Genomic DNA, 55,499 nt, shown 5'->3' with positions numbered 1-55,499 from the left:
GAAGAAGGATATACTGAGTATAAATTTTTCGAAATTAATCTCATTAAAGAAAATTTTTATTCAAAAAAGCTCTAAAGCAAAGGATCCGGCAAGAAAAACAATCTTGCAACCTCTGCTGTTTATATTAATAAATGAAATGAATTAATAGGTTTTATGTTCTACGTCATTCTTTTGTATGCTTTATTTGCAAGTGTTTTCACGATTGCTAAAACAGGATTGGAATATTCTCAACCTTTTTTCTTGGTAGGAACCCGAATGTTATTAGCTGGATGCCTTTTATTAGGTTATCAAAAAATTGTGAATAAGGAACACTTCTCATTTGATAAGCAAACTTGGTGGCGTATTGTACAACTTGCGGCTTTTAACATTTATTTAACAAATGTTTTTGAGTTCTGGGGATTAAAATATCTCACATCATTCAAGACCTGTTTCATTTATAGTTTATCTCCATTTTTATCAGCTTTGTTTTGCTACACCCTCTTCTCAGAAAAATTAACAGCAAAAAAATGGATGGGATTATTAATTGGATTTATGGGTTTTCTGCCTATTTTAATGAATCAAACATCTTCGGAAGAAGCAACCGGCCATCTGTTATTTTTCTCTTGGGCAGAATTATCTGTCATGATGGCTGCTATTTGCAGTGTTTATGGATGGATTGTTCTGATGCAATTAGTTAAAGAAAATAATCTTTCTCCTATAACCGCTAATGGAACAAGTATGTTTATAGGAGGGGCATTTGCTCTTTGTCATTCATTATTGGTTGAAAATTGGTCACCTATTCCCGTTACAAACATACCTATTTATTTAGAATGTACTTTCCTACTCATTTTGATTTCCAATCTTATCTGTTATAATCTTTATGGAACTTTATTGAAGAAATACTCAGCAACTTTTATTTCTTTTGCTGGTTTCACAACTCCTCTCTTTACAGCAGTATTTGGATGGGTTTTCTTAGGAGAGGTAGTGACTTGGCCATTTTATATTTCATTTGGAATAGTTTTTTTAGGGCTAGTTTTATTTGATAAAGAAGAATTGCAACAAAGCTATCGAGGAAAATTGCTTTCTCAGCCTCAATTGTCCGAATAATAAAAATTTTCAAAAAATATTTGCTTAAATTTTGTCAACTAATGATATAAAAATTTCTTAGATATCAGGAAAATCAGAGGGTTATGGCTGCTGAAAAAGAAATTATACTAGAATTTGATAGAGAATTTTATAAAAATCGTACGCAAGCGCTTATGGAGCCTGCAATAGAACAATTTTTACGTGTTATCAAATCCTATACACTATTTAATATCTTTTTTCTCAGTTTACTCTCAGCGGAAATAATTTATTTTTTTATCCATCTCACTTTTTTAGCGCAAACATTTGTTTTAGCAATTCATTTAGCATTAATTGTGGCAACAATTTTTTCTTACTTTACTTTGAAAGTTTATTTTGAGAGTCGGAAAACAGAGCAATTAATGGATTTAAAATCTGATTTTATTCATGCATGTGAATTAAATATTCAAGATTTAGAAGATTCTCCAGAATATCATCTCACTATTGCCTATGCCTGTTGTCGACTAGCCGCAGATTTACATGGTAAAGAATATGTCATTTACCAAGTTCCTTTTAGACTAAATTTTTTATTTCCGATGATTGAAAAAATAAGTTGCTGGTTTCATTGGCAAGATGTTCATACGATGAAAGAATTATTGCTTCAAGGATGTATTGAAGAGCACATCAAGTTAGTTAGACTTGAACCAACTGATCTAGAAGCTCATACAGGACTTGCTAATGCTTATGTCATGTTATCTGGACTGTATGTTGATCCTAGAACTATAGAGGGTTTAGATGACGATCGATGGCTGCCAGCCACTAAATACAACGAATCTTTTCAGTTAAAATTTAGATACATTGCCGAACGAGCTATTGAAGAATTTAAAATTTTAAGTGATTATGCTCCTCAAGATCCATGGGTTCATGCCCAGTTAGCTTATAGTTATCATGATCTTCAAATGCCCGAAGAAGAAATCAAAGAATATGAAATTATTTTGCAATTATGTCCTGAGGATAAAGAAACCTTATTTAAACTGGGTAAACTTTATTTTGAACAGGGCTTAAACGCTAAAGGGCTGCAAATTTACGAAATTTTAAAAAAATCGAACTATAAAAAAGCAGAAAGTTTAATCCATTTTTATGGCGCCTACGCGATCTAAAAATTTGTTATATTCAGATAATTGTATTCATAAAGGAAAATGACGTTATGTTTTGTTCGCAATGTGGCACTGAAATTGGTAAAAATGATCAATCTTGTCCTTCTTGTGGAACCCCTTCTCATAAAAGTATTTCTGACGCATCTGCTACAATTTCCTCTTCTCAGTCCGTCAAAAAGAAAAAAATGCCTCTTTGGTTTAAAATTTTAATTGGGGTAGCTTTTTTATTACTCGTTGGAGTCACGGGAGGGATTTTATTTACAGAAAGCCTTGTCGATGTCATTGATAATCAATTAGAGGCTCTTAGAAATAACGAGATTTCCAAAGCTTATTATGAATATACTTCAAAAGAATTTCGAGCAGCAACATCACTAGATCAATATCGTCAATTTGTAGAGTCTTATCCTGCTTTTTTAAACAATCACTCTGCTCACTTTACGCAACGCGCCATTAAAAATAATATAAGTACATTAAAAGGAAACCTCTCATCTCAAAACCACATTCATACTCCTGTAGAATACAAATTGATCAAGGAAGATGATAAATGGAAAATTCTTAGTATCCGCTTACTTCAATCACTAAACCCCTCTACAGAAAAAGCTTTATCAAATGCTCAAGGCTTAATTAACGTTGTTCAAAACCAACTTCAATTAATTCAAAATAACCAACTTTTGAAGGCATATGAAGAATATTCTGCAGAGGAATTCAAAGAAACAACTTCAAAAAGTGAATTTGAAAATTTTGTGAAGCGTTATCCCATTTTACAGGATTATCAAACAGCCTCATATCATAAACGGAAAGTAAGTGATGGAATAGGAACACTTGCTGTCATTCTGCAAACAAATCACTTGGCCGCTTATGTTAAGTATTATCTTGTTTACGAAGACAACGCATGGAAAGTTTGGAGTATGCGAATCCTATCTCCAGAAGAAGGTGCTCAAGAGTCTCGTCAGCATGCAAAAAAAAATCCTAAACATTTGCAAACAACAAAAATGAGTTTTGGTTCTTATCATTTAGGATCTTCAGTTAATAAAGAAGGATCCATTGATCATCCACAAACAGAATTTAAAGGGGATTTGAAAGATCTTTATATTGATCTAGAAATAGATAATGCGGCTAAAAACAGTGTGATTCAGTTAAATCTTCAACATTTAGAAAGTGGGACATCGATCCCGGCGAAAGCAATTATTGAAGAAGAGGGGGATACCCTATTGATGTCTGTTTTTACTCCTCCATCAGCTGGCTGGCCAAAAGGACATTACAGACTAATTATCACCACCTCTTCCGGTTTGAATAAAATTATAGATTTTAATGTTGAGTAATTCCTTTATGTATATCATTACAGGACTATATCGCCATAAACGCTTAGTAACCCCTAAAGACGATTTAACACGTCCAACAGCTAGTCGCTTAAGAGAAGCTCTTTTTAACATTTGTCAAAACTTTATTGAAGAAACAGCATTTCTTGATTTATTTGCTGGATCAGGAGCGATAGGATTTGAAGCTTTAAGTCGAGGAGCCAAATCAGCAACCTTTATTGATTCCAGCAAAGAAGCCTTAAAATGTCAGCAAAAAAATGCCTCCCTTTTAGGAGTCGAACAACAATGTCAACTATTATATGGAGAAGTATTTACTCTTTTAGAATACCTCAAAAAACAACAAAAACGTTTTAATATCATTTTTGCCGATCCTCCCTATGCTAAACAGGTCTATGCAAACAAGCCTTCTTATAGCGAGAAAATTATCCGTTGCATCGATACAAGTGACTTACTAGCAGAAAAAGGAAGTCTTTTTATTGAAGAAGACAGTCGTTTTCCTCCCCAATTGAACGATTTAAAAAAACTTCAACTCATTAATAGCAGAAAAATAGGGCATTCTTCTCTACAACGTTATTCATTCATAAACTAGAATAATAAAATGACTTCGCTTTTTCCACTCTGATTTGAAATTGATTAGATTGAAATGAAGAACAACTCATCTTTTCAATTTATTAGAGTGCAAATCTTGATTGCTCTTATTGCAGTTGTAAGTCAGTCTGCAAATAAAAAAATCCTCACTATAATTTAGTTTTTTTATCTCACTAATAAACTTCAAAAAGTGATTATCTATTTAAATTTTTGAAATTTTATTGCTTTATTTTAGCACTCTACATACAAGTGATGTATTCAAAAGATGTTTAATTCCAGGCGAGCGTAAGAAATTTATCTACCTCGCGTTAATTTGAAAAGGAGACGATTCATGTTTAGATCTCTGGTCGCTTTGATGGCCATTTGCCTAACGACTTTATCTACGTTGTGTATTGCAAGTTATCAACAAAGTGTGGAAATGGGTATAGGTTGGAGACGAGATAAGCTGAATTGGAAGTTAAAAAATATAGAGCCAGGTCAGATTTCTGGAAATGTGGATTCCCATATACAATTTAAAAAACTTGAGTTGTACATGGCTTATGCAAAAGCAAAATGGATCGGCTCAAAATATTATGTGCGTTTATCTGCTGACTACGGAACATCTTTCAAAGGAGAAGCAAGAGAGCATTTTCAGTTGGATACACCCTTATTAAACAAAGATATTTTAGTAAATACACATGATCCTATTAAAAAAAGAAGTGAAGTCTACGACTTTGACATCGCCACAGGTTATCCTTTAAGTTTCTGTCACGGACGTTTGAATGTGGTTCCTTTAATCGGTTTTTCTTTTCATCGCCAACATTTAAGAGTTAAAGGAAAAAAAGATTCTTCCTCTTCTTCGTCTTATTTTTCTCCTATTTCTTCCTCTAACCCACTCTATGGTAATGACTCTAATCCTTTTGGAAAACCATCCAGTGACTCAAATCCCATTATCGCCAACAAACTGGGACTTAATGTATCAAGACGGACAAGTACTTACCGTTTTAACTGGTATGGATTTTATTTAGGCACTGATATCGCCTACGCTCTTGATAAAGAATGGACTCTCTATGCAGAATTAGAAGCCCACTGTTTAGATAGTTGCCACCGTAAAAGAGAATCTTGGACGGGTGTGTATTTTGTTGATCATTACCATCGTAATCGTTGGGCTTGGGGTTTCAATACAAATTTAGGAACAGCCTTTTGTTTATCTAATTGTTGGTATGGAAAGGTTTCCTTGGATTATAAGTGGTTGAAATCTCATACTCGTAAGGATGAACTTAAATGGGAATCGGTTGGAATCAACGCAGCATTGTCCCATTCTTTCTAAGTCCATCTTAGCTCGATGTGGAATTCCTCATTCACATCGAGCTAAACCAAATTTCTGAAATAGCTGTTAAAAAATGAAGATTGTTTAACAAGGAGAAAAAACTAATTCTTGTTCTTCTTTTGGAAGAGAGAATGTTGCATAAATTTGAATGAGGAATAGTAAACCAAGCACAGCCAACGCTTTGATAGGTGCATAATTCTCAAAAAAAGCTGTCATCAACCCAACCGATCCTGGACCAATTGCTTCAGATATACACCAAACCATCCCCATTAAAAAAGCACTGATAGATCCTGCCTGCCCAGGTGCATAGCGTACACCAAGCGCAATTCCAATCGGATTCACAAGCGTCAATGAAGCTCCTAAAATAAAAAGTAATAGGAGAGAAAGCCACATGGAAAAACTTCCAAAAAATAAGATAAAATAAAAAGTCGCACAACTGACTATCCCAGCGTATAAGATGACTTGCCGAGGAGAATATTTATCAGCTAAATAGCCAGCTGGCACCATCATACATGCTCCTCCCAAAATTAAGCATAGATGCCCTCCTCCATAATAAATCCATTCGGCTAAACCTAGGGTTTTTAAAGCATCTGGTAAAATAAAAATCATTCCCCATAAAATGGATTGGTTGGCCACTTGTACTAAATAAAGCATTCGCAAGGGAATATGACAAAAAAAAGCCTTAAAATCTCTTAAAATCCCCTTCTTTAAAGTATGCTGAACAGATTGTATCACCGGAAAACGATAAAAAATCAAAAAAAAGCTCAAAATAATGGCGGGAATGGCTAGTAAATACGTTTGGGCATTCATATTTTTATACACAAATAAAAAAATTAGTTGGCTAAAAGCAAGCCCTAAACTCCCTCCCGAAGCAAAAATAGCCATTAATAAGCCTCGCCTCGTTGGAATCAAACTTCCCATTAAACTGCCTGCAGCGGGATGAAAGCTACCTGAACCTAAACAGGTAAATAAATAAAGACAAAATAAAATCCCATAATGACTAAATTGGACTACAAGTGTACTAGCAACCACTAATAGCAATCCTAAAATCATTAAATGCTTTCGATAACCTCTGTCACTAAATGCTCCAAAAAATAATTGAGCTCCTTCCCCAATAAATGCTCCTGCTGCAACGACAAGGCCAGCTTTGGCGAAATCTAATTGAGCCATCGACTTATAGACAGGCCAAATTCCTAGCATTGTATCAATAAAAAAATGTGCTAACCATGTCAAAGCCAGTAATGGGGCTAACGATAATGGAATAGATTGTTTCGCAGTAAAAACCATACAAACCTTTTTCAAAATTTATCGAATAAAACAACAGTTTTTATTAGATAAATTAAATTAATATTATAAATATAATAAAATAATAATAAATTTTTTTAAATAAATTAATGATTAAACAGTTTCGATTATCAATTCAAAAAAACACTTTTTATCAAATAAAATTTCCAAATGATGATGGACAAAAAATTCTTATTGCTTTTATGGTCAGGTTAAATTCAAAAAATACTTATTGAACTATCCCCTTTTTTAATTGTACCATAGAGGCTTTATGAAAATTAAAAATTTAGCAAAAGCTGTTTTTGCAACACTTTTATTAGCCTCCGTTCAATCCATTAATGCACAAGCAACTTGTGGACAAGCATCAAGCTATCCTTCCAACTTAATCAAGGGAGATTGTGGCAGTCAAGTGAGTTTTGATTCTCAATCTCATTCTACTCAGAGTGATTTAGCTGATAATTATTCGTATGGATGTGACAATAGCCTTTACTCTTATAAAGAACATTCTAGAGGGTCTGAAACTAGCTATTCTTATCGTTCAAAACAAAGTTCTGACAGAATGAACCGTTCTAATAGATATTATAATACAAGTTTTAACGCAGGGAATTATCCCTCTGGGATAAGCAGCTATTCGGGAACAAGTACCGGCTCTGGAATTAGCAATGGATATCATAGCACCCCTAATGGCACTTATAAAACTGATCGTCGGTATTATGATCGAAATATCAAAGCTAATTTAGACGCTTATCATCAAATAAAGAGATAAGAGAACAAATATATTAACCTTTTGGAGGAAAAAATGGAAAACAAGAAAAAACAATTAATGAAAGCCGCTTTTACAGCTTTAGTATTAGCATCTAGCCCTGTTACTGCTCAGACAACAGATGGAACAGCGACTGATGGTTGGGTAACTTCTGAGACATTGCTTGCGACGGCAGGTTGCGGTGCAAGCGACGGTTCTCATGGTTGTGGTGCAGCTACTCCTCCTCCAAAAGAAACAAGTGCAAAAATAGACAACATATTAAACAATTCAAATCATACAACAGCATCTAATAACAACGGTAATACAGCTAAAAACAATTATAACCGATCTAGTAATTCAAATCTAGCAGATGCTACATCTAATACTAATAGTAACTGGAATACGTTACCAACGACAACAAATTCGATAGATGCCAAAAAACCCAATGGGATGAATACACGTGACGGAGTAACAACAAATCAGGCGACTAAAAAATAATTACAAATTAAATTATGCGAGGAAAGTTATGAAGAAAGGTCTAACTCAATCAGCTTTAGCAGCTCTGGTGCTCGCATCAGCTTTGCCTATTGTCGCTCAAGCTGATCAACATTCGCCAGAGTTATTACTTGCAGCGGCTAGCTGTGGAGCTTATTATCCTACACAAGGCAAAAGAGAAATTGCTGACAACTCTACTGGCACAAATTCCTATGCTGCGAACAATAATTCATACCAAATGAATTCAAATAGTAGCTATGAAAATATAAGCAATTCTTATAATGGGACAAGCACAAGTCCAGGAAATGATAGTGTAAGCACTCCTAATCGCAAGAATAATGACTGGAATGCAGCGCATAGCTCTAATCATTCTTATTCTCCAACGGGTACGCAGTATCAATCAAACGCTAATGGCTATCACAGTTATAACAATGCAGAAGAAGTTGATTATAACCATGCAACATCTGCAGTGTCTAATACAATCTCTGAAGAGCAATTAGTGAGTTCACTTAACAGTGAAACACGTAAGATCTATGATAACTTAAGTACTCAAGGTAAGGCTTTAGCAATTCAATTAGCTAGCCAAGGTAATTACCGTGATAAAAATTTGGCTGTTAAAGAAGCGCAAAAAAGAACTGAAAAAGCAGACGTAATGGTTCATTAATCTGTTTTGTCAAATAGATGCATGTGCGCGCCAGTAGTGGTTGCGCACATTTATTTTTTCTAAACAAATTTAAAAGCTGACAAGACACATTCAATGACTTTTTAGATAGGCAAAAAATGGCACCCCGTCAAATTCCAAATTTAGGCATTGGTATTGGATTACGTTTTCCCCATTTAGAAGATGTTTTTAAATTCAAGCCAGAAATCGATTGGTTTGAAATTATCAGTGAAAATTTTATGTTAGATGAGGGTAAGTCTTTAGAGTATTTACAAAAAATTTTAGAAAGCTATCCCGTAGTTCAACATGGGGTATCCTTGGCAATTGGAAGTTCTGCTCCTCTTGATTACGAGTACTTAAAAAAACTCAAAGCGCTCACTAAATTAACAAAAACTCCTTGGGTCTCTGATCACTTATGTTGGGGACACCAACCAGGCGCTCATTATCACGACTTACTTCCACTTCCTTATACACGAGAAGTCGTTGATTATGTAGCAGAAAGAGCTCGGATTGTTCAAGATTATTTAGAAATTCCTTTTGCTTTAGAAAATCTTTCTTCTTATGTGGCATTTACACAAGATCAAATGCCAGAATGGGAATTTTATGCTGCCATTGTAGAAAAAGCAAACATTTACATGATGCTAGATGTCAATAATATTTATGTTTCTAGTCGAAATCATGGATTTGATCCCAAACTTTACTATCAAAATATTCCCCTAGAACGAGTCATTCAAATTCATTTAGCAGGTCACCAAGATTTTGGAGATTATGTCTTAGATACACACGATCATCCCGTCAGAAATGAAGTCTGGGAATTATATGCAGAGATTTATCCATTGACTGGAGGAGTTTCTACTCTTCTTGAATGGGATGACAATCTTTTATCTTTTGAAGAAACTTGGAAAGAAGCTTTAAAAGCCAAGCAATTTCAAAAAAATATTTCTTCTTCTTTACCTCCTTCTTTAGTCAACTCTGTTTGAGGATAAATGAATAGGATTCGCAACTCAAGTTATAAACAAGTAAATATTCCAAGAGATCTTCAACTAATCCAGGAATGGTTTGCAAGTGTTATTACTACACCTTTAGCAAAAAATGATACGCTTCATTATAAAACTAAAAACGGAGATTTAATCTCCGAGGAAGCAAAAAACTATATTGCTCCAAGCCCTACGCTTCTTCCTCATCAATGCATACAAATTTATAATCAACAATACTGGTGGCGATTAATTAACATACTTTATACAAATTTTCCGCTTCTTGTACGTTTGACAGGTTGCAAAATATTTAAAGAAAAAATTGCAATCCCTTATTTATCGGAATGTCCTCCCAATCACTGGGCATTATCATTAGTAGGAGAGCGTTTACCGGACTGGATTTCTAAAAATTATAAGAGACCAGATCATTCACTGATAGAACAAGCTGTTCAACTTGACTGGGCTTTTACAGCTAGTTGGATTGCTTCTAAGCATATTCCTTTGAATCTCTCAGAACTCACCAAACAAAATCCGGAAGAGATTTTAAGAAAAACACTTTTTCTTCAGCCTCATATTCATCTTTTTAAATGGAATGTTAATTTATTTTTATTTCGAGAAGAATTAATAAAACAAGATATCCATTATTGGACGAATCACCGCATTCCCCTTCTTAAAAAAGAAGGGATTCATTACTACGTTCTTTATCGTACTGAAAAAAATATATTAGCGTGGAGAAAGGTGTTAGAAGGAGAGTTTTTTTTACTTCAACTTATTCAACAAGGCATAAGCCTTGAAAAAGCTTGCGAAAAGATTGAACAGCAAAGTACAAAACTTTACGAGCAAGCTTGCAATGATCTACAAAAATGGATCCAAAATTGGACTCAGCATCATTGGCTAATTGAAAAATGAAGAGGTCCTAGAAATAGACCCCAAAACCAGCCCCTAACTTCAAACCATCACAATTTAAGTGCTTCCAAACATGATTCCCATTAAAATCGTGTTTGCGTGAAAAATGAAATTGTTGGACAAAGTAATCAGCAAATAGATTAATAAACGTCGTTGGTCCTATTGTCCATCTTAAACCAACTTTTGCAACAACTCCTACTCCATGCTTTGAAATATGTTTTTTTAAGGAAGAAAAGTAAGAAGAATAACTGCTGTCCCGACTAAAATCTTCCCAGAGATGCTTTATATGCAAAAATGAATAACAAGCTCCAGCTCCCGTATAAATATCTAAATAATTTGTTAAAGGATAGGTAAACTTAAAGCCTAAAGTGAGGGGAAGAATATAAATTCGACTCTTTTGTTTAAGCATGCTATAGTCATCGCGCAAATTTCCTTTTTTATTCATCCAATTGATCCCTGCCCAAACTTCAAAGAGTGGGTGAACGCGTTTGGATGTTTCGACTTGGTAGTCAATTAAACAAGAAGAATAAACTTCTCTAAATTGTTTAGAAGAGGGTTGAAAATAAGCGCCTCGAACCTCTAAAGTCCAATCAGATGCACATAAGCAAATAGGAAGTAAAAGAAAAAGAAGGAAAGAATTAAATTTCATATTTTTCAACTTAAGGGTTAAATACTGACGTTATTTCTTATTTCAATCGAAGTTTGAGAAAATTTATAAATTAGCAGATCACAGAAGTCAATAGCATTTGTCTGTTACCCCGCAAAGTTTTGCCTTTTTCTTCATAAATTTTTTTACTCTTCAATAATAATAATCCTACTATGGTTAAATGATGCGACATTTCAAAGAAGATCGGCTCGAGTGGTTAGAATTTGAGCTTTTAACAGATATTCCTCGCTTAAAACATGCTGTTTTTCTACGTAAAGGGGGATATAGTGTTAATCCTTTTGATCAATTGAATGTGAGCTATTCTGTTGGAGACAATCCAATCTTAGTTGAAAAAAATCGGAGCTTGATTGAAAACAGTCTAAAAAATGGTACTCCTCATACATTTAAAATGATTCATGGGCATGCTTGTCATGGCCATCAAGTCGCTCCAGTGGAGTTCGATTCTCCTCCAACTATTCTGTTGACTGATGGTTTAACTTGCGCAACACCAGGCATTGCTTTAATGATGACCCATGCAGATTGTCAAATTGCTTTATTTTATGATCCTCAACATCACGTGATTGCGAATGTTCATGCTGGATGGAGAGGTAGTGTACAAAATATTTATGCGAAAACTATTACGCAGATGAAAGATCGGTTTGGATCTGATCCTAAAAATCTACTTGTTTGCATTTCCCCCAGTCTTGGCCCTGAGGAATCAGAATTTATTCATTATAAAAATGAATTTCCTGAAAAATTTTGGGAATTTCAATTTAAACCAAATTATTTTGATTTTTGGTCATTAACGGAGTATCAATTGCAAAAAGAGGGAATTCTTTTTCATCACATCGAAGTGGCAAGATTAAGTACATTTGCAAATCCAAACGATTATTTTTCCTATCGAAGAGAAAAAATAACGGGAAGGAATGCCACAATTATTATGCTTTTGTAAAAGTAGCCCTAATTAAAGTATTAAAAAGGCACATCAATGATAGATAAAAATTTATTTTGCGATATTTATTTAATCCGGCATGGAGAGACAGATTGGAACATGTTAGGAAAATTACAAGGGCATATCGATATTTCTCTTAACAGCTCAGGTAAAATCCAAGCTCGGAACCTTCAAAAGCAACTGAATCACATTAATTTTGCAGCAGCTTTTTCCTCTGATCTCAGCCGAGCGCGTCAAACGGCAGAAATTGTTCTCGAATCAAAAGATATTAAGATAGAGGAAACAGCTGTTTTAAGAGAGCGACAGCTAGGCGAATGGGAAGGTCAATCAATAGATGACCTAAAAAATTGGTTGCAAAAGAACAGTCAAATTGATTCTTTCATTCAAGAAGATTTTTTAGCCTACAAGTGGGATTCAATATCTGAAAACTATGCGGAAGTATTCAACCGTTTGTCTACGCTTGTTTTAAAGATCTCTCCCTTGTACTTAGGCTCTACAATTTTGCTTTCTTCCCACGGAGGATTATTACGCTCAGTCCTTTATCAGTTGGATTTTAAAAGTGAACTCAGATGGCATGTAGATAATTGTGGATTTATTAAAATACGTGCCAATAATAGAGGTGAAATGATTATTGCGGAATATCATGGGATTAAGACTTCAAGAGCCTCCTCTTCAACATTTTGACCTTATGAAGGAGTTAAAATCCGAATCCAATAATTGATCTTCATACTATCGATTAGAATTTGTGTCTGTTTGTTGAAAGGATAAAGATTTAAACTCAAATTTTTTCATTTTTTCAATAACTTTTTTTCTATCGTTGTTAGTAAAATTCCTGCCGATGGGTTTGTTTTATAAACGGCGAGAAGCTACTTAGAAACGGCTATTTTCAACTTTTCTTGTCGATCGTATGCATACAAGTTCCAAATGATCCTGCACCTAATAAAGACTAGATTTTCTCATTTGAATCCCCTTTTGCCATAACCTTTCGTTATGAGTTAAATATATTTTATCTTGAATAGGTTATCTCCGACAAATTAAATAAGTTTTCCCTTTTCGTATATTTAACAGGCTCTTAATAATGTATGGAAAGAGAATGCTTATGTATTTTAGAAACAGGGATCAGATAAGCTAATACAAAAGAATTATTTTTGGAAGGCGTCTAAATCAAATTGTCCCCAATCATTAAAATTGTCAGATTTTTTTTAGATGCGTCGATTTTAACATATCTTGGCCATCCAATAGCGAATATGGGGTAACAATTTTCCTTTTTGACTGACCCATACCCAACCTGCTAAAATAAGAGTAAAAAATTTTTCGTCAATCAAACAAAGAGTTATTCCTTCTTGAATTTTAACATGGAAAATTTCGTCCTATTTAGGTTGTGAAATAAATAAATTTTATTTGAGAAGAAGCATATAAATTAAGCTACTAAGTTTAAGAAAATTTATTGGGAGCTGGGGGAATTTTTTTCCGTTTGAATGTAGAGTCGAATATAAATTTGTTATCATCAATCAAATTTTTTTGGAGAAAAAGTTGCCTGATAAATCATTTCTTTTAAATGATCAAAAGAAACTTCTTCACCAAAAGTATATTGGTAAATGTCTTGACGTATTTGATTATAGCGTGCTTGATCAAAACAAAGCTCTTTCTCTAAAATTTGATAAAACTGGGTATAGTTATGAGGTTGAATTTCAAATCCACAGCGATATAGAAATAAATTTCTATCTTTTTGGACGTCTCTTTTTCGTTGATTTAAGAAAAACATCGGGCGGTTGAAGGTGAGAAAATCATAGCCAATTGACGACATATCTCCTAAATAAATATCAGATCGCGCGAGTAATGGATAAATCACTGGAAAGTCTTGAACAAAAATAATATTTTCTTTTTTTTCATATTTTCCAATCATTTGATAAAGAGCCGGGCCATCCGTTTCCTCTAAAGCAGGGTGAATTTTAACCAACAAATTGTAATCCTCAGGAAGATCTTCAAAAATAGCCTGTGCATGCATAAAGGATGTCGTATGATCTTGGTCGTGACAAGTTGGAGCATACAAGATTGTGGTTTGCTTTTTTTTAAATCTTCCCCAAACCAGTTCTTCGGCGATGGAATCAAAATGAGATTGAAACATTTTGTAGTACAAATAGCGATAATTTCCTGTCCTAGGAGCAGCATTAAGATGATTTAGAATTTTGAAATCTTTGAACAAATCCAACATGTTTTGTCCGTATATTAATACAATATCTTCCCATACACTCTTTTCTAGCCAAAAGATTTTATCCGAAAAACCATGAGGGCAATGGACATTTCTTACCTCTTTTTGAAAAGCTTTTTCAAGTGCTTGAAATTTAGCATAGAAATCGTGGCGGTGCCAAGGTTCCGACTGAAAGAAGACGTCAAAATTTTCAATTAAATAACGAGGTGTAACATCTTCCCAATTATGTAGGAGGATTTTTAATTGAGGATAGAGTTTTTGAGAGTTGGTCGCATGTTTTTCATCTGTTAAGAGTAATGGCATCCCCATTGCTACACAAAGAGGGGCTAAATGCTCAGTCAAATGAACATATGAATTAGGATTTAAGCCGACACAGGCTTTTTGCTTCATATTTCTACTCTTAAATTAATAATGAGCTACCTTTTAAAGCTTTGTGGATAAATTCAGCCCTCTTATGAGGTATTTCTTCAGGGATCAATTTTTGTTTTTGGTGGCAGATTAAATGAGCTCGTCTGATACTAAACAACAAATTATTTAATGTCTTTTGGTCAATACCTTTTAACCAGTTCAAATCAAGACCCAATTTAAGTAAACTAATGGCCTTCATTGCTTCAATAGATTCAATTTGGTAAGAATGTAAAAGAATCGCATACGCACGACTAATTTTATCTTTGAGATCAGAAATTTCTTGGTCATGCTCTTGTTTTAAAATATTTCGAACACTTTTTTCTTCTAGGACTAATTTAGTCGCCAAAGTTCTTAATGAAGAAATAATATTTTCTTCTGTCATTCCAAGAGTATAATTATTATGAAAAGCCACAATATCGCCTATGATTTCATGGGGATTTCCTTGTAAACCTGTTTGCTCAATTCCCTCATCTTTACCTTTTTGCAAAACGTCATTCAAACGGTTTGTATAAATCAATCCGGGTAGATGCAAAAAAATAGTCACAATGAGGCCTGTTCCACATCTGGTAGGATCTGCGGTTAAAAAACCAAACTTTGAAGAAAAAGCAAAATTTACTAAATTATTTAAATTTGTTTCGATTTTAACTAATCGTTCCCAAGCTCCTTCTAGTTCTTCTTTAGTATCTACCCAATGCAGCATCAAATGATCGCGTAAATTGAAGCTGGCTAAAAATTCTCCCGAGGCATCTAATACAAATGCTTCACCCGTGTTCGCTTGATGAAAGCTTTCTGGTGTTAGAAAATGTTCCACCAACAATTCTTTTTCAATCGGTTGCATATCTTCAGCTTTAAAAAGCTGTGATTTTTTTAATAAATCATTTTTTAAAAGGTCTTTGTATAAAAGAGAAACGATCTGTTTCCGTTTATCTGTCTCCAGCTTACTTGGGAATTTGAATTTTTCTAAATTTCTTAAAAGCGTCAAAGTTGTTCCTAGCCAAATATCATTTCCATTAACACTCCAAGGGTTTTGATCACATAATAAAGAATAAGGGTTATTTTGATTCGTCACGCTCTTCCCCTTCTTTTTCTGGTTTTGAATCTTCTTTATGCTCTGTTAAGGCACGAATTTGATCTCTCAACAAAGCCGCTTGTTCATAATCTTCTCGTTGAAGAGTTTCTTTAAGAGCTTCATCAAGGGCTAATAAGCGAGAAGAAGGCTTAATGACTAAAGTTTCTCCAGGAGCTCGACCAATATGAATAGGTGATGATTTTTTAATCGAAACGAGGCGAGAAGTAAGTCGATTAGCGGCTTGAATTTCAGCTAATAGAATATTACCAAATACATTGTAGCATTCCGGACAGCCTAACTGATGTCCTCTTTTAACTTCTTCTAAAGTAGTTCCGCAATTTCCACATTCTAGAGCAGCCCCTAAGCCTACTTGACTTTGAATATATTCTTTTGGGCTTGTTCCATGCAGTCTTCGTTCCAACTCTGGACAACTTGCACACATACTAGTATGAGTCATATTCTCACCCACAATTTCTGTGTAGCGAACAGCAATTGGTTTTTTACATTCTCCACATTCAAGTGGTCTATCGGAAAAGTTTTTGTCTGGATTTTTATCGACCATCGAAATAAAACCTCTGAAATTAAACGTTATTAACCAACCAAATGATTTTTATTAAGAATTGGGCATTTAAAGAGTTCCAGCTTATTAAAAATTCAGTCTCATCAACCCTAACATCGTTATCATTAAAGTCATACCAAATCACACATTAATGTAAAATTTTTTCAAATAGCAATGTAAATTTTTTGCAAGAAGGATAAAAGGAGCCCTTACAAAAGTTTTTAAAAAAGAGGTTTTCGAAGGATCAAACGATTTAAAATTGTGGACTGATTTGTTTCAATATGTAAGAAATTAACTATTAAAAAAATAAAGAAAAAGCTTTTTGAAAAAAAGCACCTTATTAAAAGTAATCGCAAGAAAAGAGCTTATTAGAATAAGTCTGCCTAAAAGACATATGAGTCTTGATGGACTCGAACCATCGACCCCCTCATTAAAAGTGAGGTGCTCTAACCAACTGAGCTAAAGACTCTTGATGACCCCAAGGGGATTCGAACCCCTGTTATCGGAATGAAAATCCGGTGTCCTAGACCTGGCTAGACGATGGGGCCAGGTAAAAAACTTAAATCGTATTTAGAATAAATAGGATCCAAACTATTCTTCAATTTTTGATTGAAGAGGCTTTATCCTAAAATAAAGCCTCATTTTTTTACAAGCATTAAATTGTGGAAATTTCTTTTTCTTTTTTTTCCGCGATTTCATCAGCTTCTTTACAAAACTTATCCGTTAACTCTTGAATATTTTTTTCGAGTTTTTTTAAAACATCTTCTGCAATGATTCCTTCCGATTTTTGTTTCCTTGCTAATTCATTGGCATCGCGTCTGATATTTCGAATACTGACTTTTGTCTTTTCTTTTTCTTCATGGCAAATTTTTGCCATTTTTTTTCGAATTTCTTCTGTCATAGGAGGAATTTTTATACGAACAGAATGCGCATCAACAATAGGCATTAAACCTAAATTTGCTTTTTCAATACCTTTACCAATCGATCCTGCATTTTGAGGATCAAAGGGAGTGATTAATAATTGACGCGCTTCGGGAGCAGAAATCGAAGCAACATCTTTTAGACGCATAGGGCTTCCATAGACTTCTATCATCACATGCTCAACCATTCCCGGATTGGCACGGCCCGTACGAATATTTTTCAAATCATTCTTTAAATGTTCGATTGCCGTTATCATTTTGGTTTTAGTTTGATCAACTATGCTCATATTAACTCCTATTATCTATCTAGCTTGTTAGCTTCATGACCAATTTCTCCATCATCAACTAAAGTTCCATGGCTATAATCTGTTAAAACATGGTCTAATCTATTTTCAAATAGACGCTTCATGTTAAACACAAAGATAGGAATTTGATGATTTCTACATAAAGCAATAGCAGTAGCATCCATGACTTGTAATTTTTCTGCAAGCACTTGAGAATAAGAAATTCGATCATATTTGACAGCTTGGGTATTTTTTAAAGGATCCTGATTATAAATCCCATCTACCTTAGTTGCTTTAAGCAGTAAATTTGCTTGTATTTCACTTGCTCTTAAAGCTGCAGCTGTATCTGTTGTAAAATAGGGGTTGCCTGTTCCTCCGACGAAAATGACAACAATCCCCTCTTCTAAATATTGCAAAGCTTTACTCCATTGATAAGACTCTGCTACTTTTGGACAGTCTAAGGCACTCATCACGCACGTTTTGACTTCTAAACTTATTAAAGCTTGTTGAAGAGCGATGCCATTTAAAAGCGTTGCAAGCATCCCCATATGGTCTGCAGGAACACGAGGCATTCCATTTGCTTTAAGGTTTATTCCTCTGAAAATATTTCCTCCTCCAATCACAATTCCTAATTGAATTCCCAATTGTTGAATTTGTTGAATAGATTTAGTAATTTGAAGGCAAGCTTGTTGCTGGATACCAAAGCCTTGGTTACCAATCAACGTTTCTCCCGATAACTTGAGTAAAATGCGCTTGGGAAAGATGCTCATAAAATCCTTAGAAAAGGTAAAAATAATTTAAAATCCTTAAAAAGCTCTAGCTAAACTTTCCATTTGTAGATCAATACTGCGTTTAACTTCTTATAAAGCTCTTTTTTTTCAATGACAACTTTTTTGAAAGTTAAAACTTTAAGGAAGCATTAATTGCCTCTTTATTGACAAAAATCGCATGCATTGAAATAAATTTTGGAAACAATTTTTTCACAAGCACTTCTTTATGATGAAACTATTAAGAAATTAAAAGATGTGCTTATGTTAAAAACCCGGAATCAATAGGCAAGGTCTTTTTCAAGCTTATTTAGATACTGCTCAAATTGAGCAAGCCAAAATGTCTTTTCGTTAAAATCAGTCAAAAACCATTATTTACTACATAAAAAAAGTCTATGAGTTAACTCATCAAAATGGCACTTATCTTGTCGAATTAATGAAAATTTATTTAGCAGACAAGTTTTTCAAGTAAGCAGCTTCTCTATTCATCGATATTAATCCCTAACCCGGAGAATATCAATTTAGTTTAAAAAAGAGGCGTATGAGACTCTGGCAAAAGGAATACCCCCTTTCAATAGGCCACTAACGCTTATATATATAGAAAAAGCATTTAAACTAGTCCTGTTTAATAAATCATATAAAAAGCAAATTATCAGCTAATTCTTAAGTAAATAAAACATTTACCGATGTGAGTAGTTTAGAAGATTTAGAAGAAAAAATAAGTAGTACTTCTTTTATTTAGCTTCCTAAATTTTTGATTTATATCATTTTGAAAAATGTCATCTCAAACCCTATATTGATTATTTTCAGTATTCTAAAGATCTGTGAAGAAAGGGAGTAGTTAGTGCCTTAAATCCGCTATTCTCCTAAGAATATCTATTGATGCCATGCGTTCTTTTTCTTCTTCTAAAGAAAGATTATCGAAAAAATGAACCAAATATCCATATTTTTTTTCATTACTAATATATTGATCGACATTTTTTTCACGCGCCTTCCTAGAAAAAATGACAAACTCATAATCCTCTGATCCATCAATATAGCTTAGGTGATCAAAATATTTAGACTGAATTAGATAGGTGCAATGAACAACAGGAACTTTGAAAACACCAATCTTTTCATATGATACGATTTTTAAATAGTCGGGATGATAACCGTAATATCCCGTTTCATCAATTGCACAAAAAAAATTACTATAATAATTATTAGTTTCTAAAGATCGTAACAAGGGCGCAATAATAGGCTTATCTTGTTTGATAAGGTCTGTTAAAGTATCAGCTGTAATAAAATTATCACAATCAACAACAAAATAATAATCTGACTTTAAAAGCTTGGCATGTTCCAAACTGTCATTTCTAATTTTTGCCAAAATTTTAAATCTTTCTGGAGTCCACTCATGAGGGCGATTTGTTAAAACTGTGTTCAAATCTTGTTTAACAAAAATGACATCTTTATATAAATTTCCTTTTTCTTTAACCCAGGCTTCCAAAATTTCCTGAGTCTTATCAACATTGTTGTTAGTATGAATATAAATTGAGATACATTTCTTATCATAATCTAAATGTTCAATACAAGTTAAGAACGCAGGAAGTGTGTGTTCTTTATTACGAGCTAATAAGGCTAAAAGTACTGTTTGTTGATCACTGGGATGTAAATCTACAGCCATTAGCTGACCCATAAAAATATATAAAAATAAAAAAAGCTGTACTCTTCGAAAAAATGAATAAAACATAGGAGCTATTGGTGAAGGATTGTTTAAAAAAACTATAAATCTAATAAAATTGAAAAATAAGCCTAATCATTTCCACCACTCATGGATCTATCACACCAATTCCAAGTCCAGTAATGATTTTTACTAACAACTATCGAATCTTGACGATAAACAGGTCTTGTTAATGATGAGTGAGAAGGCGTAACCAAGCAAGTAGATTGATCATGAACAGGATTAAATAATGTGTAAAGATAATCAAATGGAACAGTGATTTCAGCTCTTCCTTGCACTCTTGTATGCCAAACAGAATCATGAGTCGCTGCCATTGATAATTCGATAAAATCTCCAAGTGTTGCTAATATTCTGGCTTTTCCACCAATGGTGTGATGCTTTTGATCATGGAAAAAAAAATTCTGGTCATGAGACCGTCTATAATAATATGGTCCAGCAGCAACATAAAGACCAATACCCTGACAACAAGAAGGTTTGACAAGCCAGGTACCAATTTCAGTGTCTAAGCCAGACCAAACATATCCACGCTCCCGCAATGTTGCAAAATAACTACCAGAATAGTCAAAAAGACAACATTGATCCCATCTGTTTTTATTGATAGGAAGGTAGCCATTGACTCTAAATTCAACACAATCTCCTAAAAGTTCAACTCCTAATCCTAATTGATTTAAATCCCAGCCATTAAAACGTCGATAGTCGTAATAACCATTCAACCCAACCATCCATCCGTTATACGAAAAATGGCGCAGCCCAATTCCTACGCTTCCTCCCCACTTACCCTGATCAAAAAGAAATGCTTTTCCATCTAAAAAAATCTGAAATGGGCGACAGGAAGAAAAAAAGGGAAAAATCATCCCACCAAATGTCCCATAGCTTTTTTGGCAACCCAAACTTTTACCAAATGTATAACTCAAATTTAAGACTACCAAATTTTTTGCATCATTCCGATTTTCTCTAGAAAAATAAGCTTCTTTCTCGATATTATTAGGAAAATTTCCTAATGTTATTTCTGAGCATGAAGGAGCGGGATTTTCTTGATGATCTGAAATAAAAACACTTTCTTCAAGCTCAGAGTCTAAAGTTGAATGACCTTCACTAAAATTAGCCACAACTAAATAAGGAAACAGTATTAACAAAATTAAATATGAATATTTCATTTAAAAACCTCTGGTTTTATTGCTTGAGATAATGATATTGTTGGTAATCTGATCCCCATGTTCCTTTATTCAATATCACATAAAAAATAATTGAATCTTACTTATTCTTATGAACTACGTCAATCGATTATGCAAACTTAGAGAAAAACTATCTTCTTTGCCTTGCGATGTACTCTTAATTGAACATCCCACCCACATTCTCTATTTAACAGGATTGGAATTATCTGCCGGGAAAATTCTAGTTAGCGAAAATCAAACATGTTTGATTGTGGATGGGCGATATTTTGAAATTTGCAACCAACAAACTCTTTATCCTGTCCTTCTTCTTCACGAATCTTCTCTCACAAATTGGTTAAAAGAATACCAATTAAAAAATTTGGGGATAGATCCAGAGACAACAACTTTTGGAAGATACTCTTTTTTATCTAGCTCTCTTTCTTCATGCACTATCATCCCTATTCCTTCTCCCTTACAAGAAATGCGTTTAATTAAAGATGAACAAGAGATTATTTATTTAAAAGAATCGGCAAAACTAGCTTTAGAAGGGTATCATTATTTAAAAACTTTACTCCAAGTAGGAGTAACAGAGGCAGAATTAGCCTTTGAATTGGAATTTTTCTGGAAAAAAAAGGGAGCGAAACAATTAGCCTTTGATCCAATTATTGCCTTTGGCTTTAATAGCTCAAAGCCTCATTATCGAGCTGATAAAGAAATTTTACAGGCTGACATGCCTGTGTTAATTGATATTGGAGTTGTCGTTCATCATTATCACTCGGATATGACTCGAGTTGATTTTTTTGGGAATGTTTCTGAACAAATTCAGTCTATTTATTCTATTGTTGAGGAAGCAAAGCATCAAGCAATGCATTTATGCAAACCAGGCACTTTGATAGGAGAACTCGACAATACTGCGCGCTCTTTCATTGAATCCAAAGGATATGGCGATTATTTTACCCACAGTCTTGGACATGGAGTTGGTTTAGATATCCACGAATCTCCTACCATTCGACGCTCAGGCCCATTTAGTGATTATCCCTTACAAGCAGGAATGGTCATCACGATTGAACCGGGAATTTATCTTAAAGAAGTTGGAGGCGTACGATTAGAAGATACTCTTTTGATTACAGAAACGGGTTACGAGATTCTGACTCAATAGTCATTACAAAATATATTCATTATCTATAAAAAAATTAGAAAATAATTGATTACTTCATTAAGTTAACCCAATCTTAACTAACTAACAGCAAATTATTTACTTTTTCTTAATTAAAATAGTTGTTACAATTTTATTAAATAAAAAAATTTCCTGGCTTAAACATGTTTAGTTTCCGACAAAAAATTTTTATTAGCTATGTATTTGTCTTTTGTATCTTCATTATTCCTTTGTTTCCTTTAGTTTCTCATTGGGTTCATCGAATTATCATCAAAGGGATGGAAAATCGTGCTTCGGAAATTATAGCTCATATTCAAGATGCTCCTAATAAAGAGACTTTAATCAAACGCTTAAAAGATCAAAAAAGTAATATTTTCTTTCGCATGGGAATTATCAGTGAGGAAAGTAAAGTATTATACGATTCTCACGTTAAACGTATTCTAGGGCCTAAGTTTCATCAGAATTATGTCCTAGATCATCCTGAAGTTCGTGAAGCATTTGATTGCGGATTAGGTTTTCACGAAGCATATTCCAAAATTCTTCAGCAAAAGTTTACTTATTTTGCTAAATCGTTTGGTTATCAGAATAAAACATACGTTTTGAGAACCGCCTTTCCTCAGCAATATGTCGATGAAATGACTCGAGATTTTGAAATTGGTTTCTTGGTATTTGCAACTGCGATTTTACTTTTATTTAGCATGATCACATGGATTGCCATGAACCATTTAACAAAACCTATTCAAAAAATCATCCAATCAGCTAGATCTTATCAAATGGGAGGCCAACAAAGCTTTTCAGAGATAGATACAAGTAATTTAAATCCTAAAGATGATTTTACAAAATTAGCTCTTACTCTCAATAGCCTATCAGCAAAAATTAGAAATCATATTCATATTTTAACGCAAGAGCGAGATGAGAAAGAAGCCATCTTAGAATCACTTGTGGAAGGAGTAATTGCCGTTGACCGTACAATGTGTATCGCTTATGCAAATCACATGGCAATCAAATTTATTGGATTAAATCAACTTGATTTAATAGGTCAAAAATTTTCTTCTCTAAACCAAGAAAAATACTTAACACTATTAAGACAATGTCAGGAAGAAGAAAAGCCTTTAACACATACTTTAGAAATAACTATCGAGGGAAAAAAACTTTATCTTGATATTGTTGCGGCTCCCAAAAGGAATAACAGTGGAGCAATACTTGTTCTACAAGATAAAACAGCGCACTATAAAATATTTGAAATGCGAAGAGATTTTATTGCTAACGCTTCCCATGAATTAAAAACGCCTATTACTATTATCCGTGGATTTGCTGAAGCACTTTACGATAATCCGGGGCTACCTCAAGATATTCAAAATGAAATTACCACTAAAATTGTCCGTAACTGTAAGCGCATGACGGCTCTTATTAAAGATTTATTAACCTTAGCAGATATTGAGAACATTCCTTCTTCTCGCTTAAGCTTATGTGATCTTTTTGATTTAACAACTCGTTGTCAATCTATGCTTCATGAAATATTTCCTGATGCCGAAGTGAATATCGAAACGTCAAGCGATGACATTAAATTAATAGTAGATGAAGATTTATTCGAACTAGCGATCATGAACTTGATTGAAAATGCTGCGAAATATTCTTCAAGGCCGGCACATATTTTTGTCAAATTAAACGATTTATCCGATCATATTGTGATTGAAGTTTCGGATCAAGGTATCGGCATTCCGCTTGCCGATCAAGAGCATATTTTTGATCGTTTTTACACGGTAGATAAAGCTCATTCTCAAAAAATGGGAGGATCAGGGCTTGGACTTTCTATCGTTAAAACAATTATTGAAAAACACTTTGGTACAATTACCTTAAAATCTGAATTAGGTAAAGGATCGACTTTTACGATTATCCTTCCTAAATCAAGTCGTCCAGAAGTGGAATTCTAAAGATTTTATTTACCGAAAATAGTGAGATTTCCCACAATGCGAGAAAACACTTGATAGGGAGATTTGATGACTAATGATGTTCGCTTAACTTCAGATTTAATTCACGAAGCCCAAAACAAAATTGATCAGATTAGACAAGAAATAGGAAAAGTTGTTGTTGGGCAAGCATTTTTGATCGATTGTTTATTAATTGGTCTATTTGCTGATGGCCATCTTCTCTTAGAAGGTGTACCTGGTCTTGCTAAAACCCTTGCTGCCACCACATTTTCTAAAATCATTGACTGTCAATTTAAAAGAGTTCAGTTTACTCCTGATCTTTTACCTGCAGACTTAATTGGAACCCCTATCTATAATCCTAAAGAGGGAACTTTTAGTATCAAGCAAGGCCCTATTTTTACCAATATTCTACTTGCTGACGAAATCAATCGCGCCCCTGCTAAAGTTCAATCCGCCTTACTAGAAGTCATGCAAGAAAAACAAGTGACAATTGGAGGAGAAACATTTGAGGCCCCTCGACCTTTTTTAGTTTTAGCGACTCAAAATCCAATTGAGCAAGAAGGAACCTATCCTTTAGCTGAAGCACAAACTGATCGTTTTATGATGAAAATTTTGCTTACTTACCCATCACGGGCAGAAGAAAAAGAAATTCTCAAACGTATTGGATCTTTATCCCCCTTACCCGCTATTTCAGCCATTCTTAGTGCAGAAGACATTCTTTTTTTTCGAAAGCTTGTCAATGAAGTCTACTTAGATGAGAAAATTTTTGAGTATATCTTAGATATTATTCACACAACGCGTAAACCCGAAGATTATCAATTAGGACAGATCAAAGGGTTACTCGAATATGGGGCTTCTCCAAGAGCCACCTTAGCATTAAAACAAGCTGCGAAAGCGCATGCTTTTATTAGAGGGCGTTATTTTGTAAATCCACAAGATATTAAAGATGTGTGCCTTCCCATTTTAAGACATCGTTTACGACTTTCTTATGAGGCTGAAGCCGAGAATTTAACAACAGATGCTGTCATTCGACAAATTTTAGATACGCTGCCTATCCCATGAATCCAACTCTACTAGAAATTTTTCAACATATCCGCCGCATCCAAATTGAAACAACCCGTAATGTAGATGATCTTTTTGCAGGAATTTACCGCTCAGCTTTTAAAGGTCGCGGCTTAGAATTTGAAGATGTTAGAGAATATCAACCAGGTGATGATATTCGAAGTATTGACTGGAATGTCACAGCTAGACTTCAAACACCCTATTTAAAAAATTTTCGAGAAGAAAGAGAGCTCACAGTGATGTTGGTAGTTGACATCTCTGCCTCGTCTCATTTTAGCCATATCAAACAGTTAAAAAGTGAATTAATTGCAGAAGTTGCTGCTTTATTAGCTTTTTCAGCTATTAAAAATCAAGACAATGTGGGATTGCTTCTATTTTCCAATCAAATAGAACTTTACTTAAAACCTAAAAAAGGGCTTCGACATGTTTTGAGAGTTATTCGTGAGCTTCTATTTTTTCAGCCTCAGTATCGGGGAACAGATCTTCAAAAAGCTTTAAGATTTTTAGGAAACGTCCAGAAAAAACAATCAACTTGCTTTCTAATTTCAGACTTTTTGACACAACCTTTATTTCATGCAATTCATATCACCGCCAAAAGACATGAACTTATCGGAATTCAACTCTATGACGAATATGAACAAATTTTCCCCTCTATGGGATTAATTTCATTATATGATTTAGAATCAAATAAAAAAGCATTAATAGATTCATCTGACAAGTCCTTACAAAAGTTTTATCAAGAGTCATCAAAATATAGACAACAATTATGGCAAAAAACATTTGCCAAAGCTGGCGCAGCATGGATTTCAATTCGAACAGATGAATCTTCTACTCAAGCATTGTATAACTTTTTTAAATTTAGGCATAAAAAGTGAGTTTTTGGATCCGATTCATCCTATTATTCCCTATATTCCTTCAAGCAGAATTAACATGGAATACTATCCAAAATGATATTTCTATTGGATTAGAATTTTCTTCAGAACATATAACCTTAGAGCAGCCTTTGGTCGTGAAGGCGAACATACATTCTCCCTCTTCTGATAAAATGAATAAAAATAGGCTTATCCATCAATTGACACATTCATTTAATCCCCTTCAGCCAGTTTTTGCAATCCAGGAAGTTGTTCAAACATTTCAAGAAGAAAATCAAAAACAACGTACAAGCTTTTCTCTTATTCTTTCTCCATTGCAAGTTGGAGAAATTCCTTTCTCTTTTTTAAATATTTTATTTGAAACAACAAAGAAAGATAAAATCAAAAATATTTTTACCCCCATTTTTTCTATCGAAGTGGCAAATTCCGAAGAATTGGATAAACAATTCTTACCTATTGCACCCTTATTCTCCATTGATCGTCAATTTCCTTTAACATTAACAGAGCGTAACCGAATTGATATCTACGAAAATAAAAAACAACTGGATTTAGAAGCAGAAAGAAATCAAAAAATTTTTTCAGAAAGGACGGTTCCTTGGCTAACAATCCTGCTGTTATTGTGTTTACTGTTTGCCTGGTATGGACGAAATATATTTTTCCTCAGGCATATAACTTTGCTTTCAGAAAAATTCCCAGAATTAAACGCTCAACAAACTTTATTGCTATTAAAACAAGAACAATTTCCCCAACAAGGTTTATACAAATCTTTTTACACACAACTTCAAGATTTACTTTTATCGTATTTAGAAAAGCATTTAAAGATGCGCTTAAAATCTTTCACTGCAGAAGAGTTACATTTTCAACTTATTCAATCTAATTTTTCCCCCACATGGATTGATCCCATTATCAACTTTGTAAAAAAAGCCAATCAAATTAGATTTTCTAATGATCCTCTCATAAATATAGAATGGGAGATGGATGAAAAACTTGTGAAAACAATTGTTTTTTCTCACCCGTCCAACAATCATTTTTAGCGTATCTCTCTAAAATCTTCTCATTTTACTTCTGATGAAAATAAAAGAGCTTTCTAGTTGAAAGTCATTAGAACAAACAAAGAACATCTATTTTTTGCACAGAAAGGAACAAGCCTCGCTCGTAACTCGGATAAAAAAAGAGAAATGCATAAAAAAAAGACTAAAATTTAAGGGAAATCTATTTAGCAAAGGTCTCAATTATTTCTTTTATCAATAGAAAAAAAATTAGTGATTGAAGCTCATTCTAAACGAACGACCTCAATCACCAATATAAGAAACAATTTTGAAAATCGGTACGTTCTAAAAATTAGAAACGATAACCGAGACCACCACCGACTTTAAATCCATTCAAGTTAACTTTGTGATGATGGCTAACATAATCACTGCTATTATGAGAATGGAACTTAAACTCTTGGAATACATAATCTACAAATACGTCAGCGAAAACATTTTCTGCCAAAGAGTAGTAAGCACCTAGTTGCACAATACCGCCCCATGTTTGCTTTTTACTTGTTTCATGAACAAAAGAAGAATGATTTTTAACTCTTACCCAATTGTAAGAAGCACCTGCTCCGACATATAAACTTGCATACGGATTGATATTGAATAAATATTTGACACCCAAAGTTAATGGGATCATACGAAGTTTTGTTCTATCATGGTCGCCAATCGAGTGGCCTTTCTTTTCAAATCCGCTTATGCCAACCCATCCACGCCAGTTATTGCAAAAACTTTTAGAAAGCTCAATTTGGTAGTCTGCCCATCCATTTCCATAAATATGCCTAACTTTTTTAGAACAAGGACGGAAGTAAGCAACTCTAGCTTCTACTGCTACATCATCTAAGAATGAAAATGAGCCATAAGAAGGATCACATGAGCCACAATCATTCCATGCTTGTACAGTACTTGAGGCGCTGAAAATAGCTACTGCAGCTAAAAATGTTGAGAAGAAAAGTTTCATATATATCGCCTTTTTAAGGGTTACAGAGAAATTTTTTTAGGCTTTGCGCATTTTTTCCGACTATATAAATTGATTCCAAAAAATGCAAGAGCCAATTTTTTCTCCTTTATAAATAAAAGAAAAACAAACAATCGGCCCAAACACAATTTATCAATAAATCATTTATTATTAAAGCCTAAGATAGACGACGTTTAAAAAGCCACTTTGCGCAAGCTAATGTAAAAATGGCCATCAAAAACATAGGCCATAAATTTTGAAAAACAATATTTAAAGGCATGTTTTTCAAAAAAACCCCTTTCACAATCACTAAAAAATAGCGAAGAGGGTTAAGTAATGTCACGGTTTGTAACCAAGATGGCATATTTTCAATCGGTGTAGCAAATCCAGATAACATCACAGATGGACTCATAAAAACAAATGTTCCTAAAATGGCTTGCTGCTGAGTCATACAAAGAGAAGAAATAAATAACCCTACTCCTACTACTGCACTAATAAATATAAATAAGCTTAAATATAAAATTGCAACCGAACCTGTAAAAGGAATTTGAAAAATAAAAACTGCAGCTAAAAGAATTATTGTTCCTTCTATCATCCCAATTAATAAAGCAGGAATTGTTTTACCCACCAAAATTTCCATGGGTTGAAGAGGAGAAACGAGTAACTGATCAAACGTCCCTAACTCTCTTTCTCGAGCGACAGATAAAGCTGTCACAATTAACCCCACCAACATTGTTAAAATTCCCATTAAATTGGGAACATTAAACCATTCATACAATAAATTGGGATTAAACCAATGACGCATGATGAGCTCAGAAGAAGAAACTGAAAATCCCGCCTGTTGGGTATAATCATGATTAAATTGATCAATCACTCTTGCGACATAGCCTTGAACAATTTGAGCTGTATTGGATTTTCTTCCATCTAGAATCAATTGGACGTCTGTTGCTTGCTCTTTTTTCAAGTTGCGAGAAAATTGTTCATCTAAGTGAATGACTAACATCACTTTTTGCTTATCTAGGAGTTCTTTAATTTCATGGACAGATTTCAGGTAATAAATAGGAGTAAAGGTACGCGAATCATGAAATCGTTGTAATAATTCAAATGAAGATGGTCCCCTATCAAGATTGAGAATGCCGATCGGTACATTTTTTACTTCTAATGTGCCAGCGAGTGCGAAAACAAATAGCTGAATAAGGGGAGGAACAATTAAAATAAATCGACTCTTTTTATCTCGCCAAACAGCTAAAAGTTCTTTAATAATTAAAGCTATAATACGAGCAATCATTCGTTTTTCCTAATCGAGTCTTTTCACTGTTTTTTTAGCAGTTAACAAATAAATCACACAGCCAATCAGTAACATCACTCCTGTATTGGGAATGATAAGTTTCCAAATGTTACCAACTAAGAAAATCGTTTGTAAACTAGAAACAAAATATCGAGCTGGAATCAAATAGGTAATCCAACGAATAGGTGCTGGCATACTAGAAATTTCAAAAATAAAACCTGACAAAATAAAAGCCGGTAAATATGAAGCAACGATCGCCGCTTGTGCTGCAGTAAATTGATTTTTTGTTAGCGTGGAAATTAGCAGGCCCAATCCCAAAGCTGTCCAAAGAAAGATGGTTGTGACAAATCCGAGTAGTAGCCAAGAGCCTCTTAAAGGAATGTGATAAAAAAAGACTGCGATACACACACAGACAGTCATAGCAAACATTCCTAGAATGAAATAGGGTACGAGTTTACCAATTAATAATTCTGTAATTGTTACAGGAGTGGACATCAAAGCTTCCATTGTCCCCCTTTCCCATTCTCTTGCCACAACCAAAGCGGTCAAAAGTGTTCCAATTAGGGTCATAATAATCGCTAAGGATCCTGGAATTAAAAAATTTCGACTTTCTAATTCTTCATTAAACCAAAATCTTGGCAAAGGACGAACAAATGGAATCTTTTGGTTAGACTGAATTGTTGATTCTTGAATAAGCCAGTTTTGCCATGCTCCTAGAATATAGTTTTGAACGAAGCTAGCTGTATTTGGTTCACTCCCATCCGTTAAGACTTGAATAGGAGCCTTATTGCAAGAACGCATTTTAAAGGAAGAAAAATACGAAGGAACAATGACAATTCCTTTAATAGAACCAGCAACCATAAGCGTATTTAAAGTATGTCTATCATGAGCCACAGTGACTTCAAAAAAACGAGAATCTTTTAAAGTTTGAGCAAAACTTTGTGCATCTGGGGAAGTATCTTCAAGAATCAATCCTATTTTAATATGATTGGCATCAAGTGAGACTCCATACCCGTAAAGAAATAAAAGTATCAGAGGCAGGATCAAGCTGATAGAAAGACTGCTTGGATCTCTCACAATTTGAAAAAATTCTTTGATTATCAATGCTTTTAAACGAATAAAAGAATTTATATTCATGTTGAATTCTCTTTTTCGTATTCTTCAATAAGGTGAATAAAAGCATCTTCAAGTGTTGGGTAGGGATTTTGAACTGTTTTTGCAATGCTTTTTAAATTCTCTGGAGTTCCCACCTGAATTAAACGACTTCGATAAATTAAGCCAATTCGATCACAGTACTCCGCTTCCTCCATAAAATGTGTTGTTACCATTACCGTCACACCTTTTTTAACAAGGCCATTAATGTGATTCCAAAACTCTCGACGGGTAATAGGATCAACGCCTGAAGTTGGCTCATCTAAGAAAAGAACTTTGGGATAGTGCATTAAGGAACATGATAAGGCTAAGCGTTGTTTTAACCCTAATGGGAGGGTTTCTGCAGATTTATTTAAATAGTCTTGCAATCCAAAAATAACAATCATCTGATCGATCATTTTTTGACGATGTTTTCCTCTTAAGTTGTAAATACCTGAGAAAAAATTTAAATTTTGAGAAACACTTAAGTTTCCATATAAAGAGAATTTTTGAGCCATATACCCGATTTGAGAACGCACTTTTCCAGGGGCAAGCTGTAAATTTAATCCATTTACAATGGCAGAACCCGCAGTCGGTTTGAGTAATCCACACATCATTTTAAATGTCGTCGATTTCCCAGCTCCATTAGGACCTAATAATCCAAAAATTTCACCTTCCTCGATTGTAAAATTAATATGATCTGCGGCTGTAAACGCCCCAAATTTTTTAACAAGATCTCTTGCTTGGATAATTTCTTTTTGGGAACCGGAAATTTGAGGAATCTGCAATGCTAAAGGTGAGGGTCCTTTCGGTCCCCCACCTAAAATATCGACAAAGGCATCTTCAAAACGAGGTAGGATTGGGATGACAGTTGCAGATAATCCTGCTGGTAAAGATAAGGGATTCAACTCTACATTAGAATTTTCTGTCACAAGGCGAATATCATTTCCTTGAATTATCCCATCTTTAACAAAAGGTTGATTTAAAATATGCGTGAGAATTTCTCGTCGATTTCCTTGTAAATGAGTGAGTTTGAATGTACGACCTCTGACCCGTTCCGCAAATTCATAAGGAGAACCATGATAAAGTAACTGACCTTCATTTAACAAAATGACAGAATCGCATTTTTCGGCTTCATCTAAGTAAGCAGTACTCCACAAAACTGTTATTCCATTAGTAATTAAATCCTGAACCATTCTCCATAATTCGCGACGAGAAATTGGATCTACCCCAACATTGGGTTCATCTAACAATAATAATTGAGGTTTGCGAAGCAACGTGCAAGCTAATCCTAATTTCTGTTTCATTCCTCCTGATAAAGCTCCAGCCAATCGTTTGGTGAATGGCTTTAATCCAGTAAAATCAAGAAGTTTATCAAATATTTCTTTTCTTTCTTCTTTTTCAAGACCTTTTAAATCGGCATATAGTGCGAGATTCTGATCAACTGTCAGATCTTCATATAAACCAAATTTTTGAGGCATATAACCAATGAGCGAATGAATATGTTTTGCTTGTTGAACGGTATCGTATTTAGCAACTGTGATAGAGCCACTAGAAGGTAAAAGCAAACCAGCAATTAAACGAAGTAAGGTTGTCTTACCAGCTCCATCTGGACCGGCAATCCCAATCATTTTTCCAGGCATAAGCTTAGCACTGAGAGAAGATAAAGCAGGAGGATGGTTGGGATCAAATATTTTAGAAACATTCTGAAGGAAAACTAAAGCTTCCGTCACAGGATTTCCTTAGTTTGTTTTTTTAATCGAAGTGTTACGGGCATTCCTTGACGCAATCCTTTATCAGGATTTTCAGCAATAATTCGTAAACGATACACTAAGTCTGTGCGTAATTTAGTTGTTTCTACTGATTTGGGGGTAAATTCAGCTACGGGAGAAATAAATCCAATATGCCCCTGATAAACCTTTCCTTCTTTTGTATCAGTGAATATTTCAACCATCATACCGGGATAAATCTCTCCTAGTTCAGGCTCTGCTACAAACGATCTAATCCAAATCGGAGAAATCAATGACAGAATATAAACAGGATCTGCTTCCCTTACGATAGAACCCGGCTCTCTGATACGTGTTAAAATCGTTCCATCATTGGGAGCGTAAATTTCTGTATCTTGTAAATTAGTCAAAGCAACTCCTAAAGCTGCTTGTGCTTCTTTTAAATTTGCCAATAAGACGTCACGAGAAGATAGAGTATCTTCATATTCCTCACTTGAAATCGCTCCAGTTCCAATTAGTGTACGTCTTCGTTCTATCAACTGTTCGGTATTTTTTAAAGAGGCTTCAATTGATTCTACCTGAGCTTTGGCTTGTAAAACTAAATCGACATAAGGCTGTTTATCAAGAGTGGCTATTAATTGTCCAACAGAGACAAACTCTCCTTCTTGATAAGACATCTGATCCACTCTTCCTTTTACTCTAAATCCCAAATCAACTTGTCTCACATCGACATTCCCATAGAGAGTAATAGAATCCTCACCCTCTTTTTTTTCTAAAAAATAATGAAAGTAAATATGAGCTACCGCTGCCAAGATAAAAAGGAAAAGACAAATTAAAGCAAATCGTTTCACAAATCAACCTATTGTCATTTAGACTTTTTTCATTAAATTTATTCTCAATTGACATAATCTTTTATGCAAGAAAAGTCAAAGATTAAAAATAAAACTCATTTTGTTGCTCACGAAAATTTATTTATTTCGCTGATAAAGGAAAGACTTCCCCCCATTCGAGTTTTTTAGCTATCTTGTATTCAAGAGGAGTTCGCTTGGAAATCGTTTCTTGTTGAATTCCGTTTGGAGTGCACAACGTAAACAGACTATGGCCGGATCGATGTTGAGGATGGCGTAAAATGCGGGCAGGTGGTAATAAAAGAGAGGACTTAGAAACAACAATATAGGAAAATTTTTCATCTTCGTAATTTAAAGTTCCTCCCTTCAAACGCCTGTGGAAAGAACTTCTTTCGATACGAGCTGCAAAATGGCACCAATCTCCTCTCAGAATCGGACATTTTAAGGCATGAGAGCAAGGAGCTACGATGTGTCCTCCCATATCGATTAATATTTGGCGAATAAGTCGAATCCTTTCAAAACCAGTCGGAGTCCCAGGTTCGATGATCACCAAAATTTCTTTTGTGGCTTGCCAACACTTCTGTAACACCGGAAAAATCGAGGCAGAAGATAATTCGCCTATTGAATAGGAAAGAGTAACCATATCATGCACCGGAAGCTCCTCTAATAGCTCAAGGTCCCCTATTTTCCATTGGCAATTTTGAAAAACAGCTAATTCTTTCCTCTGAGCTAATTTTTGACCCAGTAGAGCTAAAGCCTGGTCTTTTTCAAATAAAGTTGCCGTTTGCAAAGGAAAAATTTGTGTAGCAGCCCACAGAGTTGTTCCAGGACCTGCTCCTAGATCTAATAAAGAATGAATAGATAGGCCGTTGACTGTTTTTTTAATTTGATTGAGCGTTTGATAAACAGCAGCATAAGTGGCTGGTAGACGTGTAGCTAAATAAGAGAGGCGTTGCTGATCATTAGTCATGAACTGCTTTTTTTGGTGGGAGCGGTAACGATCTGTTAATACTTCTCTTGCATTTAGCAGTTCATTCCAACCTGCCTGTTCTAACGCTTCAATCACACCATTTTGTAGATCTTCGGGAAGTTGCATGTTTTATTACCTAAGCATGTTTCTTTCGTTTTTTTATTCAATAAGGAAAAAAGATTAATCATAAGGCTTTTTATCCGTTTTAGTCAGTTTAAAGTTAAGTAATTCGTTACTAATTCCTGGTTTTTGCTTTCCTTGAAAAGCTTCAATGAACTGAGCTCCGATATCGGCAGATTTTTCATTCCGCTTGACCAAAATAGCCTCTACCATCTCTTCGTTTCCAAAAATCGCTAAAAGTAATTCCCGAGAAGCAAGTTGAATCTCGATTTGCGGTTTTTCTGTATGCTTGATAAAGTTGAGCAACGAATAATAACCTTTCTCTTGATTACGTTGTGAAAGGGCAATTTTTTCATCTGTTCCTTCTTTTGTTTGCAATTCTTTCAACTTTTTTTTTGTTATAGTTCCTTTTAATATATGATAAAAAGCTTGTTGTAATACAGGATCTTCTAAACGAATACGTTGAATATCTTCGATTTGCCTAATTTTATTGATTTTATTTAATTTTTCCGCAGCTGCCATGAAGTCATCTAACATTTCGTGCACAAAATTGGGACGTTGACTTTCAAACTTTTTGTAAAAAGCTGCTTGCCCATACAAAATTTTGATTAAATCCTCTGTTATTTGACGTATTTGTCGAAAAACTTCTGGGTTTTTCTCCCGATTTTCCTTGTTAAAAAACATTGTAAAGGAGAGTTGACGCTGGGAAGGTTCATATTCTGCATGGAGATTCCTTTGATGCAAATTCAAAGCCTGTCGCTCATCTTCTTCTAAATAGACTTGATATTGCCGCTGAACAACAATTGTAGATTTAAATTTTTCTAATTTTTCCACTGTGATAACAGCTGTCATTAGAATAAGTATTAAAACGAGAGGTAACACATTCATATCAGCCCTCGGAAGAATAAAAAATATAATTTTGGCTAGAGGGTAAGACAAACGCAAACATTAGAGTCTTCGTTTCGATTTTACCTGCTCGTTTATTTAGCGCTTGGGGATTAGTAGCCACGCGAACTTCTAAACGCAATATGGAAGGCATTTGTGAATAGGTTTTAAACCATTCTTGATGCCATCGATTTTTTTCTGGGGTTTTCTTTTCAGGATATGGTTGCATAGGATCAATCGAATGATTATTAGAAGGGCGCCCAGGGGCAGCGTAAAAGCCAAAATTGATACTTGCCACATTTTCTAATAAAATTTCTTTTTGCATCTCTTGATAAGGTTTGTCTGAATAAATTGGCCACATAGCCAAAGCAAGTCGGTGTTGTTGATCAACATACAGCCTAGCTAATATGTCGTTAGAAAAATTAGGATTAGCTCGCGTTTCGTTATTAAAAGTAAAAATGAGACTAGGGGCATTAGAAATATGATCGTCAGAAGGTTGAGTATAAAAATAAAATCGTCTAACAGTGCCTTGATTTTCATTCACAAGTCGTTGAAATAAATAATTTAAACGAGTTTCCGTGTAACGCATTTGAAAACTTTCTTTTTCTCTTTCCTCCGTCCAACTATCAATCAAAGAAAGCTCTCGAAAAAAACCAAAGATAAGTGTCAGTAAAAGGGAAAGCAACAACATGGCAATTAATGTTTCAAGCAAAGTAAAATATTGTTTGCGATGCTTAACAACCTCAGAAGAACGCTCTCTAGCTCTTCCTTTATTCAGTAGCATGTTCTTTTTCAGGAACATCTTTTTCCTCAGAATTTAAAGGTTTTTTGAGCCCTGATTTAAAAGCTTTCGCGCCTCGATCAATGTAAATATGATAAGTATAATCAAACGAACTTTCTTGCTTTTTATCTTGTAGTTGAATGACCAATTCAACTAAATATTTTTTAGCTGTTTTAATATCTTTTTCGGAAGACAGAAAACACAGGGAATAAACAGCTTCATACCCAATTTCCTCCAGTTTTTTTTTTAATTCTTCTTCTTCAAAGGGAGCTTGAAACCGGGCCAAAATTTGATCGAGAGAAATCATCTGTTTGTATAATTTTTCAATTAAATCGGCATGAATTAGATGAACAAGGTGATCACGTTGATTGACTCGTATAATATTTGCTTGTTGTTTATTGATGTTAACGTAAATTTGGAAAGAGGGAATCACGCAAATCAAAATCAACAACATCGCAATCATCACCTCCAACAATTGAAAATGACGTTTATTTTTTTGGGGTTGAAGCATTTGATTATTGCAGATCTTCGTTGGTATCAGGATATATCTCTTCATAGATCTCTGCAGGATAAAGACGTTGGCTTTCTTCTATTTTATCCATTTCTTCTTCGGGGGGTTGCCTTCCAATGGGGCTGGGATAACCACGTAAATAAATAGTTTCTTCGTTAGCATGCTTACCGGTTAATACAAGTGAGCCTTGACTCATATTTCCCAAGGAAAAAACCAATTTTAAAGCTTCCTCCGTTCTTCCTCCCAGTTGATAAGATTCGACAGCAGATAATATTAATGGACGCTCAATCATTTTTGCCCAAGCATCGTTTAATGGCTTTTCAATCTCTAGCGAACAAGCCACCTGGTTATTCACCGTATGGCTTATTATAACATACACATCGGTATCTAATAGCAACATTAGTTCTTGAGCCGTTCTTAAGCGGTTGAGAACTTCTTGACACTCAGAATAAAAGCATTGTTCATCATAAGCTTTTTTTAATTTCATTCCAGTTAAAGTAGCGCCCATCGATAGAATTAAAAGGACGACTAATACTTCTAATAACGTAAAATGAGCCTTATGCAAGGCATTTTTTACAGACCATTCGTTCAATTATTTTGAATCCTTGAATAAACTGCCTTGCCCTTTTTTATTCAGATAATCTGTATATTTCGCGGAAGTAATTTCAATCTCTCCATTTTCTTTAGTCGTGACAGTATATTCTACCCCCCACCCATCTTTTTCGAGATCACGAGAATTTTTAACGAGCTGTGAATCGTTTAAAATCTTTTTCCAATTCATTGCTACATTTTCTTTTTCTTCCGGATGCATGGCAAAATGTAAATCTAAAACGGTATGAATTTTTTCAATTCCCGCTTTTGTTTTAAAGGCCTTTCCTTCATCTAAACTACCGGTATAGTTATAAGCTATCACGCCTGTAATCATTGCAATTAAGAACATGACGATCATCATTTCTACAAGTGTAACAAAATGCTTTTTACTTTTTACAACTTTCATAATATCCTCTTTATTTTTTCAACCTGCTGAAAACGAGCTGACATCTGTTAATGGCAACATAATAGCCAAAAGCACTGTGCCAATAACGAGTCCCATCACAATTAAAATAACTGGTTGTGCCAAAGCCATCACCCGATCTAATGTTTTCTCAATTTCTTGTTCGTACATATCTGCAATACGACTTAACATCACGATAGACGTCCCTGATTCTTCACCAACAGCTAACATTTTTGAAACCAATGGAGGAATATATTTAGACTTCCCTAATTCTTGGCTTAAAGAGTGCCCTTCGATAATCTTCGCTTCAGCCTGTTGAATTTCTTTTTCCAAAACCACATTATGCATCACTCCACGAGAGATGCGAAGAGACTCTATCATGTTCAATCCCCCCTGAAGAAGCGTTCCCATCGTACGGCAAAATCTTGCCACAGCCGTTTGAATAACTAAGGTATTAATCACAGGTATGCGCAAAAGCGTTTTTTCCATCCATAACTTTCCTTCTGAAGAACGAAATTTCCAAATGACAAAAACTGTTCCTGCTACGAAAGCCGGCAAGTATAACCACCAATAATTTCTAAAAAAGTGGCTTAAACCTAAAATGGCATTTGTAAAAGCATTGAGTTTACGTTCTGCAAAAATTCCTTCTAAAGAGGGAACGACAAATCCAAGTAAGAGGGTGATAATCAACAACGAAAATCCTCCTAAGATACTAGGATAAATCATTGCTGTCGTGATTTGTTTTTTTAATTTCATTTGTTTGGCAAGAAGTTGCGTGAGTTTTTCTAAAATCGGACCTAGCATCCCAACAGCTTCTCCAGCCGCTATCATTCCGCAATACAGTTGATCAAAACTCTCCGAATACGTTGCCATTGCTCCAGACAAACTCATTCCTGTACGAATTTGTTCACATAAACTTAAAACAACGCGGTGAAAAGGCTCTCCTCTCGATTGCTCTTCAATAGCAATTAAGCTTTCATAAAGGGGAATACCAGCATTGACTAATTGAGAAAGCTGAACTGTAAAAGCTAAGAGAGCCTCTCCTTTTAGGTTTTGCTTTCCGTTAATTTTACTTTTTGTTTGAATCTGCGTAATGAGTAATCCTTGATCGCGCAATTTTTCTTTAGCATCACGTTCACTGATCGCTTCAATCACTCCTGTTCGACGTTTTTTTTTCTCATCGACATACTGATATTGATAAAGTGGCATACCTACCCTTCTTCCTCAATTCCTCTTGCCACGCGTAGTACTTCTGCTACAGTCGAAACACCTTGTTTGACCAGTTCTGCTCCATGACCAAGTAAGCTTACCATTCCTTGCGACAAAGCCACTTTACGCATTTCTATGGCATCCGGACTTTGGACAATTTGTTTATTGATTGCATGATTAACTGGCATTAACTCATAAACACCCTGACGCCCTTTAAATCCAGTTCCATAACAAGAGGAACACCCTTTACCTCGATAGAGGAAACCATTTTTCAATTCTTCTGACCGAATTCCCAAACTTTGCAACTCTCGAGGGCTCGGTTCATAAGTTTCTTTACAATCTGAACATATTCTTCTGACAAGTCTTTGGGCTAGAACACCTACAATACAAGAAGACAATAAATAAGGTTCGATTCCCATATCGACAAGGCGAGTAATCGCAGAAGGAGCATCATTGGTATGAAGCGTACTTAAAACAAGGTGCCCTGTCAAAGCAGCTTGAATGGCTATTTCTGCTGTTTCTTTATCTCTAATCTCTCCCACCATAATCACATCGGGGTCTTGACGTAAGATATGTCTTAAACCCGTAGCAAAATCGAGCTTAATTTTATGGTGGACCCCAATTTGTGCAATCCCTCTTAAATTATACTCTACTGGATCTTCAATGGTCATGATGTTGATCTCATCATTTGTCATATCACAAATAGCACTATAAAGAGTTGTCGTTTTTCCGCTTCCCGTTGGCCCCGTCACTAAAACAATACCTTCTGGTAATGAAACGAGCTTTTGAAATTGCTCAAAAACAGAAGGAAGCATCCCTATTTTATCCAATCCGAGTAAGACATTTCCTTTATCTAAAATACGCAAAACAATACGCTCGCCTCCTGCAATCGGCACCGTACTTACACGAAAATCTACTTCCCGTCTTCCCATACGTAATTTGATACGTCCATCTTGCGGCAAACGATGCTCGGCAATATCTAATTTGGACATGACTTTGATACGAGTCAATAATTGAGTTTGGTAATCTTGCGAAGGAGCATGCCTATTTTGCAAAACTCCATCAATGCGATATCGAACCCGCATTCCATTTTCTGAAGGCTCAAAATGAATATCAGAAGCCCCTTGCTGAATGGCTTCTGTTAAAATTAAATTAAGGAGCTGGACAACTGGGGATTGCAGCTTGCTTTGATCAAAAAGATCAAAAATTTCAATATCGCCTTCTTTTCCTTCTTCGCTTTTGTCTCCCATCCCAGCAATCAGTTGCGAAGCTGCACCATGTTCAGTGTTATAACAATCATGTATAGCTGACAAAATCACATCACGAGGGCTATAAACGGCTTCAATTTCAGCGTTTAAAAAAAATCGAAGCTCTTCTAGTGGAGCTAAATTAAGAGGATCAGCCACAGCGACAACTACGATAGTTCCCTGATCTTCCACAGGAAGAATAACATGCTTTTTGGCAAATGCATAAGGAACTTGTCTATAACGCTCTTTACTTACTCGAAAAGAAGACAAATCAAGGTAACAAGTCATCCCAAATTGTTCGGCAAGCTTCGCTTGAACTTGTTCTCCTCCTAATTTCTCTTTTAATAAAAACTCTTTATTTCCTGTTTCCTCATTATCGCCCGTCATATTCTCCTTCAAGTTGGCTATGGTCATCTACTTTGCAACAATCAGAGATATAATAACGTTCACGAGGACGACCGAATAATACCGTCATACTCCCTTCCATCAATCTTGTTTTTTCATAACGATGAGCTTCTTGCACACATTCTAGAAAGTAAGGAACATCTCCTGGACGCAAACATAAAAGTTCTTGTCTTAAACATTGGAGCTGCTCTTTTGGATCTTTTACAATATGAGGAGTAATAAAAATAAACATTTCAGAGCTACTGTCTTTAAGGGAATTCGTACTAAACAATTTACCTAGTCCCGGTAATTCTCCCAAAAAAGGAATAGAATCTTTATTATCATTCGTCGTCTTTCGTCTTAATCCTCCTAAAATTATTGTGTCTCCATCAGGAACTTGCACTTGATTAGTAATATGACGTCTCGTCACATCAGGTCGTGAGCGATCTCCTCCCGCATGAATTGTATCAAAAGTAATATCCGTTTCAAGTGTCACATAATCAAAATCCCATTCATCCTCTGTATCGTGTTGATTTAAATGAATAGTCGGTTTAACACTAATTGTAATCCCGTATTGAGCACGTGTAAAAGCATCTTTCAGAGTTGTTCCTTTAGCAGTCTCCACTTCAAAAATCCCCGTATTGATGGAAATATCTTCATTGACAGCGATTGTTGCGGGAGTTTGATTCATGGTCAAAATGGATGGATTTGAATTAATCTGTACATCATCCTGAGACAATAAAAAGCGATAAGCTAAATCAAAGGCTGGAATACCACTACTTGTTTGTTTCCGGCTTAATAAAAAGTCAAAAACCCCTGCATTAGCTGGAGTAAATTCTCCCTTAACGGGAAAAATGTTATTAAAAGTTGCTCCAGTTAAATTTGTGTTTTTAGCAATATGCTCACCAATTTTTAAAAGATTTAATCCAAATGTATTTTCACGGGTTAAAATCTTTTCAAAAAGTAGTGTTTCAATCTGTACCATTTTTTTAGGAACATCTAATTTTCTGAGTAACTCTTTGATTTTTGGAAGAATGTCCGCTTCCACAACCATCACAATTGACCCAGATTTTGCATCAACAATAAAATTATCTCGTCCTACATTGGGATCTGTTTGAATAAAGGCACCAGGTTGAGCAGGAGCCGGATTAACAATGAATCCTCCTTCTTGGTAATAACCTTCTTGTCCATATAAGGTTTGAGGAGGCTCTTTTTGTGAGCTAAGAATAGGGGGCTTTATGGGAGGAAGAGCTGAATTATTATCTATAACATTGATTTCTGTTCCTGCATTTCTTGAAACCACTCCTTGTCCGTCTGGTCTAAGCCCCGTCCCTGTTGTGATCATTAAATTGTATACTTTAAATAAAACATCAGCCAGCTCTTCAGATTCAGAATGTTTTACGGTATACCAAAAAACTGTTTTGTCTCTTACTCCGCCAATCCGATTTTCTACATTTCGTACAACGTCTTCTGCTTTGCGGATCTCTTCTTTTGTTCCCACAACAAAAAGTGCTTGCGTCATGTTATCTAAGACAATAATTTTCAATCCATTCACATCTCCTCTAGCATATTGTCGGGAAGAGTCTCCATTTGCAGGAATGGCTAAAGAAGTGTCTCCTTCTTCTTGATCAAAAATTGCTGTTAAAATACGGGCCATTTCATCTGCACGAACCTTGCAAATAGGAATGAGGCGATAATCTTTTTCTCCGCGATTTGAGGCAATAAAATCATAAAGTTTTAAAATATCTTGAATTTCACCCACTTGACCTACTAACAGAATATCTCTTCCAAGAACTTGTAGAACTGTTGTATTATGATTGATAAATCTTTCTAGGAAAGAATAAGCTCGCCGAACTTCTGATGGTTCTGGAGATAATACAAAAGCAATTTTTGAATCTATTGGAAGAATTTCTAAATCTTGCCGCTTGTTAGTAATCAAACGTAGGTTAGAATTATTGAGGGTAATTAAGTAAAGTTGACGGAGGTAAGGGTTCAAAGTTTTAATTCCTACTCCATTTTGATTTAAAATTAATTCTAACATTTCATTCCAAGATGATCTGGGAATTGGTAAATTAGAATCAATACTTAAGCGAATTGCACCTACGTCTGGAGGAATTAAATAAACATAATCTTGAGATCCATAATCAATAATCAACTGTTCTAAAGTTGTATCTGGGGCATGCCAAAGTCCATAAGCCTCGCCTTTATTACTTCGGACAGCTAAATCCCGCCATCTATTTTCAAGTTGATTCAAATGCTTTTTATGTTGGTTAATGCGATTGAGTAATTCTTTGTAATCTTCTACAGGAGCCTTTGCTTGGTAAAGTTTAAAAACCTCATCATAAAGTCGTTCAATTTGAAATTGAATGTGTTGAGATTCTCTATTTACTTGCGTCAAGAAGCGATCCATTTCTTGATCTAAATCACTTTCAGAAGATTGAAGGTTAGCTTTTTTTTCTGATATTGATTGTGCCCACAATTGATGAAAAGGGGATCCTGCTAGACAAAAAAGACCTACTATCCAAATCAGTTGCTTTATCATGTTTACCGTCAATTCGCTTTAATCTACTCTTACCAAATTTAATTCAGTGTCAATGAAATCTATTGTCATTCAACACATAACTTTATAAGAAGCCTTGTTTTAATTCTTATTCGAGAGATTAGGAACAACTGGAATACGATTTGCCAAATCAGCTTCAGCTTTACCAACAGGAGTAATCCCTTTTTCTGTTTGCAAAATCGTTTCTCCTGGTTCTTTAACCTCTTTATCCTTCATTTCTTTAGTTGTAAAAGATTTATTGCTATTACCTTGCTGTAAAGTCAGTTCAATCGATTGGCTATCACTACGAGTAGAATTATATAAAGTTCCCAACATCAATTGACGATCATCTTTACGCACTAATCTTTCAAATACAAACAATGTCCCAGCCGTTTTACGTTTTACATAATCATCTATTTCCTCAGCAGAAGTAAGTTTTTTCCATCCTTTCTGAGTCATCAAAAGCCAGTCGGAAGGGCTAACAATCATTCTTTCATTATTAATTTCAAATACACATTGCGACCTTGTTTTGGCCCCGACAAATTTAAACATATGCTGAATATTTTGAGCATTTTGTACCATCCAAGGTTCAACAGATTTTAATAAATTCAACAGGATCTTACCTTTCCCTTCTACATCCCACAATTCCAAAGTCAATAATCGCTCATCAATTTTTTTGACGACCAAAAGTGGGTAAGCCCGTGAACCTGCTCCTGGTTGAATGACTTTCCATTGATTTTCATCCCAAATTAAACAATCTCCAGGGCCAATAAAAACAGAATAAATATTTTCATTTTCTCCAAAATCGACTCTTTGTTTGCCCAAGCAGTGTTGGTATTCGTCTCCTCCGTGCTTTTCTAAAAATCGATCTATCCCAAACCAGCGCGCTTTTTGTCTGGCTAAAAGTGTTCCATCAACTCTCCAGGTTCCCAATTCCCAAACTTTCCCAGCAAAGCGAATGAATTCTTTTTCAGGAAGTCGAAATTGATAATGATTTTCAGGCTCTGTAATTAAGTCACCTTTGTCATTTTCCAAAGTTAACTTAACAACAACTTCAGAATCAGACAACATTGCTTCTATCCACAAAGACGTTTTTTTATTCTGAGGACTAAAAATGTATTTATTTGGAACACTTTCTTTATCGTAAACTAAGTAAAGTCGCTCCCCAGGAGGAATCGATACAGTATTTTTATTTGTATTAAAAGCAAAATGCAACAAGGTTCGTTCAGACTGAGCATCAGGTCTACTGTTTTTTCCATAATAAATCAATTGTTGTCGCAAATCGGGAAGCTGCAAAGAAGGGGAAGCTTCATTTAAAGCTAATAAAGGACCATTTAATTGTTCATAAGACTCTGTTGATAATTCAAAAGCTCCTTTTGGCAATCCACATAGCTTTGCCTTAGGATCTCTACAAATAATCTGATTGGAATAAGTAAACTTCATCACTCCAATTCCAATAGCCAAAAGACAACAGCTCCCTAAGATAAGAGAATTTAAGCCCATTAACCAGCGATTGATCATCTGTTTCTCTTTTTTTATTTTTAGATTTACCTATTGATTAATAATGGATTATGTCATTTTTATTTAAAAAAAACAAACAATTAGTAAAAACTCATATCAAGCGGAAAATTATTAAATAAACTGCGAGTAAAAATTTAATAGCTTCTAAAAATTAAAAAAAAGATTGCATGGTTCACAAATGCATATTATAACGAGCTTTTGGATTTTATAAGAGTGTAAGCTAAGAAATTTAAAACTTATCAATAAATCCAACGAAAAAAGATAGTGTAAAATCAAATGTTTATTCTAACAAAAGATTTAAATAAGGAAAAATAATGAACAGTAACGATTCAAACCAATCTAATAATGAACCTAACAAGCCTTTTACGCCTTATGATGCTTCTCAATTAAGTCAAAATTCAAATTCTGACACGATACAAAAAGACAAAAATTTTTCTCAAAAAGAAAGAGCTGAGGATAAAATTAGAGAACAATTACGTTTTGCTAGAGAATCGAAAAATAATGATGAAATTTTTGATTTTGCAAAAAACAACAAAGAACAAATGATCACTTATCTTCTTTTAGGGCTAGGGATTGTTCTCATAATGTTTATGTACGGTAGCCTATTAGGAGAGCTAATCATTGGAATGGTTGTAGGCTATCACTTTGCATCCGAGATTGTCTCTTATCTCCAAAACGTCAGGCATTTTTTTTCGAATAAAGAGCAACTTCGCTCTATCGTATTAACAGTTGTTCTAGTGGCTTTATTTATTGCAGCACCAGGAATTTTTATCGGCGCAGCCATTATTGCAGCTATACAACAATTCATGCCTAATAAGGGCGGCAATCGTGATGAATAGCAAATTGTAATATACAAATGGCGTTGATTCGATGCAGAATTAATCCGCATCGAATCAACGCCATTTATTCTTATAGTCTCTTAAGATTGATGAAATTTTTTACGCTGTTGCGTATTTCCTAAATCTAATGCTTGTCGATATTTAGCAACGGTGCGTCTAGCGCAAGTAATCCCTTTACTTTTTAAAAATTCCGATATTTTTTCATCGGAAAAAGGACGAAGCTTATTTTCGCCACTGATAATTTCTAAAATAGCCTCTTTTACTGTTTTAGCTGAAAGATCTTCCCCTTCTTCCGACGTATATTTGGTTGTAAAAAAAGACCGGAGAGAAAAAATTCCTTTGGGACTATTGATATATTTATTGGAGACAGTTCTTGCAATTGTCGATTCATGCAATTCTAAAGCATCTGCAATCGTTTTCATGGTTAAAGGTTTTAACTGTCCATCGGGCTGTGTAAAAAATTCATATTGATTAACCGCTAAAAATTCAGCAATTCTTTCAATCGTCGAATATCGCTGTTGCAAATTTCGCACAAGCCACCGAGCTGAAAAAAGGTGTCGCTTAATGAATTGCTTTGTTTCATTTGATGTTGAAGAATCGTTCAACAAGCGCAAATATTTTCGATTAATTTTTAGGGTAGGAGCTCTATCACGATCGACATCAACAATAAGCTTTTCTCCTTCTTGACGCAAAGTAACATCGGGAATAATTACTTGAGATGTTTGAGCAGAGAAATGCGTGCCAGGATGCAAATCTAATTTTGCGATATCTTTTTCAATCGCTTCTTGAATTTCCGAGAAAGAACATTTTAATTGTTTTTGAATCAAAGGGATATGATTGTGTAACAATTCATTATAATAATCTTTAATAAGACGGTAAGCAAGTTTCCCCTCCTTATGCAAGCATCTTAATTGAATTAATAGCGACTCTTGTATAGAAGCGGCAGCGATTCCATAAGGCTCAAACTCCTGCATTTCTCTTAAAACTTCTTTCACCGCAGACTCTTCCAGATTATGTAAAAGGCAAATTTCTTGAAGAGGTGTTTTTAAAAAACCATTGGTGTCAATATAACCAATTAAAATATCTGCAATAGCCAGTTCTTGTTGATTATTAAATGTATCGATCGCTTGTTGATGCAATTTTTCCAATAAACTTAGATCTGCGCAAATTGAATTTTCTAAATAACTTTTTAACTTTTCTTCTTCACTGGATCTTTTCATTGGCGTTGTTTCACTTCCTGCAAAATGCTCTCGATAATCTTCATCCAATCGGTTCAAAATAGCCAAATCACGATCATCAATCGTGATTTCTTTTTCCATTTTTTCAGAAGCTGAAGCGCGTTCTTCTATAAAAGCTCCTTCTTTTTCTATAGGGATAATATCGAGCAAAGGATTTGCAACAACTTGTTCTTCAATAAATGGCTCTAATTCTAAGATAGGCAATTGGAGTAAATGAATGGCTTGTTGCATATGAGTTGACATCATCAAACGCTGTGTCAAGTTCATTCCCTGTTTTTGCTGCATTTGCAAAGAAGAAGAAGGAATCCCTACTGTACTCATATGAAATCCTTGGTTGCTTTTATTAACTACCTATTCAAATCAGACATAATAGGTTTAACCTTATCTCAGCAATCTAAAACTTAAATAATGGAGTTATCTTTATAACATCATAACACAAGCAATTGTCATACAAATACTTAATACATCAAGCTACATAAATCTACTGACTGGATACTTCGTCAATAAATTTCTCAAGAGAAGCTTTTATGACTAACCGTGATTAAGTAAGTGAGCTACCAATGATAGCCCTAAAAAAGGGATTGATAAAAAGTAGGAAAAAGAAAATGTGAGGAAAATAATTGATTTAGAGATTACGCTTTAAACTTTGGCATAATCATTTAAGTGTTTCTGCAGAAGAAAATATTTTGCTTTGGAAAGAAATGCAAAACAATCGTTGCGGCGAATTTTTTCAAAGATGCGCTATAATGGGAAAAGAAAAAGCTTGCAAACTGAATCCTTAAATTAATCAGGCCTTGCTGCGCTAGTTGCTTCATCCCGGAATAATAGTTAATTTGAGTCAAACGATTCAAGGTTCCTAACCAAACTCCCATAACCCTTTCTACCATAAGTCGATCTAGCGTGCTCCAAATGACATTTGTTTTAAAGGATTGCACTTATTCGTAGGATTTATTGTTAATTGGAATTTCCAAATCACTAGACGTGGGCAAGACTATCATAAAAATTGTCTCAAAAGGATAAACTTATTTATAACTGCTACTTATACCGCCATAATTCCCAACTGTTAGGTGTTGCGAAGAATGATTGTTGCGTACCAAAAGTGATTCCATCTTCATCACACGTCAATCCTGCAATTTCCGTGATGATACGCTATACATTGTTAATTTGATTGAACGTTTTAGCAAATAAATCTATATCCGGGGTAGGTCTATGAGACCCCTTTGAATCCTAAATTTAGCATGAGGAGACCACCTTTAAGAAATTCATAAAAATAATATGATTCTTCTAGGCCCTAAAGAGTTACCAAAAGATCCCTGCTCAAATGATTTTTTAGTTTTTGAACAAAGTCCCGATTTTACCAATAATGAAAGATCGCAATATATAGATAGTCCTCTTTATTGCCGTTTAAAAGCCGACGTTTTTTTTGTCACATAATGGAACGATGCGGTTTCTATTTAAAAAAAATACTTTGGGACATGTATTTTTAGCGGAAGACGAGTTAGTGGACGAACCTCTTACAATACGAGGGCTTAAAAAAAAAGTGAGTGAAATTAGGTATTTTATCTCTTCCACTTAAAAAATATCCTGATCAATTTGATCATACATTTATTAGTGATTCAGAACGGGAAAAAATTTAATAAGGAAGACTGTTAAATTATGTCCAAACATGGAATTATTTAAAAGAGATGCCTTACATTCAAAATTATTATCGTATTCCTCCACAGCTATAGTAAACTTTCTTCATTGATAATAAGAAGCTGCACTTGACTTCATACTTGCGACAAACTTCTACAAGAAGTATTCCTGAGTCGAATTTTTTAAGATTTTAATGCTTTGTTCTTCTATAGAGCTTTCCTTCATGCTGTTTTCCTTTTTTTAAAGGATAGCATGATTTTTTTTACTTTCCGGTGAACCTTTTTTGCGGGGCAATGCCACCCCAAGTCCTATTTTTCCATTTTCTCGAATAGGAATTATCATTGCTAAATGATAATTCCTATATAAAATCTCGTATAAAAATAAAAAACTGTATACAAAATTATTTAATTATATATACAATTTTTGATTAAATGATTGCTCATTATAGAAAATAAGCACTTTCGCTTAGTTGTAAAGTGCCTTATTGAAACGGCAATAATACCTTTTAAAAAAGCTTATTGAGTCAAAACCTTTTTGCGAAATGAAAAGATTTGATCATTCAAAGGCAAAAACTAAAGCTAACATCCATCATATAGGAGAAATGCTATGCAAGTTAACAGAGACGCGTTGACAACGCCCTATCAAAATAATGCTTGTCAAACAGACCCCATCTTGTCTACCGTTTACGGAAATATCGCGAAAATTATGCAAACCCAAAACTCAGACCAAGAAAAAGTAAGGCAGATTACAGCTATTTTTACCGAATCTATAAAACTGTCTCGCAGCGCTTCAGACGCTTTAGCTTTACAATGCCTGGGTGAATTAGAAAAAGAAAACCTCCTATTATTAGAGGCTATTAATAAAACTGATTCTGGCAAGCAAGAACTTAAAAAGCAAAATGAAGAGCTTTGTTCAAAAATTGAACAATTGGTCCAAAAAGCTGATTTAGTTCAAAGAAGCCATGATGAAATCAGTGTAAATTTCGGAAACTTTGAACAAGAAAAACAAGCTATTCTTCAAGCACAAGAACAATTAGAAAATGACAATGCAGTATTAACTGCCAAAGTGCAGGGACTTATTAATGAAGAACAAGTACTTCAAACTCAAAAAATAGCTATTGAAAAAGAAAATAAAGACTTAAAACAAGAAATAGATTTATTGAAAGTACAAAATGGAGAATTTGAGGTTCGACAAAACAATATTGAACAGCAGCTTGTTGTTTTGAATCAAGAAAATCAGCGATTAAAAGAGCGGGCCGAAGAATTCACTTTCATCGATCAGATATGCTTCGTTACTAATTTTAGCTGGCGTACTTTTAATAAGTATAATAGTTTGTTTATGCATCATGTTGTATATAAAAAACCCATCCGTGGAAAGTCAACACAGGGAACAAACTTATGATGATCTATCAAGAAGGAATTTTTTCACCTACAGGACTGCCTTTACAAGATAAACTTTTAGCCATACAAACACGAAAAGAAAGAACGCAAGAAAATTTTTTGAAAAATCAACAATCTGATGAAAAAAGTCTTCAGCTAGGGAATCTTATCTTAGAGCAAGCAGAAGAAGCGATGCATGCATTCGACCGCATTGAAAAGGAACAAAAAATTCAACTTTTATCCATACAGGGGGCATCTGCTGATCTTAAAAATTTGCAGCAAAGCATAGATGCAGTTGCGGCTAATCAAATCCAGCTTTCGCAAACCCTTCCAGGAATTGAAAAGTCATTTTTAGAGTTGACTTCGAATTTAAATGAGCAGCAAGCGGAGCTTATAATAATTGCTGAAGATTTCGCTCAAATACGAGAAAGTCAGCAAAAAATGACGACTCAATCTCATCTCTTAAATGAACAAGTTCAACTTGTTAAACAAGAAATGAAACAATTATCTATCGAAGTAGAGCAAAAAATAAATATATTTTCACCTTACCTAGCTAAGAAAATCCATAGAGTGTATACGGGAAGTCTAAATCGGCTTCATGACTTGAAAGCGGCAATGAAGAATAAACAAGAAGAGATAAAGTTGAGGGTTAAAGCGCTTTCGTTGCATTCTTGGACTAATATTACCGCCATTGCTTCTCAAACAATCGAATGGACTAAAGGTAGTATTTCAAGTGTGGGAGAAATGAAAAGCACCCTGACAAACCTAGGCAAATGGGGATATACATTGCTTGCTAAAAGTGCCAATCTTACCTATTGGGTGGTATTAGGCATCATGACTGTTTTGATGGCTCAGTCATTTATTTATCATTATCCTTTGATGAGCCTGGCTCTGGGCGGATCTATTGCCGTTATTCATATAAAATACAATCTCATCCAACCAATCATGCGTTCTTTGCGCACGTTAATAGAATGATGATGTTAAAACCATGCCTTTCTTTAAGGCATGGTTTTAATATTAAAGTTAGCTAAAACAAAAATTTTCTAATTTTATTAAGCTAAGTCGTCAATCAATAGATTACGACTGTATATTATTTAATTTGAGTGAGAGGTTGATAAAAAAGAATAAGAAAGAATTTATAAGTTTGCTGAAGATATACTCAGAAAAATTTTTGACATCTATTTTGCTTGTAAAGAATTTAAAATTAAAAAATGTATTTATGAATAAGCAAAAAAAAATGAAGTTATTTTCAACAAAACAAAATACATTTCCAATCAATATCAACCCTTTAAAATTAACAACTCCTTTAGGAGATATTACATTTGAACGTAAAGTGAATAACCATTTTATTAACTCACATATATGTTCCAAATTAGAGTCTACAAACCCAAACAATTACCTGGCTATTTGGAATAATAAAGATTATTCAATAAATTTTTTGAGAACAAAATTTAAATAAGAGGATTAGGGTTGAATTCACAATATTATTCAAAGAAGAGGAAATTTAAATTCACTTTTTTAGTTGTCTGGTCTTCAAAAAAGGATAGAAAATATCTACTTGATAGGTCTGCCGTCGAGCAATCCCCTTTAAAAATTTTGAATCAATCAGGATTTTATTAATTAATTTTATATTATGGATAATATAAGTCTTCGTTTATCTGCTACAAAAGCATTATTAAGAATGATTACACCTAACTTAAGAAGAGCTTATATTCAAGAGAAAGACAATATAATCTTTTTCCATTTTTTCCATAATCATCAACCTTCATAAGAAGAAATTGAATTGTCAGATGAGGCAGAAACGCTAGTAATTGCTGATTTTTCAGAACCTTGTATGATAGAATGTAATAGAATAACTAGTAGTTATCCAGAAAAGATAGAGTGCCCAGGATATTTAGTATATGCGCGCTATGAGGAACCAACAGAGGAATTAGGCTAAACAAAACTTAAAGTTTGATGGAAATATATTATGGATATACGTTGACATCCTTAAATGTAAATAGTTTAACCGCTAGATTTTTTAATAAAATTAAATTTTAATTTTCCATTATTTTTCTTACAAGACTACGCTTGTAGTAGAATAATCTCTTTCATCAAACTCATTAAAATTCTTAGAAAAGCTCAGAATGAGAGCCAAACCTAGTTAGAAATAAGATATCATCCTCTACTTTATAAATGAGTAAAATATCATTTCTAACATGACATTCTCTGTAAGCTACCCAGCTACCAGTCAAATTATGATCGCGGTATTTTGATGATAAATTTCTTCTTTTAACCAAAAAACTAATAATATCTTGAAGCTCTAGCAGTACATTTTTTTGATGTTTATATTTTTTCAAATCTCTTTTTATGGATTTAGTCAATTCAATTTTAAGCATTAGGGTCTATCCCTACCACCTGCCAAAATTCTTCTATAGAATTGCAGCGGGTGAGATTTTTTCTATTATCGATGTCGCTCATTGCTTTTTGCGTCTCAGCATTAGGCTGATTATGGGGAATATTTGGTCTAACGTATGACATAATAAACTCGCTAATAGTCATTTTTTTCTTAGTGGCTAGCATCTTAATATAAGTCCTCTCGTCTTCAGATACGTCGATAGTGATTTTTACTCTATGTGGCTGTGAATGGAAAGTCATGTGCTCCTCCTTAGGTTTATTTCTTTATTTTAACAAGAAGACTATTTATAGTTAATTCTAAAAGTAGGAAAATAGGCACTAAAATTTATGAATTATTCTTGATAAATCTCTAACTTAGCCCTATCTCCGAATAAAACATAAAAAATACGGCTTGCTACCTTCGGGATTGTCCTTTTAATATGGGATAGCCTCAAATGTTCACCCTATTTGGCCTAGAAAAGTGATAAATAAACACGCTTTCCAAACGAAAAATAAGGAGGTTATGTTTGAACCATATTGATTCTTACTTATTTTTTTAATCGCTCTTCATTGATAAGAATAAATTTTCTTTAAAATGGCTGCCTATTTTAACTTATTAATATTGCCATAATTTTTATCTATCCATCATATTGTTAAAACATCTATAAATGAAAATTTATTTCGCTCATTGGGATGGTCATTTTGAATATTTCTAATTTTGGGTTTAATTCTAGTCATCTTATCCATACAACAGCTCCTTCTTACTATCACTCTCAAAATGTTAACGAACTTCCTGAAGAGGAAAATAACTCCCTAGACAATCCTTTGGCCAATACAGAAGAAACTAGTGCACCAACGATTCAACCTTCCGCTCTTTCACCTTCATCTGAAGAAGTTCAGCTGAGCTTTCAAGAGGGAACTTCTCTAACTATTTCTCACTCTCAGCTAGCTTTGTTAAGGGAAAAATCCCTTTATTTTAAAACTCTTTGGTCAGGAAATTTTCAAGAAACCCTGCAACATCCTCTCGATTTAACAAAAAAAGACTTTACGCTTTTGCTTAATTGCCTAACGAATCCTAAGTTTGAAATTTCCTTGGAAGAGATCTTTTCTTCTATTCAACTAACCGATTATTATGGACTGACAGATGTGGTAAAACATTTAGAAGAACAGCTGATAGATGGGTACAAGTCACAAAAATTTGAACCCTTTAATTCCACTGAAGAAAGTTTAATCGAATTAAAAAAGCTTTTAAATATTGCACATCGCTGTCAATTAAATACATTGAAGAACTATTTAGAATTTACTTTTGTGAGCGCCTTGCTAAACCAGACTTCTCAGCTAGCGGAGTTTGAAAGAATTATAAATCACTTCTCAAAAAAGATAGAGAGACTTAATTTTTCAAATCAGGCTTATTTAACAAATGCCCATCTTTTAGCATTAAAAGATTGTAAAAAATTAAAAGTAATTCATTTAGAGGCATGTCAGGCTCTCACTGATGATGGTTTGGAGCATTTGACGCTCTTAACGTCTTTGCAGCATCTAGATCTAAGGGTTTGTGAGTATCTCACTGATGATGGATTAGCGTATTTGAAACCTTTAACCGCTTTGCAACATCTAGATCTAAGCGGATGCTGGAATCTCACCGATGCAGGATTAGTCCATTTGACACCTTTAGTGGGTTTGCAGCATCTAGATTTAAGCTATTGCGAGGATCTCACCGATGCAGGATTGGCGCATTTAACACCCTTAACGGCTTTGCAGCATTTAGGTCTAAATTGCTGTGAGAATCTCACGGATGCAGGATTAGCCCATTTGGCACTCTTAACGGCTTTGCAGCATCTATATTTAAGCTGTTGCTATAACCTTACTGATGCTAGTTTATCTCATTTGACACCCTTAACAGCTTTACAACGTCTAGATTTGCGCTACTGTGAGAATCTCACCGATGCAGGATTAGCCCATCTGACACCCTTAACGGCTTTGCAGCATCTAAATCTAAGCAGGTGCTATAAACTTACCGATGCAGGATTAGCCCATTTGACACCTTTAGTGGCTTTGCAACATCTAAATTTAAGCAAGTGCAATAAACTCACTGACGATGGATTAGAACGTTTTAAAAATTTAGCAGTTTCACTCAATCTAAAAATAAAGCTGGATAGCTTTCCATAAAGAAGGCAACTAGGGCTAAAAATAAAAGTTTACTTTGTCCTAAGAAAATAAAGGATAAAATTTCATTAAAGTTGATCAATTCCCATTGAGACGCTTCTTTAAGAAAAATATCCGCTATAAGATGTATTATAGGATGGAAATTAAGCTTATAAACCAATTTTAGTGGCGGCATTTTCGTCCACATATTTCCTAATCAAATAGGCCCTCTAATTCTACCGAAGACCTTATAACCCGTTTGCTTCATGATCCTATCATCTCATGGAATTAAGGCACTTACAGTTTAAAAACTAAGGAGCTTAATTTAAACTATATTAATCCTTATTTGTTTTTTAATAGCTCTTCATTGATGAGAATAAATTCTCTTTAAATGTGACTGTCTATTTTAACTTATTAATATTGCCATAATTTTTATCTATCCCTCATATTGTTAAAACATCTATAAATTTAAATTTATTTAACTTATTTGGATGGTCATTTGAATATTTCTAATTTCGGGTTTAATCCTAATCAATTTGCCAATATAACGTCTCCATCTTACTCTCCCCCTCAAGACATTAACGATCACCTTGAGAATGAAAATACTCCCTTAGACAAACCCTTGCTTAATCTAGAAGAAACTAGTGCGTCAACAATTCCAGCTTCTGATCTTTCAGCTTCATCTGAAGAAATTCAATTAAGCTTTCAAGAGGGAACTTCTTTGACCATTTCTCATTCTCAGCTAGCATTGTTAAAGGAGAAATCGCCCTATTTTAAGAATCTGTGGTCGGGAAATTTTCAAGAAACCCTGCAACACCCTCTCGCTTTAACGCAAAAAGACTTTACGCTTTTGCTCAATTGCCTAATGAACTCTAACTTTAAGGTCCCCTTAGAAGAGATTACTTCTACCATTCAACTAGCCGATTATTATGAACTAACAGAAGTGGTGAAAGATTTAGAAGAGCAGTTAATTGATGGATACAAATCACAAAGGTTTGAACCCTTTAACTCCACCGAAGAAAGTTTAGTCAGATTAAAAGAACTTTTAAATTTTGCGCAGCAATTTCGATTAAACACTTTAAAAAACTATTTAGAATTGACCGTTGTGAGCGCATTATTAAACCAGACTTCTCAGTTAGCTGAGTTTGAAAGAATTGTAAATCATTTTTCAGATGAGATAGAAGCTCTTGATTTTTCAAACAATGCCCATTTGACCGATGCCCACCTTTTAACATTAAAAAATTGTAAAAATGTAAAAGTGCTTGATTTAGAAGCATGTCAGGCTATTACCGATGCAGGATTAATCCATTTGATACCCTTAACAGCTTTGCAGCAGCTAAATTTAAGTAATTGCAATAATCTCACCGATGCAGGATTAGTTCATTTGAGGTCCTTAAACGCTTTGCAGCATCTCAATCTAAGCAGGTGCTATAAACTTACCGATGCAGGATTAATCCATTTGATACCCTTAACAGCTTTGCAGCAGCTAAATTTAAGTAATTGCAATAATCTCACCGATGCAGGATTAGTTCATTTGAGGTCCTTAAACGCT

General features: G+C 34.5%; 49 protein-coding genes and 2 tRNA genes. 22 read left to right on the top strand and 29 right to left on the bottom strand.

Going from position 1 to position 55,499, the window contains the following annotated elements:
- Positions 1-153: 153 nt before the first annotated feature.
- The 5 genes from BU804_RS08800 to BU804_RS08780 all read left to right on the top strand — a co-directional run bounded on the left by BU804_RS08800 (position 154) and on the right by BU804_RS08780 (position 5,414).
- Entirely contained in the window at positions 154-1,086 is a 933-nt protein-coding gene (locus BU804_RS08800; RefSeq protein WP_075883781.1) for a DMT family transporter, read from the top strand.
- Positions 1,087-1,169: 83 nt separating this feature from the next.
- Positions 1,170-2,201, top strand: a complete 1,032-nt coding sequence (locus BU804_RS08795; protein ID WP_075883780.1) for a tetratricopeptide repeat protein — start codon at positions 1,170-1,172, stop codon at positions 2,199-2,201.
- 47 nt (positions 2,202-2,248) lie between these two features.
- Positions 2,249-3,520: a DUF4864 domain-containing protein gene (locus BU804_RS08790; protein ID WP_075883778.1), complete on the top strand. Its 1,272-nt coding sequence runs from the start codon at positions 2,249-2,251 to the stop codon at positions 3,518-3,520.
- A gap of 7 nt (positions 3,521-3,527) precedes the next feature.
- Positions 3,528-4,106 (top strand): 16S rRNA (guanine(966)-N(2))-methyltransferase RsmD, encoded by a 579-nt coding sequence (gene rsmD / locus BU804_RS08785; protein WP_075883784.1) that lies wholly within the window; start codon positions 3,528-3,530, stop codon positions 4,104-4,106.
- Positions 4,107-4,436: 330 nt separating this feature from the next.
- Positions 4,437-5,414 carry a hypothetical protein gene (locus tag BU804_RS08780; protein ID WP_075883776.1) on the top strand — a complete coding sequence of 326 codons (978 nt, stop codon included), beginning with the start codon at positions 4,437-4,439 and terminating at the stop codon, positions 5,412-5,414.
- Positions 5,415-5,498: 84 nt separating this feature from the next.
- Here the strand turns inward: BU804_RS08780 and BU804_RS08775 are convergent, their stop codons facing one another.
- Positions 5,499-6,701, bottom strand: a complete 1,203-nt coding sequence (locus BU804_RS08775) for an MFS transporter (RefSeq protein WP_075883775.1) — start codon at positions 6,699-6,701, stop codon at positions 5,499-5,501.
- 268 nt (positions 6,702-6,969) lie between these two features.
- Between BU804_RS08775 and BU804_RS08770 the strand changes: the two genes are divergently transcribed.
- The 5 genes from BU804_RS08770 to BU804_RS08750 all read left to right on the top strand — a co-directional run bounded on the left by BU804_RS08770 (position 6,970) and on the right by BU804_RS08750 (position 10,479).
- Positions 6,970-7,464 carry a hypothetical protein gene (locus BU804_RS08770; RefSeq protein WP_075883774.1) on the top strand — a complete coding sequence of 165 codons (495 nt, stop codon included), beginning with the start codon at positions 6,970-6,972 and terminating at the stop codon, positions 7,462-7,464.
- Between the two features lie 33 nt (positions 7,465-7,497).
- Entirely contained in the window at positions 7,498-7,938 is a 441-nt protein-coding gene (locus tag BU804_RS08765; protein WP_075883773.1) for a hypothetical protein, read from the top strand.
- A gap of 28 nt (positions 7,939-7,966) precedes the next feature.
- Positions 7,967-8,599: a hypothetical protein gene (locus tag BU804_RS08760; RefSeq protein WP_075883772.1), complete on the top strand. Its 633-nt coding sequence runs from the start codon at positions 7,967-7,969 to the stop codon at positions 8,597-8,599.
- A gap of 116 nt (positions 8,600-8,715) precedes the next feature.
- Positions 8,716-9,576, top strand: a complete 861-nt coding sequence (gene bufB, locus BU804_RS08755) for an MNIO family bufferin maturase (protein WP_075883771.1) — start codon at positions 8,716-8,718, stop codon at positions 9,574-9,576.
- Positions 9,577-9,582: 6 nt separating this feature from the next.
- Positions 9,583-10,479: an HvfC/BufC family peptide modification chaperone gene (locus BU804_RS08750; protein WP_075883770.1), complete on the top strand. Its 897-nt coding sequence runs from the start codon at positions 9,583-9,585 to the stop codon at positions 10,477-10,479.
- Between the two features lie 7 nt (positions 10,480-10,486).
- On the opposite strand, the gene BU804_RS08745 is transcribed toward BU804_RS08750, so the two are convergent.
- Positions 10,487-11,125 carry a hypothetical protein gene (locus BU804_RS08745; RefSeq protein ID WP_075883769.1) on the bottom strand — a complete coding sequence of 213 codons (639 nt, stop codon included), beginning with the start codon at positions 11,123-11,125 and terminating at the stop codon, positions 10,487-10,489.
- Positions 11,126-11,303: 178 nt separating this feature from the next.
- Between BU804_RS08745 and pgeF the strand changes: the two genes are divergently transcribed.
- Both pgeF and BU804_RS08735 read left to right on the top strand, forming a co-directional pair.
- The gene (gene pgeF, locus BU804_RS08740; RefSeq protein ID WP_075883768.1) at positions 11,304-12,074 is read left to right on the top strand and encodes a peptidoglycan editing factor PgeF; all 771 of its coding nucleotides are present in this window, start codon (positions 11,304-11,306) and stop codon (positions 12,072-12,074) included.
- A gap of 36 nt (positions 12,075-12,110) precedes the next feature.
- Positions 12,111-12,758, top strand: coding sequence for a histidine phosphatase family protein (locus BU804_RS08735; RefSeq protein WP_075883767.1), 648 nt, complete (start codon positions 12,111-12,113; stop codon positions 12,756-12,758).
- Positions 12,759-13,581: 823 nt separating this feature from the next.
- Here the strand turns inward: BU804_RS08735 and BU804_RS08730 are convergent.
- From BU804_RS08730 to BU804_RS08690, 9 genes are all read right to left on the bottom strand, one after another.
- Positions 13,582-14,676: a CDP-glycerol glycerophosphotransferase family protein gene (locus tag BU804_RS08730; protein WP_075883766.1), complete on the bottom strand. Its 1,095-nt coding sequence runs from the start codon at positions 14,674-14,676 to the stop codon at positions 13,582-13,584.
- Positions 14,677-14,686: 10 nt separating this feature from the next.
- Complete coding sequence (locus BU804_RS08725; RefSeq protein WP_075883765.1) at positions 14,687-15,763, bottom strand: protein arginine kinase; 1,077 nt, start codon at positions 15,761-15,763, stop codon at positions 14,687-14,689.
- Positions 15,747-16,325: a UvrB/UvrC motif-containing protein gene (locus tag BU804_RS08720; RefSeq protein WP_011176420.1), complete on the bottom strand. Its 579-nt coding sequence runs from the start codon at positions 16,323-16,325 to the stop codon at positions 15,747-15,749. The genes BU804_RS08725 and BU804_RS08720 overlap by 17 nt, the downstream gene beginning before the upstream one ends.
- Positions 16,326-16,717: 392 nt before the next feature.
- A tRNA-Lys gene (locus BU804_RS08715) sits at positions 16,718-16,791 on the bottom strand.
- Positions 16,792-16,795: 4 nt separating this feature from the next.
- Positions 16,796-16,870 (bottom strand) — tRNA-Glu (locus BU804_RS08710).
- Between the two features lie 107 nt (positions 16,871-16,977).
- Positions 16,978-17,529: a ribosome recycling factor gene (frr, locus tag BU804_RS08705; protein ID WP_011176421.1), complete on the bottom strand. Its 552-nt coding sequence runs from the start codon at positions 17,527-17,529 to the stop codon at positions 16,978-16,980.
- Between the two features lie 11 nt (positions 17,530-17,540).
- Positions 17,541-18,296, bottom strand: a complete 756-nt coding sequence (gene pyrH, locus BU804_RS08700) for a UMP kinase (protein WP_075883764.1) — start codon at positions 18,294-18,296, stop codon at positions 17,541-17,543.
- An 838-nt stretch (positions 18,297-19,134) separates the two neighbouring features.
- Positions 19,135-19,956 carry a glycosyltransferase family 2 protein gene (locus BU804_RS08695; RefSeq protein WP_075883763.1) on the bottom strand — a complete coding sequence of 274 codons (822 nt, stop codon included), beginning with the start codon at positions 19,954-19,956 and terminating at the stop codon, positions 19,135-19,137.
- Between the two features lie 128 nt (positions 19,957-20,084).
- On the bottom strand, positions 20,085-21,170 hold the full coding sequence (locus BU804_RS08690; RefSeq protein WP_075883762.1) for an inverse autotransporter beta domain-containing protein: 1,086 nt from the start codon (positions 21,168-21,170) through the stop codon (positions 20,085-20,087).
- 109 nt (positions 21,171-21,279) lie between these two features.
- On the opposite strand from BU804_RS08690, the gene BU804_RS08685 reads away from it, so the two are divergent.
- From BU804_RS08685 to BU804_RS08665, 5 genes are all read left to right on the top strand, one after another.
- Entirely contained in the window at positions 21,280-22,326 is a 1,047-nt protein-coding gene (locus tag BU804_RS08685) for a M24 family metallopeptidase (protein WP_075883761.1), read from the top strand.
- A 161-nt stretch (positions 22,327-22,487) separates the two neighbouring features.
- Positions 22,488-24,257, top strand: a complete 1,770-nt coding sequence (locus BU804_RS08680; RefSeq protein WP_075883760.1) for a sensor histidine kinase — start codon at positions 22,488-22,490, stop codon at positions 24,255-24,257.
- 66 nt (positions 24,258-24,323) lie between these two features.
- On the top strand, positions 24,324-25,316 hold the full coding sequence (locus BU804_RS08675; RefSeq protein WP_075883759.1) for an AAA family ATPase: 993 nt from the start codon (positions 24,324-24,326) through the stop codon (positions 25,314-25,316).
- Positions 25,313-26,191: a DUF58 domain-containing protein gene (locus tag BU804_RS08670; protein ID WP_075883758.1), complete on the top strand. Its 879-nt coding sequence runs from the start codon at positions 25,313-25,315 to the stop codon at positions 26,189-26,191. Before BU804_RS08675 ends, BU804_RS08670 begins: the two co-directional genes overlap by 4 nt.
- The gene (locus BU804_RS08665; protein WP_075883757.1) at positions 26,188-27,222 is read left to right on the top strand and encodes a hypothetical protein; all 1,035 of its coding nucleotides are present in this window, start codon (positions 26,188-26,190) and stop codon (positions 27,220-27,222) included. The genes BU804_RS08670 and BU804_RS08665 overlap by 4 nt, the downstream gene beginning before the upstream one ends.
- A 307-nt stretch (positions 27,223-27,529) precedes the next feature.
- Here BU804_RS08665 and BU804_RS08660 read toward each other — a convergent pair whose 3' ends face one another.
- The 15 genes from BU804_RS08660 to BU804_RS08590 all read right to left on the bottom strand — a co-directional run bounded on the left by BU804_RS08660 (position 27,530) and on the right by BU804_RS08590 (position 44,335).
- Complete coding sequence (locus BU804_RS08660) at positions 27,530-28,183, bottom strand: outer membrane protein (protein ID WP_075883756.1); 654 nt, start codon at positions 28,181-28,183, stop codon at positions 27,530-27,532.
- Positions 28,184-28,358: 175 nt separating this feature from the next.
- Positions 28,359-29,468, bottom strand: a complete 1,110-nt coding sequence (locus tag BU804_RS08655) for an ABC transporter permease (RefSeq protein WP_075883755.1) — start codon at positions 29,466-29,468, stop codon at positions 28,359-28,361.
- Positions 29,469-29,477: 9 nt separating this feature from the next.
- Positions 29,478-30,605, bottom strand: a complete 1,128-nt coding sequence (locus BU804_RS08650; protein ID WP_075883754.1) for an ABC transporter permease — start codon at positions 30,603-30,605, stop codon at positions 29,478-29,480.
- On the bottom strand, positions 30,602-32,332 hold the full coding sequence (locus BU804_RS08645) for an ATP-binding cassette domain-containing protein (protein ID WP_075883753.1): 1,731 nt from the start codon (positions 32,330-32,332) through the stop codon (positions 30,602-30,604). The genes BU804_RS08650 and BU804_RS08645 overlap by 4 nt, the downstream gene beginning before the upstream one ends.
- Complete coding sequence (locus BU804_RS08640; RefSeq protein ID WP_075883752.1) at positions 32,329-33,177, bottom strand: efflux RND transporter periplasmic adaptor subunit; 849 nt, start codon at positions 33,175-33,177, stop codon at positions 32,329-32,331. The genes BU804_RS08645 and BU804_RS08640 overlap by 4 nt, the downstream gene beginning before the upstream one ends.
- A 121-nt stretch (positions 33,178-33,298) precedes the next feature.
- The gene (locus BU804_RS08635; RefSeq protein ID WP_075883751.1) at positions 33,299-34,270 is read right to left on the bottom strand and encodes a small ribosomal subunit Rsm22 family protein; all 972 of its coding nucleotides are present in this window, start codon (positions 34,268-34,270) and stop codon (positions 33,299-33,301) included.
- A gap of 54 nt (positions 34,271-34,324) precedes the next feature.
- A complete protein-coding gene (locus BU804_RS08630) occupies positions 34,325-35,152 on the bottom strand; it encodes a hypothetical protein (RefSeq protein ID WP_075883750.1) in 828 nt (275 codons plus the stop codon).
- Position 35,153: 1 nt separating this feature from the next.
- Positions 35,154-35,951 carry a hypothetical protein gene (locus tag BU804_RS08625; RefSeq protein ID WP_226996172.1) on the bottom strand — a complete coding sequence of 266 codons (798 nt, stop codon included), beginning with the start codon at positions 35,949-35,951 and terminating at the stop codon, positions 35,154-35,156.
- Complete coding sequence (locus BU804_RS08620; RefSeq protein ID WP_158025046.1) at positions 35,920-36,393, bottom strand: hypothetical protein; 474 nt, start codon at positions 36,391-36,393, stop codon at positions 35,920-35,922. The genes BU804_RS08625 and BU804_RS08620 overlap by 32 nt, the downstream gene beginning before the upstream one ends.
- 52 nt (positions 36,394-36,445) lie before the next feature.
- On the bottom strand, positions 36,446-37,033 hold the full coding sequence (locus BU804_RS08615) for a prepilin-type N-terminal cleavage/methylation domain-containing protein (protein WP_075883747.1): 588 nt from the start codon (positions 37,031-37,033) through the stop codon (positions 36,446-36,448).
- Positions 37,034-37,438 carry a type II secretion system protein gene (locus BU804_RS08610; protein WP_075883746.1) on the bottom strand — a complete coding sequence of 135 codons (405 nt, stop codon included), beginning with the start codon at positions 37,436-37,438 and terminating at the stop codon, positions 37,034-37,036.
- An 18-nt stretch (positions 37,439-37,456) separates the two neighbouring features.
- The gene (locus tag BU804_RS08605; protein WP_075883745.1) at positions 37,457-38,644 is read right to left on the bottom strand and encodes a type II secretion system F family protein; all 1,188 of its coding nucleotides are present in this window, start codon (positions 38,642-38,644) and stop codon (positions 37,457-37,459) included.
- A gap of 2 nt (positions 38,645-38,646) precedes the next feature.
- Entirely contained in the window at positions 38,647-40,278 is a 1,632-nt protein-coding gene (gspE, locus tag BU804_RS08600) for a type II secretion system ATPase GspE (protein ID WP_079988676.1), read from the bottom strand.
- Complete coding sequence (locus BU804_RS08595; RefSeq protein ID WP_075883743.1) at positions 40,265-42,817, bottom strand: type II secretion system protein GspD; 2,553 nt, start codon at positions 42,815-42,817, stop codon at positions 40,265-40,267. The genes gspE and BU804_RS08595 overlap by 14 nt, the downstream gene beginning before the upstream one ends.
- Before the next feature lie 99 nt (positions 42,818-42,916).
- Positions 42,917-44,335 (bottom strand): hypothetical protein, encoded by a 1,419-nt coding sequence (locus tag BU804_RS08590; protein WP_075883742.1) that lies wholly within the window; start codon positions 44,333-44,335, stop codon positions 42,917-42,919.
- Between the two features lie 314 nt (positions 44,336-44,649).
- Between BU804_RS08590 and BU804_RS08585 the strand changes: the two genes are divergently transcribed.
- The gene (locus BU804_RS08585) at positions 44,650-45,174 is read left to right on the top strand and encodes a hypothetical protein (RefSeq protein WP_075883741.1); all 525 of its coding nucleotides are present in this window, start codon (positions 44,650-44,652) and stop codon (positions 45,172-45,174) included.
- Between the two features lie 80 nt (positions 45,175-45,254).
- Here the strand turns inward: BU804_RS08585 and rpoN are convergent, their stop codons facing one another.
- Positions 45,255-46,733: an RNA polymerase factor sigma-54 gene (gene rpoN, locus BU804_RS08580; protein ID WP_075883740.1), complete on the bottom strand. Its 1,479-nt coding sequence runs from the start codon at positions 46,731-46,733 to the stop codon at positions 45,255-45,257.
- A gap of 1,920 nt (positions 46,734-48,653) precedes the next feature.
- On the opposite strand from rpoN, the gene BU804_RS08570 reads away from it, so the two are divergent.
- Both BU804_RS08570 and BU804_RS08565 read left to right on the top strand, forming a co-directional pair.
- Positions 48,654-49,448, top strand: a complete 795-nt coding sequence (locus BU804_RS08570; protein WP_075883739.1) for a hypothetical protein — start codon at positions 48,654-48,656, stop codon at positions 49,446-49,448.
- Complete coding sequence (locus BU804_RS08565; RefSeq protein ID WP_075883738.1) at positions 49,445-50,401, top strand: hypothetical protein; 957 nt, start codon at positions 49,445-49,447, stop codon at positions 50,399-50,401. The genes BU804_RS08570 and BU804_RS08565 overlap by 4 nt, the downstream gene beginning before the upstream one ends.
- Positions 50,402-51,537: 1,136 nt before the next feature.
- On the opposite strand, the gene BU804_RS08555 is transcribed toward BU804_RS08565, so the two are convergent.
- The gene (locus BU804_RS08555) at positions 51,538-51,804 is read right to left on the bottom strand and encodes a type II toxin-antitoxin system YafQ family toxin (RefSeq protein WP_075883736.1); all 267 of its coding nucleotides are present in this window, start codon (positions 51,802-51,804) and stop codon (positions 51,538-51,540) included.
- Positions 51,797-51,946, bottom strand: coding sequence for a hypothetical protein (locus BU804_RS14940; RefSeq protein ID WP_226996171.1), 150 nt, complete (start codon positions 51,944-51,946; stop codon positions 51,797-51,799). The genes BU804_RS08555 and BU804_RS14940 overlap by 8 nt, the downstream gene beginning before the upstream one ends.
- 558 nt (positions 51,947-52,504) lie before the next feature.
- On the opposite strand from BU804_RS14940, the gene BU804_RS08545 reads away from it, so the two are divergent.
- Positions 52,505-53,971 (top strand): BTB/POZ domain-containing protein, encoded by a 1,467-nt coding sequence (locus BU804_RS08545; RefSeq protein WP_075883783.1) that lies wholly within the window; start codon positions 52,505-52,507, stop codon positions 53,969-53,971.
- Between the two features lie 475 nt (positions 53,972-54,446).
- Positions 54,447-55,499, top strand: a 1,053-nt coding sequence (locus tag BU804_RS08535; RefSeq protein WP_143298968.1) for a BTB/POZ domain-containing protein, incomplete at its 3' end; no start/stop codon positions are given.

Source organism: Candidatus Protochlamydia sp. W-9 (assembly GCF_001950615.1).
Classification (GTDB): Bacteria; Chlamydiota; Chlamydiia; order Chlamydiales; family Parachlamydiaceae; genus Protochlamydia; species Protochlamydia amoebophila.
Note: the sequence above shows the minus strand (reverse complement) of the source record. Positions and strands in the feature narration are given on the sequence as shown.

Excerpts from the sequence above, each read along its gene's own strand:
- BU804_RS08800 (WP_075883781.1), top strand. The coding sequence starts at position 154 with ATGTTCTACGTCATTCTTTTGTATGCTTTATTTGCAAGTGTTTTCACG.
- BU804_RS08795 (WP_075883780.1), top strand. The coding sequence starts at position 1,170 with ATGGCTGCTGAAAAAGAAATTATACTAGAATTTGATAGAGAATTTTAT.
- BU804_RS08790 (WP_075883778.1), top strand. The coding sequence starts at position 2,249 with ATGTTTTGTTCGCAATGTGGCACTGAAATTGGTAAAAATGATCAATCT.
- rsmD (WP_075883784.1), top strand. The coding sequence starts at position 3,528 with ATGTATATCATTACAGGACTATATCGCCATAAACGCTTAGTAACCCCT.
- BU804_RS08780 (WP_075883776.1), top strand. The coding sequence starts at position 4,437 with ATGTTTAGATCTCTGGTCGCTTTGATGGCCATTTGCCTAACGACTTTA.
- BU804_RS08775 (WP_075883775.1), bottom strand. The coding sequence starts at position 6,701 with ATGGTTTTTACTGCGAAACAATCTATTCCATTATCGTTAGCCCCATTA.
- BU804_RS08770 (WP_075883774.1), top strand. The coding sequence starts at position 6,970 with ATGAAAATTAAAAATTTAGCAAAAGCTGTTTTTGCAACACTTTTATTA.
- BU804_RS08765 (WP_075883773.1), top strand. The coding sequence starts at position 7,498 with ATGGAAAACAAGAAAAAACAATTAATGAAAGCCGCTTTTACAGCTTTA.
- BU804_RS08760 (WP_075883772.1), top strand. The coding sequence starts at position 7,967 with ATGAAGAAAGGTCTAACTCAATCAGCTTTAGCAGCTCTGGTGCTCGCA.
- bufB (WP_075883771.1), top strand. The coding sequence starts at position 8,716 with ATGGCACCCCGTCAAATTCCAAATTTAGGCATTGGTATTGGATTACGT.
- BU804_RS08750 (WP_075883770.1), top strand. The coding sequence starts at position 9,583 with ATGAATAGGATTCGCAACTCAAGTTATAAACAAGTAAATATTCCAAGA.
- BU804_RS08745 (WP_075883769.1), bottom strand. The coding sequence starts at position 11,125 with ATGAAATTTAATTCTTTCCTTCTTTTTCTTTTACTTCCTATTTGCTTA.
- pgeF (WP_075883768.1), top strand. The coding sequence starts at position 11,304 with ATGATGCGACATTTCAAAGAAGATCGGCTCGAGTGGTTAGAATTTGAG.
- BU804_RS08735 (WP_075883767.1), top strand. The coding sequence starts at position 12,111 with ATGATAGATAAAAATTTATTTTGCGATATTTATTTAATCCGGCATGGA.
- BU804_RS08730 (WP_075883766.1), bottom strand. The coding sequence starts at position 14,676 with ATGAAGCAAAAAGCCTGTGTCGGCTTAAATCCTAATTCATATGTTCAT.
- BU804_RS08720 (WP_011176420.1), bottom strand. The coding sequence starts at position 16,325 with ATGGTCGATAAAAATCCAGACAAAAACTTTTCCGATAGACCACTTGAA.
- frr (WP_011176421.1), bottom strand. The coding sequence starts at position 17,529 with ATGAGCATAGTTGATCAAACTAAAACCAAAATGATAACGGCAATCGAA.
- pyrH (WP_075883764.1), bottom strand. The coding sequence starts at position 18,296 with ATGAGCATCTTTCCCAAGCGCATTTTACTCAAGTTATCGGGAGAAACG.
- BU804_RS08695 (WP_075883763.1), bottom strand. The coding sequence starts at position 19,956 with ATGGCTGTAGATTTACATCCCAGTGATCAACAAACAGTACTTTTAGCC.
- BU804_RS08690 (WP_075883762.1), bottom strand. The coding sequence starts at position 21,170 with ATGAAATATTCATATTTAATTTTGTTAATACTGTTTCCTTATTTAGTT.
- BU804_RS08685 (WP_075883761.1), top strand. The coding sequence starts at position 21,280 with ATGAACTACGTCAATCGATTATGCAAACTTAGAGAAAAACTATCTTCT.
- BU804_RS08680 (WP_075883760.1), top strand. The coding sequence starts at position 22,488 with ATGTTTAGTTTCCGACAAAAAATTTTTATTAGCTATGTATTTGTCTTT.
- BU804_RS08675 (WP_075883759.1), top strand. The coding sequence starts at position 24,324 with ATGACTAATGATGTTCGCTTAACTTCAGATTTAATTCACGAAGCCCAA.
- BU804_RS08670 (WP_075883758.1), top strand. The coding sequence starts at position 25,313 with ATGAATCCAACTCTACTAGAAATTTTTCAACATATCCGCCGCATCCAA.
- BU804_RS08660 (WP_075883756.1), bottom strand. The coding sequence starts at position 28,183 with ATGAAACTTTTCTTCTCAACATTTTTAGCTGCAGTAGCTATTTTCAGC.
- BU804_RS08655 (WP_075883755.1), bottom strand. The coding sequence starts at position 29,468 with ATGATTGCTCGTATTATAGCTTTAATTATTAAAGAACTTTTAGCTGTT.
- BU804_RS08650 (WP_075883754.1), bottom strand. The coding sequence starts at position 30,605 with ATGAATATAAATTCTTTTATTCGTTTAAAAGCATTGATAATCAAAGAA.
- BU804_RS08635 (WP_075883751.1), bottom strand. The coding sequence starts at position 34,270 with ATGCAACTTCCCGAAGATCTACAAAATGGTGTGATTGAAGCGTTAGAA.
- BU804_RS08630 (WP_075883750.1), bottom strand. The coding sequence starts at position 35,152 with ATGAATGTGTTACCTCTCGTTTTAATACTTATTCTAATGACAGCTGTT.
- BU804_RS08625 (WP_226996172.1), bottom strand. The coding sequence starts at position 35,951 with ATGTTCCTGAAAAAGAACATGCTACTGAATAAAGGAAGAGCTAGAGAG.
- BU804_RS08620 (WP_158025046.1), bottom strand. The coding sequence starts at position 36,393 with ATGATTGCGATGTTGTTGATTTTGATTTGCGTGATTCCCTCTTTCCAA.
- BU804_RS08610 (WP_075883746.1), bottom strand. The coding sequence starts at position 37,438 with ATGAAAGTTGTAAAAAGTAAAAAGCATTTTGTTACACTTGTAGAAATG.
- BU804_RS08605 (WP_075883745.1), bottom strand. The coding sequence starts at position 38,644 with ATGCCACTTTATCAATATCAGTATGTCGATGAGAAAAAAAAACGTCGA.
- gspE (WP_079988676.1), bottom strand. The coding sequence starts at position 40,278 with ATGACGGGCGATAATGAGGAAACAGGAAATAAAGAGTTTTTATTAAAA.
- BU804_RS08595 (WP_075883743.1), bottom strand. The coding sequence starts at position 42,817 with ATGATAAAGCAACTGATTTGGATAGTAGGTCTTTTTTGTCTAGCAGGA.
- BU804_RS08590 (WP_075883742.1), bottom strand. The coding sequence starts at position 44,335 with ATGATCAATCGCTGGTTAATGGGCTTAAATTCTCTTATCTTAGGGAGC.
- BU804_RS08585 (WP_075883741.1), top strand. The coding sequence starts at position 44,650 with ATGAACAGTAACGATTCAAACCAATCTAATAATGAACCTAACAAGCCT.
- rpoN (WP_075883740.1), bottom strand. The coding sequence starts at position 46,733 with ATGAGTACAGTAGGGATTCCTTCTTCTTCTTTGCAAATGCAGCAAAAA.
- BU804_RS08570 (WP_075883739.1), top strand. The coding sequence starts at position 48,654 with ATGCAAGTTAACAGAGACGCGTTGACAACGCCCTATCAAAATAATGCT.
- BU804_RS08565 (WP_075883738.1), top strand. The coding sequence starts at position 49,445 with ATGATGATCTATCAAGAAGGAATTTTTTCACCTACAGGACTGCCTTTA.
- BU804_RS08555 (WP_075883736.1), bottom strand. The coding sequence starts at position 51,804 with ATGCTTAAAATTGAATTGACTAAATCCATAAAAAGAGATTTGAAAAAA.
- BU804_RS14940 (WP_226996171.1), bottom strand. The coding sequence starts at position 51,946 with ATGTCATACGTTAGACCAAATATTCCCCATAATCAGCCTAATGCTGAG.